Here is a 57,453-nt window from a genome sequence, read left to right as displayed (position 1 = left end):
TCTTTAAAAAATACAAAAGTAATTGATGTTCAAAAAAGAATAGTTGATAATGTCTCCCAGAAAGTAAACGCAACAAATCCAACTTTACTTGCAACGGATGCTTTAGTGAAAGCCTATTTTCATTTAGGCATAACAACCAATACTACTTTTTCCGTTTTAGATAAATTAGGGTCACATAAGTTTAGGATAAGTAATGGTACTGGGACTGAGGAACCGGTAATTGGTACTTTAGTGTATCACCAAGCAAAAGACAATAAATTGGTCTTGGCATGGGATTTTACCATTCACACTCCAGTTCATGATCATTTGTGGAGTGTCAGAATCGATGCGTTAAATGGTAAACTGTTAGAAAAAAATGATTTAGTTGTTTCGTGCAGTTTCCATCAAGAGCAAGCCTTTTCGGTAACAAAAAAATCGCAAATAGAAAATTTAGGGGCAACTCCTAAACAAATTTATACTGGGCCTTCTTCTTTTGTGCCGGGAGGCGCTTATCGTGTTATTCCATTTAATTTTGAAAGTCCAAGCCATGGTCCTTTTCAATTAATTTCGAATCCTTCAGATGCTAAGGCATCTCCTTTTGGCTGGCATGACATTAACGGTCAAGTTGGTGCGGATTATACGATAACCCGAGGTAATAATGTGTGGGCTAAAGATGATTTTAAAGCAGCTAATATTGATGATGGAGCGAGCCCAGATGGAGGTGTAGAATTGATATTTGATTTTCCTTATGGAGGAACAAGTGTAGCCGCATCATCTTATATTAATGCAGCTAATACCAATTTGTTTTACATGAACAATGTAATGCATGATGTCTGGTATCAGTATGGTTTTGATGAAGCTAGCGGTAATTTTCAAGAAAACAATTATGATCGTGGTGGAAAAGCTGGAGATTATGTAAATGCGGAAGCTCAAGATGGTTCGACAGCGGTACCTCCTAGTTTGAACAATGCTAATTTTTCTTCTCCTGTAGATGGTAATAGGGCTAGAATGCAAATGTTTTTATGGAATAGAGGTCCTGAAATTAAGCCTTTAATTATTAATTCACCATCAAGTTTGGCAGGGAATTATGTGGCAACTCAAAACTCTTTCAGTCCAGGACGTATTGATTTGCCAATCGCACCTCAATTCTTACAATCTGATTTGGTTCTGTATTTAGATAGTTCTGGTGGCACATCAGAAGCGTGCGTAACTCCTTCCAATAAAACCGCTTTAAATGGCAAAATAGTTATACTTAGGAGAGGCAGCTGCAATTTTGTAACCAAAGTAAAGTCAGCGCAAAATGCTGGAGCGATTGCTGTTATTGTAGTGAATAATGTGGAGGGAAATTTATCGATGTCAGGTGCCGATGCAGGAATTACGATACCCGCAATTAGCGTTAATAACACTATTGGGGAAGATATAATTAACCAAATGACTACAGCGCCTGTGAATGTAAAAATACAAACACAATCTACTCCATTTGTTAATGCGGATGGGGATTTTGATAATGGTATAATTGCCCATGAGTACGGACATGGAATCTCTATCCGTTTAACTGGAGGAAGTAATAATTCTAGTTGTTTAAATAACACGGATCAAATGGGAGAAGGTTGGTCTGATTGGTTTGCATTGATGATGCAGTTGAAACCGGGAGATTTTGGTGGTGCAAAAAGAGGAATTGGTACGTTTGTTTCTTCTCAATCTCCAGCTGGATTGGGAATTAGAAACTACGTGTACTCAACGGATAGAGCTAATAATCCTATGACTTATGCCTTTACTAATAATTTTCAATCATTCGACGTTAATGGTGTAGAGGAAACTTCTGTTCACGGTGTAGGATCTGTTTGGGCCACAATGTTATGGGATTTAACATGGGCTTACATCAATAAATACGGGTATGACAATAATAAATATAGCGGGACAGGTGGAAATAACAAACTAATGCGAATTGTTTTAGATGGTATTAAATTACAGCCTTGCAGTCCAACCTTTGTAGATGCCAGAAATGCAATTTTAGCAGCTGATCAAGCTATTACAGGAGGAAAAGATTATTGTATGATTTGGGAAGTTTTCGCAGCTAGAGGTTTAGGTGTGAATGCAACAGCAGGTAGTACAAATGTAGGTAATGATCAAACCGAAGATTTTACGAGACCATCTACCGGACCGAACTGCTCGTTAACTGTTGTTGATGTTAATAATCCTAATGTCATGAGTATTTTTCCAAATCCATCTAACGGAAATATTACAGTGCGAATTAACAACTATAGTGGTACGGTCGATATGAAAGTAGTTGATATTTTAGGAAGAGAAGTTTATTCCATCACTAAAGAAGATTTTAATAACGAAAAAATGTTTAATTTAAACCAACTCACTCCAGGTATTTATATAATGGACATTAAAGGAGAAGGATTGAACTACACAGAGAAAATCATCATAAAGTAATTTTATTTCAAAGAGTCCTGAAAGTTATTTCAGGACTTTTTTATTTAAAATATATATTCTATTCCAACCCCAATAGCTTGTCTTATTTGTGTTTTTGGTCCCTCAGTTACTTGTATTCCTGCGATTTCTCTTTTTGATTTGATGTCGTCGTCGTAAATTACATGTGCGCCAATATTAGCTTTGACATATTGATTTACTACGAGCTCTACTTGTAAATCACAATCGATGTCAATGTTTCCAAAACGATTTACATAGTCAGAATATAAACTCAACCGATTTTCTAAAATGATATTTTTGAAAATTTCTTTTTTGTATTTATTAGTAATTAGAAAACCAAGTTCTATTTTTGATTTTTCTCCTTCTGTAAGTAGATTTCCATCTAAATCATACGTGGCTTTAGGAACGCCAAAGGCACCTTGATTAGCAAGTCTTTGATCTAAAACTAGGGTAGTTTTAAAGGTAAATGGCGAGATATAAAATGTTCTTCTCTTTTCCTGATCTATATTTTCAGCACCTATTCCCATAAAAATGTATGCCGGTGCAAAAGGTTTTGAGATGGCTTTTTCCGTATTTGGATAGGCATAACCATTAGTGAATTGCGTATTGAAATTAAATTTAGCCGAATGGAACCAATTAGATAGCGTGTCTTTTCGATAGCCAAACGTAGAGTTGAACTGAATTGCATCTTCTGTTTTTCGTAGGTCTATTCCGTCCTGTTTATTTAACCCATATTTAAAAATCAGTTCATTTGACCAATTGTAATTACTTCGGTTATAAATTCTGTGGAATTTACCTTTAAATAATCCTGAAATCGAACTAGTTCCTCCAGCACTCCAATTGATAAAAGCTACTTCAGAAATATCAAATCCTAAACTGTTTTTTTTACTCCAATGGGTTAATGGCAGGTAATGCGTTTTAGTTTGTATTTTGAGTGGTACAGCTAGCGATTTTTTTGCAGTCAAAACTGCAATAGCAGGTCTAATCGTATCGTATAAAAATGTTTTTGTTACTTCTTGAGATAAACAATTAAAAGAGATAGAGCAGGTAAGGAATAGTAGCGTGTAGGTTAACAATTTCATTTCGGGGGAGTTATACGGATTATAGTTGTTTTTTAGTCAATAATTTTCTTTTACAATACCGATATGTTATGAATATAGGTCACTATATACTGGGCTATATTGAATTTATTACCGATTTTGTTTAAGAGGGCAAAATAATTATTTTAATAGTTTGAAAAAAGGATTTCAAGACTTTTAACGTCAATTTTGCAGTATTGTTGTAATTCGGCTACAGTTCCCTGTTCTATAAACTCATCTGGAATACCAAGAACGGTTATTTGTGAGGTATAATTATTTTCAGAGGCAAATTCAAGAATAGCACTTCCAAAACCCCCTTTTACAGTCCCGTCTTCAATGGTGACTATTGTTTTAAAGTTATTGAGTAGGGTATGTAATTCCTTTTCATCTAGTGGCTTTACAAAGGGAAAATCATAATGCGCAATCATTTCTGGATGTTGCATTTTGGCTATAGCCAAAGTAACATTGTTACCGATGCTTCCATTTGATAAGACAGCAATTCTTGAGCCTTCCTTAATGCAAATGCTTCTACCGATTTCTATTTCTTGATACTTTCCTAAATTTGTAGCTTGCCAATTGGTAACTACACCACGACCTCGTGGATACCGAATTGCGATTGGATTATTTAATCCTAATTGTGCGGTATATAAAATATTTTGTAAAGCAATTTCATTTCTTGGGGCATACACAATCATATTGGGTATACAACGCAAGTAAGCTAAATCGAAAACCCCATGATGTGTGGCTCCATCTTCTCCCACTAAACCGGCTCTGTCCAGACAAAAAATCACCGGAAGATTTTGTAAAGCCACATCATGAATCACTTGGTCGTATGCTCTTTGTAAAAATGTAGAATAAATATTGCAGTAAACAATCATGCCCTGTGTCGCCATTCCTGCGGCTAAGGTTACCGCATGTTGTTCTGCAATTCCAACATCAAAGGCCCGTTTTGGGAATTCATCCATCATAAATTTTAGCGAGGAGCCGGAAGGCATCGCAGGTGTAATGCCTATAATTTTGTCGTTTTTTCTAGCTAAATCTAAAATGGTCAAGCCAAAAACATCCTGATATTTAGGAGGTAAATTTTCTTCGGATTTGGGCTGAAGCGCTCCAGTTGTAGCATCAAATTTGCCAGGAGCATGGTAAATTACCTGATTTTCTTCGGCTTGCTGTAATCCTTTACCCTTGGTTGTAATAATATGAAGGAATTTGGGTCCTTTTATTTTTTGTAAACGTTTCAATTCTTTAATTACGGCAAAAATATCATGACCGTCAATAGGTCCCGAATAATCAAAATTCAATGATTTAATCATGTTGTTCTGTCTCGGATTTTTGCCTGCTTTTACTGCAGTCAAATATTGTTTCAAAGCGCCTACGCTGGGATCAATACCAATAGCATTATCATTGAGAATGACTAATAAATTAGCATCAGTAACTCCGGCGTGATTTAAGCCTTCAAAAGCCATTCCTGAGGCTATCGAGGCATCACCAATGACTGCAATATGGTGTTTGTTGTAATCTCCTTTTAAATTAGAAGCTATTGCCATTCCCAATGCTGCCGAAATAGAAGTAGAGGAGTGGCCTACGCCAAAGGCATCATAGACACTTTCACCTCTATTTGGGAAACCGGAAATGCCACCCAATTGCCTGTTAGTGTGAAAATTATCTCTTCTTCCCGTTATTATTTTGTGTCCGTAAGCCTGATGACCAACATCCCAAACCAATAAATCATTTGGAGTGTCAAAAACATAATGCAAGGCGATCGTAAGTTCGACAACACCTAAACTAGCTCCTAAATGCCCCTCTTTGACGGCGACAATATCGATAATGAAGTTGCGCAACTCTTGAGCTACTTGAGGTAGTTGCGTTTCCTCTAGCTGGCGTAAATCGGCGGGGCTGTTTAGGTTTAAAAGTAAATTAGTTGACATAAAGCAAATATACGATTTGGAATTGTATTTTTACATTCGATAAAAAAACTTGTTTCACAAAGAATTTAATATTTGCGGTTAATACCATGATAAATCCTTTCACTGACGAATATTTCATGAAAAAAGCGTTGCAGGAAGCTGCGATGGCTTTTGATAAAGATGAAATTCCTGTAGGCGCTGTTATAGTTATTGATAATAAAGTGATTGCCAGCAGTCATAATTTAACCGAATTACTTCATGACGTTACAGCTCATGCGGAGATGCAATCTATTACTGCAGCTGCCAATTATCTTGGCGGGAAATATTTGATTGGTTGCACGCTTTATGTCACACTGGAACCTTGTCAGATGTGTGCAGGCGCTTTGTACTGGAGTCAGATTTCGAGAATTGTATACGGTGCCACAGATGAAAATCGTGGTTTTGTAAAAATGGGTACACAATTGCATCCTAAAACCAAAGTGGTTAGCGGTGTGTTAGCCGCAGAAGCGGCTGATGTAATGAAGCGTTTTTTTAAAGAAAAGAGGAAATGAACAAGATGCTCCCCTCTTTATTTTAATTGAGAATTGAATATGCGTTCTCGTTTTATTACCGCGAACTATAAAATTAGTGTCAATTTTTAAATTACGAAACTTTCTATTTTTAAAATTTTAAAAAACTCTAAAACAGGGAAGTACACGATCCTTAGTCCCAAAGTCAAATACATTTTTTATAAGATATAACTTATTTTTTTATACTTTCATTTAGAGAATAATTATGCTTGTAATTTATTAAAAAAACCCGTCTCGCTTAAAGCTGACGGGTTTAGTACATTATATTAAAATCGAAATTGTTTACTTTATTATAACGCTAATTTACGGATCAACTACGCAAGCATAGCTTTGCATGCCGATGCACACTTGCGACAAGCGTCAGCACATTTCATACACTGTTCCATATCTGTATGTTTTTCACATTCCGCTGCACAAGCAGTACACGCTTCTTCACATTTTTTGCAAAGTTCATCTACATTGTCTGCATTATTTTTACTTGCAGTAATTAACTCATTGCAAGCGTCTTTACAGGTATTGCAAAGTTCTGTGCAATTTTCCATTCCTGCTATTCCCTTGTTTTCAGTAGCGCAGGTTTCGCATGCTTCAACACATGTTTCAAAAGCTGCAACGCAACTTTCCATTTTTGTATTTTCCATTTTGGTAGTGTTTATAATAGTTCTTCAGAAACCCTGTTGCCTGATCTTCAGTTTCGCTGTTGCTCGTTTTTAAATAACAACTCTTTATTAAAGAGTTAGAAAAGATTGCTTAAACTTGCTCTAAATTTATTTGCTGTTACGGTTTCTTTTTAAAACAATAATAACAATAATTATAATTACAACAGGCGGAATTACCCACATTCCCCAACCCATTGCTGAACTCCAGTTACTATCATTCATCATAATTAAATCAATAAATATAAAATTAAGTATGATAATGGGATATGCTATTGTATAATTTTAGGAATAAGTTTCATAATTGCTACATGGTTTTGTGTGGAATGATTAGTATAGGTTATCATATAAATCATCCATTATCTCCATTTGTAGAAAAACCCGTCTCAATCTAAACAAAATGTCTTTTAGATTTTTAGGTACCTTCGTGAAATAATTTAGGAATTTTTTTTTTGGGTGTAGAGCGCAACTATTTTTCTATCGATTAAAGAATATAAATGGAGGGAGCGGTAGGTTAAACGTACTATTAAATGCTAAATAAAGGGTTTTATTAGAGGTGTTGAGTTTATATCTAGTTTTAACAGATAATTTTTTTAAAAAAAACCTAGCTAATAGGTTTAGTTAGTAATACTGCTACTATTTTTCTGATCTATCTTATTTACACTCCTGTATTGCTTTTAAAGGACCTTATTTTCCCATTTTTCTTGCAACTATTTTTATTATTTTCTATACTTTTCTTACTAATTCTGCTATTATAACCTTTATACTGCTTTGAGAAAGAGGTTCGATTGTTGTTAAATTTGAGGCTTTTCTACGTTGATTTATGGCGCTAAATGGCTTTTCTATTTGTTGTTTTGGTGGAGCAAATTTTTATTTATTTGTAGGAAGAGGGCATAGTATGATAAATAGGAGCGTTTTTTTAAGTTGGTTTTTAATTTTAAAAATAGCTGCTTAGTGTTTCAATGTCGTTACACCTGCAGAAGCGTGAGGGATTGCAATGGAAATCCTTTATGGAACGCAGTGGAGTAAAGATTGAAGTGAAAAGCCCGACCCGCAGTTTTTACGCAGGGTCACGCCCAAAACAAAAAACCCTTACATCGCTGCAAGGGTTTTAAATATGAAATCATAAATCAGATTGCTCCTTTGTCGGAATGACAAATAGGACTAGTATCTGTAATATTCTGGTTTGAATGGACCTTCAACAGGAACTCCAATATAATCTGCTTGATCCACACGTAACGTTTCTAGTTCAACACCTAATTTAGCTAAGTGTAACATGGCTACTTTCTCATCTAAATGTTTTGGCAACATGTATACGTCATTGTTGTATGCCGCACTGTTTTTCCACAATTCGATTTGAGCTAGTGTTTGGTTGGTGAAGGAGTTACTCATTACAAAACTTGGGTGACCTGTAGCACAACCAAGGTTTACTAAACGACCTTCAGCCAAAAGGATGATGTCATTTCCAGCAATGGTATATTTATCTACTTGTGGCTTGATTTCCACTTTTGATGCACCATGGTTTGTGTTCAACCATGCCATGTCAATTTCGTTATCAAAATGTCCAATGTTACAAACGATAGTTTTGTCTTTCATTTTTTCGAAATGAGATCCTAAAACGATATCTTTATTTCCAGTAGTTGTGATGATAATATCAGCAGTTGCAATAACAGTATCTAATTTTTTCACTTCAAAACCGTCCATTGCCGCTTGAAGCGCACAAATTGGGTCAATTTCAGTAACGGTAACAATAGAACCAGCACCTCTAAAAGAAGCAGCAGTTCCTTTACCTACATCACCGTAACCACAAACGATTACTCTTTTTGCAGCAAGCATAATATCAGTTGCACGACGAACTGCATCAACTGCAGATTCTTTACAACCGTATTTGTTATCAAATTTCGATTTTGTAACCGAGTCGTTTACATTGATAGCTGGCATAGGCAATGTTCCCGCTTTTACTCTTTCGTATAATCTGTGAACTCCAGTTGTAGTTTCTTCAGACAATCCTTTGATACCAGATACTAATTCAGGGAAACGGTCAATAACCATGTTAGTCAAATCTCCACCGTCATCAAGAATCATGTTCAATGGTTTTCTATCTTCACCAAAGAATAAAGTTTGCTCAATACACCAGTCAAAATCTTCTTCGTTTAGCCCTTTCCAAGCATACACTTGAATCCCAGCAGCAGCAATTGCAGCAGCAGCTTGATCTTGAGTAGAGAAAATATTACAAGAACTCCACGTCACCTCAGCACCAAGTGCAATCAAGGTTTCAATCAAAACCGCAGTCTGGATTGTCATGTGCAAACATCCTGCAATACGAGAACCAGCAAGAGGTTGTTCGTTTTTATATTCGGCACGAAGCGCCATTAAACCTGGCATTTCAGCTTCCGCTAATTCAATTTCTTTTCTTCCCCAAGCCGCTAGAGAAATGTCTTTTACTTTGAAAGCCACAAAAGGCATAGTTGTAGTACTCATTTATAGTATATTTGTAAGTGTAAATTTTTTGCAAAATTACGTAATAAGTTGTTATTTTAAAAGGAATCACAAATATTTATGAATTGTTTAGTACTGTAATCTTTTAAAAATCAATAAAATAAATTTATAGAGCTGAATTAATTTTAGTTTTTAGGAGCTATTTCCCGCTTTCCACTGCAATCTTTTTTCCCATCCTTTCAGGGTTTTAAGCCCTGAAAGGATGGGAAAAAAGGATTTTCGTTTCAATCGGGGCTAAAAATCAGAATACGACCATGCCATTATTCAAAACCATCCACTTCAGTACCGACACCCAAGTTCTAGTTTGGAAAATAACCGAATCCTTCGAACAGCTCTACAACGACGTCCAGTTAAACGAGAAAAATGCAATACGTCTCCTAGGAATGAAATCGCAATTGCACCAGCGTGCCTTTCTCAGTGTTCGCAAATTGTTTCAAGAACTAGGCTACAGTGATTTTGATTTGTATTATGACGCATTAGGAAAACCGCATTTACAGGACGGGAAACACATTTCGATAACCCATTCCCATGAATTTTCGGCCATTATCGTCAGCAATGAAACGGTAGGAATCGACATCGAATTGCAGAGAGACAAGATTATCCGGATTGCTGATAAATTCTGCGACTCAGAATTTCAGTTTTTATCGCGTCGCGAGACTTCGGGCTTCGGGAGTGAAAATCAAAATGATTATATTCGGAAATTAACTGTAATCTGGGGCGCCAAAGAATCCATCTTCAAAATCCGAAACGAAAAGGGAATCAGTTTTAAAAATCACATCAAAGTGCAATCTTTTGAAATAAAAGATAAACAAGGGCAAACGGAACTTCATTTTGGCAGCATAATCAAGGATTTTAACATCCATTTTGAAGAAATAGAGAATTTTACATTGGTTTACGCTTTTCAAATCAGCTAAGCGTGTTCCCGGCTTTTAAAAATATTCATAATAAGGAAAGTACTCATTTTTTGGGCTCTACGTTTTAGAATCTCTACATTTTCGCCTTCAAAAAGTTCGTCCAAAGTTGCAAACCACAAATTCAACCATATTCCAAATAAATTGGAAGTAATTTGATGATTGAATTTTTTGTCTACTGCATTATGGACTGTGATTGGATTTCCGTTGTAATTTTTTGTACCCAAGATATTCGCTTCCCAAAAGTCGGTCAACTTTTCTAGATGTTCTTCCCAATCCGTTATCGTTTCATTAAAGAAAAAACCGATTTCCTGATCTGCTCTTATTTTGTCATAAAAAGTCCGAACTAAAAGTTTCAGATCGTCACGGTTTTCAATTTGCTTTTTCATTAAATGATAATCTTGTTAATAAATATTAAGGATATGCTCAAAATAACGCTAATTATAGTAAAGTTGAAAATTACCTTGTGTTTCATTTGCGCCAAAATCGAAGTGTTTACCAACATGCAAATTAGAATTATCAAGCCTAATTGAAACATTTGTATCAAACTAGTTCCGTTGCGAAGAATGTTCATTGCAGCAACTGAGCCCAGACAACTTTGTCCAATAACGATTAATGTTGCAAAACCTATGAAATTGTTGTTGAAGTCGGTAAGTGTTTTGTTATATAGTGTCATAATATTTTAATTGTTTGTTACTGCAAATTTACAGGCTCTTGAATTCAATATTTTATGACCTACATCATAATGATGCTTACTGTACGGCAGCTGTTTTACTATTTGTCAAATTTAGTCATCCTTTGATTGTGCCTTTGACAAAGCTTCTACTTAACGGATATTGTTTATCGATACACTTTTCTATTGACGATTTTAAGTTCTCCTTTTTTTTCTAGTGTTTTGATGGCTCTTATTACGGTCTCGACACGAAGTCCCGTCAAGTCACCCATTTTTTGCCGCGTCAAATCAATATGAAAACCCTCTTGCTCCTTCTTAAAATTAAAATAAGCAATCGAGTAGTCAAATAATTGTAATAAGCGATGCTCTGCATCTTGTGTGGAAATCTCAGCAGCCATAACCGATTTATAATGTAATCGGCGAGCTAAATTTTCAATCATGATAATGGAAACAGCTGGATTTTCAGCTATTAATTTCAAGAAGTTAGCTTTTGAAACACAGATTAGCTCGGAGTCTTCTACAGCTTCAGCATTAGCGGGATAGGTTCTTTCTAGAAACAACGGTGGTTCACCAAAACATTGTTTCTCATAAAAAAATCCTTGCACGAATTCCCTGCCTTCATCATTAAAATTATTCATTTTTACTGTTCCTGAAATAATCTGGTAATAATGAGTGGCAAAGTTATCCTTCTCGAAAATTATTTCTGATTTTTTGTAGAGCCTTCGCACTGCATCATATTTTTCGAGCATTTCAATTTGGATCATAAGCTTGTTAATGTGAAGTTTGTGAATCTATAAGCAAAGATAAGTTTTCTTAAAGTAATGCTCACTTTCAAAAAAACGTATACTTTTACGCCGATTATGAAAAATGAAAAGCAGAATATATACAGTCAGATACTCGAGGCTAATGTAAAGAACCAAAAATTATTGGCCATTCTTCTTGATCCAGATAAAATAATTTTAGAAAATGTTACCCATTTAATTTCAAAAATTAAGCAGTCACCAGCAACGCATATTTTTATTGGCGGAAGCCTTGTGGAAAAGAATATTCTAGACGAATTAATTTTAAAGATAAAGATAAACTGTGATTTACCTATCGTACTTTTCCCTGGAAATCCTTCGCAGATTTCTGATCAAGCCGATGCAATTTTGTTTTTATCATTAATCTCAGGAAGAAATCCTGATTATTTAATTGAACATCAAGTGAAAGCAGCACCTATTTTAAAAAAAACCCAACTCGAAATTATAGCAACTGGTTATATGCTCATTGAAAGTGGTAGCGAAACTGCGGTAGAAAGAATCAGCAAAACTAAACCTTTGGACAGAAACAATCTCGATTTAGCTCTGGCAACTGCACAAGCCAGTGAGATGTTAGGCAATAAATTGATTTATCTGGAAGCGGGAAGTGGTGCTAAGCGCGCAGTTCCACTGGATATGATTCGATTAATTTCAAAAAACATCACAATTCCGCTGATTGTTGGAGGCGGAATTATAGATTTGCAGGGAATTCAGAAAGCCTACGATTCAGGTGCAGATTTGGTCGTAATAGGAACTGCTTTTGAAAAGGACGTCTCTTTTTTTAATTAACGTGTGTTGCTTACTGATTTATAATTGGAGCGCTACCAAATTGGCCATTCGTTTAAGGTTTTTGAGCAACTTAACAAACAATTTGTAAATGCGGCATGAAAACCTAAGTCTAATTTCGTAAACCCCAAATGTAAACATGATAGAATATTTTTTTGCCCAATACAGATCCTATCCAACATTAGATATCATCCTAGAAATTGTAGCGGTTATTTTTGGCTTGTTGAGTGTTTGGTATGCTAAAAAAGATGATATTTTGGTTTTTCCAACGGGATTAGTGAGTACTTCCATATTCGTTTATTTGCTTTGGAAATGGGTTTTGTGGGGCGATATGATGATTAATGGGTATTATTTCGTGATGAGTATTTATGGCTGGTACCATTGGACTCGAAAAAAAGGGGACAGCGTTGCGTTTCCAATATCAAAAATTTCAAGCTCAGAAAAACGAATTGCGATAATTCTTTTTATATTTACCGTTGCCTTTGTGGTTTCGGTATATCACTATTTTGATAAATTTACCACTTGGTTTGCGTATGTAGATACATTTATTACAGGAATTTTCTTTGTAGGAATGTGGCTCATGGCAAAAAGGAAAGTCGAGAACTGGATATTTTGGATTATTGGAGACTTGATTTCAATACCTTTATATTTTGCGAAAGGCTATACTTTTACCAGTTTTCAATATATAGTATTTACCGTAGTCGCCATTTTTGGCTATTTAGAATGGAAGAAAATCTCAGACAGCTCAGCAGTAGAGCCACAAAAATAATTAAAATAGCCTTATTTGGTCCCGAAAGCACGGGCAAGACTACATTGGCCAGACAGCTTGCGGACTATTATAAAACCGGATGGGTTCCTGAATTTGCACGCGATTATCTGCAGGAGAAATGGGAGACAACGCAACAAGTATGTGATCGTGAGGATATGATGCCTATTGCTTATGGTCAGACCAAATTAGAAAATGAACGCGCTTTAATTGCCAATAACTATCTTTTTTGCGACACCAACTTAATGGTAACTAAGGTTTTCTCTGAAGTTTATTACAATTATTGTGATCCTTCATTAGATGAAGCGGCTTGCGAACATCAATACGATTTATTCTTCCTTACGGATATTGATGTGCCGTGGGAAAAAGACGATTTGAGAGACAAAGCGGAGGGTAGAGAATCTGTATTTGCAGTGTTTAAACAATCTTTACTAGACAATAATAAACCATTTATTACCCTTTCCGGGGATAAGGACTTACGACTTAAAAAAGCAATATCGATTATAGACGATTTGACTTTAGCAAGAGAATTAGGGTTTTCGTCCCTTGATTTCATTCAAATTTATGAGCATGGAATTCCAATAAAAAACATTCAAAAGCAATTGATTTTTTTTAAATATGGAATTTCCAAAGTAAATTTGGTTCGTCCCGCAACCTTGTCAAATGGAGTTTTGAAAGTGTCAGAAAAAGGTTTTAAAGAAAATGCCAGTTTCTTTGATGCACACAAATCCAACTTGAAATTAAATAAATTTGTTCCTGCATCAGGCGCTGCAAGTAGAATGTTTAAGTTTTTAACTGAATTTATCAATGATTTTGATTTCGAAAACGAATCTATAAATGCCTATATTAACCGTAAAAAAGCTAATAAACTTGCTGTTTTTATCGTAGGAATGGAAAAATTTCCTTTTTTTGATGCCATTGATAGTAAGCTTAAAGCTGAATTCGCAGGTTTTGAGGTAATGGATCGAAGTCTAAAGAATTATTATTTTATAAAGATGCTTTTGTCGTCCGATGCTTTTGATTTTGCTAATAAACCAAAAGGGATTCTTCCTTTTCACAAATACAAAACTCATATTGCAACTCCGGTGGAAGAGCATTTGCATGAATGTACTCATTATTCAAGTGCAATTAATTGCTCTAACTTGCATTTTACGGTTTCAGAATCACATCAACAGCATTTCGAAAGTATAATAAATAACATCAAAGCTAGAATTGAAGACCAAGCTGGTGTGGCTATAAATGTTAGTTATTCCTATCAAAACGAGAGTACTGATACGCTCGCTGTGACTATGAAAAATAAACCTTTCAGAGATGAAAAAGGAAAACTGGTTTTTAGACCTGGAGGACACGGTGCTTTAATTGAAAATTTGAATAATCTGGATGCTGATATTGTATTTATCAAAAATATTGATAACGTTATTCAAAATAATATCGAGAAAATCTCTTTGTACAAGAAAGGGTTGGCGGGTATATTATTAGCCCTACAGCAAGAGGTGTTCCGTTATTTAAGTGCCTTGAATTCTGAAACAATTCAGATAGAATTAGTAGAGGAAATGGTTCTTTTTATAAAGGAAAAATTGTGTATTAACCTGCGTGAAGATTTTTACGAAAGTAGTTTTGAAAGTAAAGTGGACTCCCTTAAGGCGGCTTTAAATAAGCCCATACGCGTATGCGGAATGGTAAAAAATGAAGGAGAACCAGGCGGCGGGCCATTTTGGGTAAGAAATGAGCAGGATGCAATTTCATTGCAAATTGTAGAAAGTTCTCAAGTTGATTTGGAAAGTGATCATCAAAAAGGGATCCTTAATGCCGCTACTCATTTTAATCCTGTTGATTTAGTTTGCGGGATAAAAAATTATAAAAACGAAAAATTTGATCTGCCTCAATTTGTCGATCACAACAGTGGATTCATAGTGGAGAAAAACACCGCTGGCAAGAACATTAAGGCTTATGAATTGCCTGGTCTCTGGAATGGTGCAATGGCAAACTGGTTAACGGTATTTGTTGAGGTTCCCCTGATCACGTTTAATCCAGTCAAGACTGTGAATGACTTGTTGAAACCAGCGCATCAATATAAATAGATTTACTGAATCAATCCCAAAGTGTTGGGACAGCATAAATGGAAACAGAAAAAATCATATCCGAATTAAGCTATAAAGCCGTCCGCAGCAGTGGAGCGGGTGGGCAGAACGTAAATAAAGTATCCTCTAAGGTGGTATTGACTTTTGATTTACATCATTCTCAAGCGCTAAACGAAGCTGAAAAACTTTTGATTGAAACCAAATTATCCTCTAGATTAACTGCTGATCTCGTTTTAATATTGAATTGTGATGAAGACAGAAGCCAGTTTAGGAATAAAGAAACAGTTACCAAGCGATTTCTAGAACTGATAAAAACGGCATTGCAGGTTCCAAAAGTGCGCAAACCAACAAAGATTCCAAAATCGGTTATTCGAAAACGAATTAAGGATAAGAAGAGCATTTCAGAGGTTAAGAAAAACCGAAGAAAACCTGATTTTTGATTTTTGATAAAAAGTTTAAAAGTTATACTTGGAACTTTAAACAAAAGAATTATATTTGCCCCGTCTCAAAGGGGTGCTCTAAATAACGAGCTGAGATTATACCCAACGAACCTGGACAAGTAATGTTGTCAAGGGAAAAAATGACAAACTAATAGTGTGCACGCTACTTTATTTGTCATAGGAAACAATCATTTTTTAATTTAACAAAAAGAATAATTCCCCCTTTTATTCGTAATCTTTTTACGGATGAATACTATTTTCAATTTTTCGTGCCATAAAGACACAAAGGCGTCAAGTGTAGCTTTTTTAACGTCTATTCTCTTTTCTCTTTCTTCTTTTTTCGCCTTTTCACAAGTTAAAGACACTACCAAAGTAAACCAACTGGATGCAGTATTAGTTTCAGCAGTGCGTGTGACCAATAAAACACCAGTCAGTTTTAGCAATTTGGACAAAAAGGATATCAAATTCCGAAATTTAGGGCAAGACATTCCTATTTTGATGAATTATTTGCCATCTGTTGTTACCACTTCTGATGCTGGTAATGGCGTAGGATACACTGGAATTCGGGTTCGTGGTAGTGATGCAACGCGAGTAAATGTAACGATTAACGGTATTCCTTACAATGACTCCGAAAGTCATGGCACGTATTGGGTAAACATGCCTGATTTTGCTTCTTCGCTTCAAAGTTTACAATTGCAGCGTGGTGTGGGAACGTCTACCAATGGTGCGGGAGCTTTTGGTGCCAGTTTAAACATGTTGACAGATAATTTTGCCAACGAAAGTACAGGGGAAATTTCAAACTCGCTTGGAAGTTTTAACACTCGAAAACACACGGTGAAATTCAGTACTGGATTGATGAATGATCATTTTGAAATTGCAGGTCGTTTGTCTGCCATTAAATCGGACGGATTTGTGGATCGTGGTGCCTCTGATTTGAAATCCTATTTTCTGCAAGGAACGTATGTGGGCAAAACCACGTTGATAAAAGCCTTAGTTTTTGGAGGAACGGAGAAGACGTATCAATCTTGGAACGGAATAGACGGCGAAACGCTGAACAGGGATCGCACCTATAATTCAGCAGGTGCTTTCACGGATGAACAAGGCAACGCTCGTTTTTACGATAATGAAACCGATAATTACCAGCAAGATCACTCGCAATTGCATTGGAATGAGAAAATATCTGAAAATTGGAGTACTAATTTTGCGTTGCATTATACAAAAGGGAAAGGTTTTTTTGAAAATTATAAAGAAGATGCTAAATTTTCTAGTTACGGCTTGACACCAATTGTTAACAATGCAACACCAATTAATAGAACCGATTTAATTCGTCAAAAGTGGTTGGATAATGATTTCTATGGAACTACATTTTCAGCCAACTATAAGGACACAAAATTAGATGTCATTTTTGGTGGTGGCTGGAACAAGTATGAAGGCCGCCATTTTGGTAAAGTGATTTGGGCGAGATTTGCATCTCAAAGTGAGCTTGGAGACAAATATTATGATGATTATGCCATTAAAACTGATGGAAATATCTTTGCAAAAGCCAATTATCAAATCACTGATAAATTAAGTTTGTTTGGCGATTTACAATTCCGATCAGTTAATTATAAAGCTAATGGTGTTCAAGCAAATCCGATTGATGATACCTTTAATTTTTTTAATCCAAAAACGGGATTAACCTATGATGTCAATGGGAATAACGCTTTGTATTTTTCGTATGCGAGAGCAAACAGAGAACCCAATAGAGGTGATTATGAAGGTGGTAATGTGAAGCCAGAAAAGTTGAATGACTTTGAATTGGGTTGGAGGCATGTTGCTGAGAAAGTACAATTCAATACAAATGTGTATTATATGGCGTACAAAGACCAGTTGATCTTAACTGGAAATCTCGATGATGTAGGCGCTCCAATACGTTCTAACAGCGAAAAAAGCTACCGACTAGGACTGGAAATTGATGCTACAATTGCCTTATCCGATCAATTTATTATCCGTCCAAATTTTACCTTGAGTGCCAATAAAAATACTGATTTAGCTGTTGCAGGGCAAAATTATGGAACTACTGATATTGCGTATTCACCATCCGTTATTGCAGGAAATATATTGGTTTACACACCTATTGAAAATCTTCATATCTCCTGGTTGCAAAAATTTGTAGGCGAACAATACATGAATAATATCGAATTGCCAGCGGCAAAGTTGGCCGATTATTTTGTGAATGACTTGAACATTGCCTACACTTTTAAACCTAAAACAGTCTTCAAAGAAATTGTTTTTACGGGTTTAGTGAATAACTTCTTAGACAAAAAATACGTTTCTAATGGGTATATGTATGATGTGTATCCATATTATTATCCGCAAGCGGGAATTAATTTCTTATTGGGGATGACGTTGAATTTTTAGAAAAGTATTTGTTGATAATTGGAATCCAGTGTTGCAAAGCACTGGATTTTTTTTGTTTTTCTGTTTTTGTCGTGGGTATTGTTTAGACGATAAAATTTACCTAATCTTGTAATGTTAAGGAATGACGTATTTTTTTAAATAGAGATGAAGGAGGATGTTTAAGTTTTATTGGCACCCAAGGAAATACTTTTATAAATGAAAAAATTAGTATTTACCGTTCTAGCAGTGGTGGCATTTAGTGGAGTTGCAATGTTAGGAACTCAAGAAGTGAAAGAAGAGGTGACAATAGATTTTGTTGCAGATAATTGTACCGATGTTTATCACGAAACTTATAAAGAATTCCAAGATTTAGGGTTAGAGTATAATGCTGCTAAAGAAGCCTTTGCTGCCTGTAAAGAAAGTAAGGTATTAAATTAGCTTAATAACCAGTTTTTACCAGGTTAATTTTTTTTATATGAAATATTTATATTTAGTTTTATTGTTAAATGGTTTGGCGGCAATTGCTCAAAATAACGTCCGAATTACATATTCAATTACACCTACAGGAGGATCATTAGAAAAAAATCAAGATGTAGTCAAGAGTAAAGTAGCTAATTCATTTGTTGGGATAGATGATGCACTAACAAGATTGAGTTACATGTTAATAGTAAAAGATCAAAAGTCTCATTTTTATCTAGAATCAATGTTAGATTTTAATGAAAAACCGGCTAGACTAGCGAGAGCTTTTGCTGGAAATGCTGAGTTTTTTAAAGATGAACAACGAAAAACGATCATTAAAAAAGTTGATTTTTCAAATGAAATTTTTTATGTTAAGCTTGACTCAGTAGCCCAATGGGAATTGCTAAATGAGCAAAAGATAATTAATGGATATACTTGTTTTAAAGCTACTAGAGAAAAGCTACTTAGATTGAAGCAAAGCAATCCACTTCATATTGTTGAAGCTTGGTACTGCCCTGCAATTCCTGTAAGAAACGGTCCGAAAGAATTTGGAGATTTACCAGGGTTAATTTTGGAGTTACAAGATGATAAAATTACATATTTGGCTTCAAAAATAGAACTAAATAATAATTTGAAAGTAACATTAAAGGAAGTGAACCATAAAATAATATCCGAAAATGAATTTTACAAAATAATTAAATTAACAGATGCTAATACGGCAGCTACTGTCAAATGATTTATTTCATTTGGTTGTCTATAAAAAAAATTAGTGTTTACCGCTCTAGCAGTGGTAGCGTTTAATGGAGTTGCAATGGCAAAAACGGAGGAAGTAAAAACCAACTCATTAAATGTAGAAAAAGTAGCGGAAAAAACTTGTGAAGAAAAAGCAGTTGATATTTATGAAGGAGTTATGGGTAGTGGGTCCGACAATTTGGCGTTACTGAATGATTTAATAGGTTTATGTCATTAAAATTATAAATAACGCTTCAAGACATCTTCTTGAAGCGTTTAAATTATTAAAACTATGAAATTTTTATGTCTATGTTTAATGTTAGTAACTACAGCCTACACACAATCATCGGGTAAAGTTAAATATAAGTTTTATGTGCCTTTAAAATTGGAAGGGAATCCATCTGAAAACACGAAACAGTTTGTTATAAAAATGGTTGATTACGCTAATAAACAGGAATTTGAACTAATTTTCAATAAATTACAATCGAAATTTTTATTGATTGAGACAATGAATTATAGTTCTGATTATGAACGGAAAATAAATAATATAGCCAGAACAGCATTTACTTCACCTGACACTTATACCAATCTTACCCAAAAAAGTCAAGTTTCATTATTGAGTGACGGAACGCTAATCGAGGGTAAAATGGAGAAAAATAATTGGGAAATAACTGGTGAATCTAAATATATAGGGAATTACTTGTGTTACAAAGCAATTTTAAAGATACCATATATTAGTAGAAAAGGAGATCCCAAAGTAAGAGAGGTAATTTCTTGGTTTGCCCCAAGTTTACCTTATTCTTATGGCCCAAAAAGTGCTTTTGGTTTGCCAGGACTTGTTTTAGAGTTTACAGAGGATGAGAAAACATTTATAGCTTCAAAAATAGAATTATTTGAAAAAGAAATCCAAATAGACTTTCCAAAAGGAAAAACAGTAACAAAAGAAGAATACGATAAAAAACTCGAATCTAGCATGGGATGCGTGTTAATAGGTAAAAAAAGAGAAATGGAGAAAGACAAACAATAAATTTGAATATAATTTTTACCTTGTTTTCAAGCTTCACTTTATGTTCAGAATGCTTTTTTTTTACAACCCTCTCCTTCTCTCAATCCCGCACTATTACCGGTGTGGTTGCTGACAATACGAATAAACCACTAGAATCGGATAATGTTATTGCAAGACACAATTATAATGAGGTAAAGTGTAAATTTGAACGAGTAAATCAGCAATTCTTGTAAAAAATATTTTGTTAATTTTTCGTTAAAAATTTAAGTAAGTTCTGTATATTCATTTTTTTTTCACTCATATTTGCCTTGGTTAACCATAAAAAAAGTATAAATTTAAACCAATTTAAAAATAAAAAAATTAGTATTTACCGCTCTAGCAGAGGTAGCGTTTAGTGGAATTGCAATGGCTAACGATTGCGTTCAGAAAAATGAAATTAATGATTTAAAAATAGAGAACATTGTTATTGATGATCCTTGCAAGGATGAACAAGATGCTGCTGTAAATGAGTGTTTGTCTAATGGTTGTAGTGAGAAGGAAGCATTTTATTTCGGAGCTGTAGCTTGGGGTAATTGTATGAAAGAATTGAGTATTCGTGCCTAAGGTAGTTTTCTGAGTAGTAAAACTAAAATTAGCTTTACGAAATCAAAGAATACGCTTTAGTAAAAGCTGAATAAATAACAAAATATAAGGCTGTTTCATCAAACTTGAGGCAGCCTTAATCATATCTATTAAAATTATGAAATTAATACAATTGTTTTTCTTTTTGATAAGCTTTAATTGCTTGAGTCAAATTAACAATGGGAAAATAGAATATGGGCTTCATATTTCTACATTTGAAGGACTTGAAAAAACAACAAGGATGAAAGTTGCTTATGTAAAAGCAATGGAGAACTCGCCATTTATAAATTTTGAATTGCTTTTTAATTCTAATGAATCTTTTTTTTATATCAAAGATGGTTTAGGTCTTGATGACCAAGGGTATTTATATGCCAAATTATTTTCGGGATATGAGGGAGTTATTTTCCAGAATGAGGAATTTTCGTATTCTGAAATTAAAGGCGAAATAGGTAACTTTCTTATCAAAAAGAACAAAAAAAAAGATTGGACTTTAGAGAATGAAACAAAAGAAATTAATGGATTTGTTTGTTTTAAAGCAACTGCTGTAAAAACAGTAATAAATAGTGCAGGTGTTTTTCATTTTCCAGTAATAGCGTGGTATTGTCCTCAAATTCCACTTTCTTACGGGCCAAATGGATATGGTGGATTGCCGGGTTTAATTTTAGAACTTCAAGTTAGAAATATTTTATTTGGAGTAAAAAAAATTGATTTAAAACCAAACAAAAATATACTCGTGCCGCAGCGTAAAGAATTTAAAGTAGTTTCCGAAAAGGAATACGAAGACATACTTCTAAAAAAATAGATCTAAAATTTAAGTACATTCCTTAAATACGTTTTTTTTCATATTTGCCTTGGTTAAGCAAAAAGAAATTATAAATTTAAACCAATTTATAAATGAAAAAATTAGTGTTTACCGCTCTAGTAGTGGTGGCATTTAGTAGAGTTGCAATGGTAGGAACTCAAGAAATTAAGGAAAAGTCATCAGTGGTTTTAAGTACTGTTTGTGATGCAATTGCCTATGATTCCTACTATATATGGTATGGACGAGGATGTAGTGATGAGGTTTCAAGAGAAAAAGCTAGAGCCGCTAAAGCAGATTGTTTAGTAACACCACAACCAGAACCCAAGAAATTATCAGAAGCGTAAAATGGTAATTGGCATCTAAATAATTTTAATATTTAGATGCCTTAATTAAATTTGATATGAACAACAAATTTTTAGTAACAGCGATTTGCTGTTTTTTCAGCCTTAATAGTAGCGCTCAGGTTATTAATGGCGTTTTGAATTACAAGCTTAAAGTGGGTGAAGACGACCTTTTTAATCAATTTGATAAGAAAACAAGAGACGATTATATTAATGATATTGAGAGTGAAATGTATACTCTTGAATTTAATACTATAAAATCTGTTTTTTATTGTGAGGGGGGTCTTTCAATTGATGGCAAAAATAAAAGTTTGAAATTATATTTTAGAGAAAAAGATAGCCTATATTCCTTAAGGCCGGAAAATGATCCTGATTTTGGTGAAATTATAATTGTAGAGAATAGAAATACTAAGTGGGATTTACTAAATGAATCTAAGACAATAGATGGCTACCTTTGCTATAAAGCTACTTCTACATTAGTTAGAAATAATGGTACTAAAGGAGTTTTTAAATTTCCAATAGTCGCATGGTATGCTCCTGCAATCCCTGTCCCTTTTGGACCTTTAGGTTATGGGAATTTACCAGGTTTAATTCTAGAGTTGCAAGAAAGGAACATATTATACGGCGTTTCTAAAATTGTATTAAATTTTAAAGATGAAAAAACCAAGACGAAATTGTTCAAGCCTCATATTGGTAGGAGAATATCAAGTGAGGAATTAAGTTCCAAGATTTCAGAGCTCTTTAAAAAATAATAATTTAAATTTTGGAAAATTATTATAATAAGCTTTTGTCATTAATTAAAGACAAACTTTATAACAAAAAATAAAGATAAAGCAGTTTTAAGTTTTGACTTCAATCATTCAAATGATAATAATAAATAAATTAAAAATTATACTGATGTGTATCGCTATTGCAGCAATGACTAATTCTTTTGGACAAACCGCTTCCGGTGTAGTAATTTATAAAATTCAAATAGTTAATAATAATGTAAATGTTAAAAATTCATCTGACAATGACTTAATTGAAGCCACATTGGAGTTTGCGAACAAACAAACTGCGACTTTAAATTTTAATAGTATACGATCTAGTTTTATTTTGAACCAATTTTTAATTTCTGAATCTGACAATACTGAGTTAAGAAGATGGGCCAGATCAATGGCTTTTATACAAACGGTATTAAATGATTATTTCTTTGATAAAAGCGCCAACACTTCTATAGAGCGTAAAGAGAAGGGACAGCTAGTTAACAAAACGAATAAAATATTAGACTGGGAAATAACAACGGAAAGTAAAATAATTGATGGCTATTTATGTTATAAAGCAATGTACTATGATAAATTTATTAATAGGAAAGGAGTTAATACAAGTGTTCCCATAGTAGCATGGTTTGCACCAAGTTTGCTTTACGGATATGGTCCTAAGTATTTTAACGGATTACCAGGCCTTATTTTAGAATTAAATGATCGTGAAACAACGTTTTATGCTACCTCAATAAGTATTTTAAATAATAAAGAATTGGTAATAGATTTTCCAACAGGGAAAACAACAAGCCAAGAGGATTACTTTAAAAAAGTACTATCATATTAAACAGTAATGCATAAACACTTTCTCTACTTTCTTCTTTTCACAACCCTCACCTTCTCTCAATCCCGCACTATAACCAGCGTGGTTGCTGACGATACCAATAAACCACTAATATCTGCAAATGTCATTGCAAAACTTAATTATAATCAAGTGACCAGTAAATTTAAACGACTATATTTGAAATTCTTGTAAAAAATAATCTGTTTATTTTTAGTTAAAAATTGAGGTAAATTCTGGATATTCATTTTTTTTCTTTTTCATATTTGCTTTGGTTAACTAAAAAAAAGTATAAATTTAAACCAATTTAAAAATAAAAAAATTAGTGTTTACCGCTCTAGCAGTAGTGGCATTTAGTAGAGTTGCAATGGCAAAAACTGGCAAAGTAAAAGTAAGTAAAAAGATTAAAACTAAAAAAGAAGTTGTCGTCGAAACAGATTGTAATTTAGCGCGATATGTAGCATATGTGGATGCTAGAAGTGTTGGTTTTACTCATGATCAGGCAATAAGTGCTTCTTATTCTGTTTATTTTATGTGTCTGGGATTACAGGAAGCTCATATATCACAATAAAGATAAAGCTTCGATTAGAATTAGAAAAACTCAAACACACCATTTTCAATGAATTTGGTGTGTTTTTAATATAACCACAAAATGAAAATATTTCTTATTATCCTAATCTTGTCAACGATGCTTGGATATGGTCAAGGTCAAAATGTTGTCATATCCTATGGATTACAAATAGAAAAAGAAAAAGGATTATTTGACAATAATGCTACGTTAAAAAGTTTTCTTGAAAAGTCAATTGTAGATGCAAAAAAACTAACGTTTCAATTAATCATAACTGAAAATGGTTCTAAATTTTATAGTGAAAAAATATTAGACAGTGATGATGCTATCACTTCACAAAGGTTCACGCTTGCAATGGCAAATTATGTTGGAATTGTATTTAGTTTGAAAGAAAAATTATTATTTCAAAAGGAAATGTTAGGAGAAAACATTTACGCAGAAGAAGCTTTGAAAAGTAACTGGATTTTAACAAGTGAGACCAAATTAATAGACAATTATTTATGCTATAAAGCGACCAATGTTTTTACGGTTCGTTATGAAACTAAAGTTTTCAACCATCCAGTAGTCGCATGGTATTGTCCAGCATTACCGTATCCTTATGGGCCTGTAGGTTATGGAAATTTGCCAGGATTAATTTTAGAACTTCAGGTAAGAAATGCGGTCTTTGGAGCTAAAAGTATTCAGCTAAATAGTAATCTTACTTTTGATATTAAATCGTTAGAGAAATTGAAAATTTTAAATGAGAAGCAGTTAGAAGTAGCCTATAATAAGCTAAATGGATTTTAAAAATCTTTTTTTGAATAGTATTAGTCTGAAATCAAAACAAACTATTTTTTTAGTAAAGTCTCTAATGGGTAATTAAAACAGTTATAATCTTTTCTCAAAATTATTGAATGAATACCTTTAAATATCTATTATTACTTTTTTCTTTTTTTTCATTCTCTCAATCCCGCACTATTATCGGCGTTGTTGCAGACGATAACAATAAACCACTAGAATCTGCAAATGTCATTGCAAAACCCTTGCAGGAAAAAGCAAGCCTTAAGTTTGCTATTGCTGATAACAAAGGGCGCTACCGCTTAGAACTCGAAAAGGAAGTCAAATATGAAATCACGGTTTCGTATATTGGTTTTGTAGAGGAAGTATTTATCCTTGAGGCTGATGCAGCTATTGCCACGCATGATTTTAAACTGAAACCTACTGGAGAACAACTCAAGGAAATTGTAATTAAGCACGAGTTCAAGCCTATTATGATCAAGAAAGACACCATGACGTTTGACGTGAAAAGTTTTGCTAATGGCAACGAACGCAAAATGAAAGAAATCCTCGAAAAACTCCCTGGTGTTGAGGTCGATAAAAACGGAGGTGTAACCGTGCAAGGCAAAAAAGTCACCAAAATGCTCGTAGAAGGCAAATCCTTTTTTGGTGGTGGCTCTAAATTGGCTGTAGAAAATATTCCTGCGGATGCATTAGATAAAATTGAAGTCATTGACCACTTCAACGAAGTAGGATTTATGAAACAGGTTTCGGATAGCGATGAACTGGCAATAAACGTAAAACTTAAAGCCGATAAAAAGAAATTTGTTTTTGGTGATGTCGAAGCCGGTGCCGAAGTCGGGAATGCGGACAATGGTTTTTATCTAGGACATGCCGCTTTGTTTTATTACAGTCCAAAATCAAATGTGAGTTTCATAGGCGACTTGAATAACATTGGTAAACGCACCTTTACTTTTGATGATTTAATGCGTTTTGGTGGCGGCATGAGTACGTTTCTTTCTGGCCGAAAATCATTGACTAATTTGTATTCTTTTGCTAATGACAATCAAGATGTGGTTCAGAATACCTCACAATTTGGCGCGGTCAATTTTAGTCACGATACTTCTTCTAAGCTTTCTATATCTGGTTTTTCTATTTTTTCAAAGGTATTGACGGCTTCTCAAACCGAAAGCAACATTGAATACTTGCAAAACACCGCTTTTGCTTTTGAGAATAAATTACAAAATGGCGATAACCGCTCCGTGCTTGGAATTGGTAATATAAAACTAGATTATTCACCAAACGCGAAAGAGAAATGGTATTACAACGGACAATACCAGTCGAGCACGAATGCGATGTCCAACACCATCAACTCGATAACGAAGCTTAATTCCAGTGTTTTTGAAACCATCAACAAAGCTGATAATACTGCGATAAAACAATACGTCGAGTGGCACAAAAGCTATAGTTTAGCACATACCACCACAGTAGTAGTCAACCAAGCGTATGATTACAACACCCCACAAACCAATTGGTTTACGGATCAGCCGTTTTTAGATGGCTTGATTCCATTGCAAGATGATACGTCATACCGCATAGCGCAAATTAAAAAGGTAAAAACCAATAGTGTAGACGCGTTGTTCAAGCATTATTGGATTATCGATAATTTCAATCATTTGTATACCAATGTGGGAAACAATTATGGGGCTTCTCGTTTTGAAACTTCGGAGAAACAGCTACTGACAAATGGAACAATAAATGATTTTGCTTTGAACGGTTTTGGGAATGCTGTAAAATACCAGTTGAACGATGCCTACGTTGGACTCGAATACAAATTTAGAATAGGAAAATGGACTAATAAACCGGGATTGTATTTGCATTGGTATCATTTAATTACGCAACAAAATTCAGGAAATCAGTCGCTAGCTAAAACGCTTTTTCAACCGCAATGGAACAGTGATTATGAGTTTAACAAATCAGAAACCTTAAATTTTACTTACAAATTAGAAAATGGTTTTCCGCAAGTATCGCAATTGGCGGATCAATTTACGCTGCAAAATTACAATTTAGTGTACAAAGGAAATGCGTTGTTACAAAACGAGCGCTACCATTCCGCAAACCTGCGCTATTCAAAAATGAATTTGTACCGTGGCGTTACTTGGAACGCAATGGCTAGTGTAAACAAAAAAGTACAAACAATTCGAGACGAAATTCAGCTGGATGGCATTAACCAGTTCAACACGCCTATTTTGAGCGACAATCCAGAAACGAATTACAATGTAAATGGCGCGTTTACAAAAAAAATATACCGTTTTAGTTTGCGATTCAATACCAGTTTAAGTTGGTTTAATTATTTTCAAACTTTAAACAACACGGAAACTTTAAACAATAGGAAGAATCAAAGAATTGGGATTTTACTAAAAACAGCACATAAAAAATGGCCGGGTTTTAGTGTTGGATATACGAAAGGTTTCAGTCAGTTTTTAGGATTAACAAGATCTAATTTTCAGACAGATGCCGTTACATCCGACTTTGATATCAATTTCTCCAAATTTTGGACCTATAAATTGAGTTACGAAAATCTAAAAAATACCAATAACAACAATCAAAGTAATTTTTATGATATAGCAAATACTTCCTTGCGCTATCAAAAGAAAAACAGCCCTTTTGGTTTTGAAGTTTTAGTGAATAATCTTTTCGACAACAAAGTCAAAAATGATTACTCCTTCTCGGATTATTTAATTAGTGAGCGAACCACTTTTGTATTGCCAAGGGTATTCTTGTTGTCAGTGAGTTATAAGTTGTAATAAACTTAAACAGCTAAAAACAAGAGTATTACTTCTTGAAGTATAAAAACAAACACGTTAATTTTTTGTTAATAAATAAGTAAATACGTAAGGAGTATTTTTCTTTTTTTAATTTTCATGAAGACTAACCATAGCACTATTTAAAAATTTCAAACCAGCAGTAAGAATGAAAAATTTCAAGCAGACCTTCATCATTATTTTGTTTTTTATTGGCCTCGCTGGTCATTCACAAATAGCAGTCACTGGGTTTTCTAACTATGTTGTAGGAATGAATACCAGTAAAAATAAAACTATAAACTTCGAGTTAAAAGTTTTTGCTTATAATTACTTCGATTCCTTGCCTATAGAAACAAACGTATTTTATAATTTTGAAACTAAAGAGTATCACCGTTTTTCGATTGGTTTAGGTGTGAATTTGAGTCCTTTTAGGGGTTTTGATGAAATAAATTCTTTTGTAATTCCTGCATCTTTAGAGATTTTTCCAATCAAGGATTTTAAAAAAATAGCACTAGTTTTAGAACTTACACCTGAATTTAGAATTGAGGATAATGCAGTCCTCAGAGGTCTTATTGGTGTTCGGTATTCCTTTGATAAAAAATAAAGTGGTAGACAATAAAAACAAGTTTATTATAAAAAATTTGTGGTTGAAACGCGTGAGGGATAGCAGCAATCCGCCGCAGCGGAGCGAATAGCCCGACAGCAAAAAACAAATGGGGCCAATGACAAATGCGATGAGTAGCCCCTTTTGTTTTTTGCTGTCACGCCCAAAAGATTAATTATATACCCTAAGTACATCTCCGTTGACCTGCACCCGATATTGTTTCATTGGATATTGTAAAGTTCCCTGCCCGGTAAATAAATTGTATTCCTCATTGTCACAAGTGCAAACTGCTTTAATTCCTTTTATGGTCATGGTCGAACAGGGGCTTAAAACTTGATTGGGACAAGCCGCGTCAAAAGCATTATAACCGCTCCCAGTATTAAAAACAATAACGCCTCGTATTCCAAGTCCAGGAATAATAACCGAGTTACTTACAAACTTAAGATTGGAATAGGAAGGCAACTTCATATTGATATCCATAGTAAAACTATAATTAGGTAGATATGGATTTGTATTGTTAAAACCAGAATCACTACACGAAAAAAGTAACGGGATAATTAATAAAAAGAAGGAATATTTTTTCATTTTAAAATAGTGTCAAAGTATTAGTGAAACAAATTTAATTTATTTAACTTTGAATTATATATGATTAACATATTTTTATAGACAAAAAAACAATAGTAGTATCTTAGTGGAAATAAATCCCGTCCTGATGGGATTTTTTCTATTTATATAAATGAGGAAGTTATGAGTACAGTATCGTATTACACCGCAGAAGGGTTAAAGAAATTAAGAGAAGAATTAGATTATTTAAAAAGCGTCATGCGCCCAAAAGCATCAGCGGATATAGCCGAAGCAAGAGATAAAGGCGATCTTTCAGAAAATGCCGAGTACGATGCAGCCAAAGAAGCGCAAGGAATGCTGGAAATGCGTATTGCTAAACTAGAAGAAGTACATTCGAACGCTCGATTAATTGATGAAACACATTTGGATGTTTCTAAAGTGTTGGTTTTGTCCAATGTGAAAATCAAAAACCAGACCAATGGAGTGGAAATGAAATATACCTTGGTAGCGGAAAGTGAAGCCGATTTAAAAACCGGAAAAATTTCTGTAACCTCGCCAATTGGTAAAGGATTATTGGGAAAATCAGTGGGTGAATTTGCGGAGATTACAGTTCCAAATGGGGTTTTAAAATTCGAAATTTTAGAAATCACAAGAGATTAATTTTTTTAAGTCTAGCGGGTTACTCTTTTAATATTTTAAACAAAAAACCACGGTAACAAATCAACTATGTCAATATTTACTAAAATAGTTAACGGAGAAATCCCTTGTTATAAAATTGCCGAAGACTCAAATTTCTTGGCTTTTTTAGATGTTAATCCAAATGCAAAAGGACACACACTTTGTATTCCAAAACAGGAAATCAATAAGATTTTTGAAATGGAAGAGGACTTGTATATCGGGCTGATGCAGTTTTCTAAAAAAATTGCGGTTGCACTAGAGAAAACGATTCCTTGCAAACGAATTGGTATGGCGGTTGTTGGACTTGAAGTGCCACATGCACACGTTCACTTGATTCCTTTGAATGAAATGGATGAAATGCGTTTTCAAAATAAAGTATCCATGTCGAAAGATGAATTTGAAGCTTTAGCAATAAAAATACAATCGAATTTATAATAGTTGCACAAATAGAATAAATTGGTATGGTTTTCGTTTAAAAGGGAATAGGTGAAAACGTATTCCCTTTTACTTTGAGCTATACTACAATATGAAAAATAATTTTATACTTTTCTCCCTATTTATTACACTTTTAAGTTTTGGGCAAGGTAGTACAGATTATACGCTAGTCGACGCTAAAATGGCCATTATCCCTTCAAATCAAACTACTTCTACAACAGCAATTGCCGCATATATCAATACTAATTTCAAAACAGAGACGGATAAAATTCGAGCCGCTTTTTACTGGACGGCATCAAATATTAGATATGATGTAACTACTAGATATGCAGTTAATTTTAGTGAAACAGCACAAGATAAAATTACTAGAACTTTAAAAACAAGAAAAGGAGTTTGCAGTCATTATGCTGCCGTTTTTAAGGAACTGTCTGATAAAATTGGAATTGAGTCCTATATTATTCAAGGCTATAATAAGCAAAATGGTACAGTAGGAAAATTGGCACACGCTTGGAATGCTGCAAAAATAGATACTAAATGGTATCTGTTTGATCCAACTTGGGGATCGGGATACGTTCACAATGGGCAATTTAGTAAAAAACTAAATAATGTTTATTTTAAGGCGGATCCAGCTAAAATAATTGCTTCACATATTCCATTTGATTATTTGTGGCAATTTCTATACTATCCCATTACTAATAGTGAATTTTACGCAGGGAAAGTCCAGATAAATACATCCAAAAAGTACTTTGATTTTGAGCGAGAAATCAGCAAATACAATGCTATGTCCGAAACCGATCAGTTGTATGCAGCAGCAGAAAGAATAGAAAAAAACGGATTAAAAAACGCTTTGGTACTAGAACGTTACGATTTTAAAAAGAAAAAATTAGAGTACTTGCGAAGAAACGCTAATATCGAGAAATTAAACGCTATTGTGAACGAAATGAACCTTGCAGTTATCTTACTGAATGATTTTGTTCATTACCGAAACAATCAGTTCAAACCCACTTTTTCAGACGATGAAATTAGCAAGATGATCCAGACGCCGCAGGAAAAACTAGCTAAATGCCAAGACGCAATTTATGCAGTGGGTCCAGTAGGAAGTGAGAGTTCAGCTTATGTGGCTTCAGTCAAAAAGTCCCTTAGTAAAGCTTTGGCGCAAGCCAATGAACATGCTTCATTTGTACAAAACTATTTGAGCAAGTCTAAAAGTAGTAGAAAAACAATGTTTTCTAAATTCTCCCAGCTTAGAGTTTCGTCACATTAGAAGACTTTTTTTAAACTTACTTGCATCGTTGTTCCTTTTCCAATTTCGGAATGTAAGACTTTAATGGTTCCTTTGTGGTATTCTTCCACAATTCTTTTGGTTAGAGAAAGTCCTAATCCCCAGCCCCTTTTTTTGGTGGTAAAACCAGGTTCAAATATGCTTTTGAATTGTTTTTTCTGAATTCCGCTGCCGGTGTCGGAGATATTTATTTTTACAAAGTCCCCTTCCTGCTCAATTTGTAAAGCTAATTTCCCTTTTCCTTTCATCGCATCGATAGCATTTTTTACTAAATTTTCGATTGTCCAGCTGTGTAGCGTGGGGTTCAATAAAACCATAATGCGCGATTCTGGCGCTTTAAATGAAAACTCAATTTGCTTGGAAAATCGGGATTGTAAGTAGTCGTAGGATTGCTGTGTTTCGGCTACGATGTCTTTATTTTCTAATTTGGGTTCAGATCCTATTTTCGAGAAACGATCGGTAATGGTTTGCAAGCGTTCAATGTCTTTTTCAATTTCAAAGGTGGTACTTTCCTCTACGTTTTCCGATTTTAAGAGTTCAACCCAACCTATCAAAGACGAAAGCGGAGTGCCAATTTGATGTGCCGTTTCTTTGGCCATACCAGCCCAAAGTTTGTTTTGTGTGGCCATTTTGGTACTTCGATAAAAATTATAAACCAAACTTCCAAATAAGACAATAATGAGTACTAAGGCAACAGGATAATATTTTAATTTATTCAGTAAAGCGGAATTACCATAGTATAAATTTTGAAATTTTCCTGGGACATATTCAATGACAATGGGCTCATTTTCATTTTTTAAGGCTTGTAAAAAAGCAATTGCTTTTAGCTTGTTTTCTACGACAGCTTCATCAATATTGACGGTGTTTATTATGCTGTCATTTTCGGTGAGTACAATGGGGATAGAAGTATTGTTGCTAAAAATCTGAAGAGGAAGTTCGACTTCTGTATTTTCGTCCGCGTTAATTAGTGTTTTTTGGGCTTGTGCCCAAAGGTTCATTTTTAAGCGTTCTTCGTTTTTAAAAATTTGAAAAAAAGTATACGTGTTCCAAAGTATTAAGGAGATGATGAGAAATGAGGCGAAAATGATAATCCAACGGGTTGTATTTCTTCTTTCAGAAAACAGCATAAATAGATTTTTGAGGTATAAATATAATGAAATTAATACGGAAGTATTTTAGTTTCAATCAAAGAATTTATTTTTGAAAAAGCTAAAACCTAATTTCATTCTATTTCTACATTACTGCTTCTAAAACTTAATTCATTTGTCTACTTTTGTATCTCTAAGAAATAAATAAAAAGTATGATTACTATTGATCCTAAAAGTATTGAAACGGCAAAGTTACAAGGGTATTTGCAAAGTTCTGTAGGGCCTAGGCCTATTGCTTTTGCCAGCACTATGGATGTTGATGGGAATCCAAACCTATCGCCTTTCAGTTTCTTCAATGTGTTCAGTGCTAATCCGCCCATTCTTATATTTTCGCCAGCAAGACGGGTGCGTGATAATTCGGTAAAACATACCTTAATGAATGTCGAAGCAACCCGAGAAGTAGTGATTAACGTGGTGAATTATGATATGGTGCAGCAAACTTCGCTAGCGAGTACGGAGTATGCGGTTGGGATCGATGAATTTGTGAAATCAGGTTTGACGCCAATAGCTTCTGAAGTGGTGAAGCCTTTTAGAGTAAAGGAATCGCCTGTTCAATTTGAATGCAAAGTCACTCAGATTATCCCCTTAGGTACAGAAGGTGGGGCAGGAAATTTAGTGCTTTGTGAAGTAGTGCGCATTCACATTGATGAATCCGTTTTAGACGAAAATGGAGCCATTGATCAATATAAAATAGATCTAGTCTCCAGATTAGGCGGAAATTGGTATTCCAGATCCAACCAAGGACTTTTTGAAGTGCCAAAACCATTGTCAACTTTAGGAATTGGGGTAGATGCTATTCCAACTTTTATAAAGGAAAGCCCTGTTTTTAATGGAAATGATTTAGGGATGTTGGGAAATATAGAAGCCTTGCCTACAATGGAAGAAGTTAGTATATTTGTAAAACAGAATTTTGCTGTAAAAGGCGTTTTAAGTGCTGATGATCAGCAAAAAGTACACTTAGAAGCTAAAAAATATCTGGATGACGAGGATGTTTTGTCTGCTTGGAAAGTGCTTTTGGCAAAAAAATAAGAATATAAATAACATTAAAAATAACGAAGATGGAAGTTACAGGAAAAATTAAAATGCTTGGGGATGCAAAAAATGTGGGAAGCGGAAGTTTCTTGAAAAGAGAATTAGTTGTAACCACGGAAGAACAATATCCACAACATATTTTAGTAGAATTTGTACAAGATAAATGTGATTTATTGAATAGTTTTAAAGTGGGTGAAGCCGTAAAAGTTGCTATCAATTTAAGAGGACGCGAATGGGTTGATCCCCAAGGAGTGACTAAATATTTTAATGCAATTCAAGGATGGAGAGTAGAACGAGTAGCGGCTGAAGCAACTGCGTCACAAATGCCTCCAATGCCTGCTGCCGAAGCTTTTGCACCCGCAACAAACCTAAACGAAGAAGAAGCTGACGATTTACCATTCTAAGAGGTAAAAAAGTTAGCATTTATAAGTCAGAAGTTTAAGTTTTACTTGAATTTCTGACTTTTTTATTTTTTGAAATTGCCATTTATTTTTGAAATTGAAATATGTATTATTTATCTGCAGATTTGTTATTTCCTTCTGTTGACCAAGCTAATCGCGATGGTATTTTAGCGATTGGAGGTAATTTATCTCCGGAACGATTACTACTTGCCTACAAAAGCGGAATCTTTCCTTGGTTTGAAAATGGTGAACCCATTATGTGGTGGGCACCAAATCCCAGAATGGTTTTATTTCTAGATGAAATGATTATTTCTAAAAGTATGCGAAACATTTTGAATCGGAATAGTTTCAAAGTTACTTTCAACCAAAATTTTAGAGAAGTGATTTCGAACTGTCAAAACATAAAACGAGACGGTCAAAACGGGACTTGGATTACTAACGACATGATTGAAGCGTATTGCAAACTTAATGAAAGTGGAATTGCCAAATCGGTTGAAGTTTGGCAAAATGAGGAATTGGTCGGTGGATTATACGGAATTGATTTGGGACACGTCTTTTGTGGTGAAAGTATGTTCTCTTTAGTGTCAAATGCTTCAAAAGTTGCCTTCATTGCTTTGGTCAACCAATTAAAAAAAGAAAAGTACAGTCTGTTGGATTGCCAAGTTTATAATCCGCATCTCGAAAGTTTAGGTTGTCGAGAAATAGCACGAGTCGATTTTATGGAAATATTGAAAAGGGAATAATATTTAAAATTTTAACTTCTTAAAACTCCAGTCTAAAGTATTAAAAAGTATTAATTCATTTTTTAGTGTTGTTAAATCCATAATCAGTTTCAAAGTTTCATGTGCCATCATAGTGCCAATAATTCCAGGAAGTGTACCCATTACACCATTAAAGTTGCAATTAGGTACGTCTTTTGGATTTGGTGGCTCTGGAAATAAGTCACGAAGATTTTTATTTCCATTGTGATTAAAAACAGCCATCTGACCCTCAAATTTTAAGATACTGCCATATATTAGTGATTTTCCTAAAGCTACGCAAGTATCATTTACAAGATAACGGGTTTCAAAATTATCACAACCATCAACAATTACATCAAAATCCTTGATGATTCGGCTGGCATTTTCAATTGTTAATTTTTCTTCAAAAGCGATGATCTCAATCAGTGGATTTAAAGTTTCTAAAACTGATTTTGCCCTCAGCGCTTTAGATTGCCCAACATGTTGTTCTGTATACAAAATTTGGCGGTGTAAATTATGTAATTCGATTTTGTCAAAATCAACGATTCCAATAATCCCAACCCCAGCCGTTGCGATATATTGTAAAATTGGGCACCCTAATCCGCCAGCGCCAATTACTAAAACGCTACTTTTTTTGAGTTTTTCTTGACCCAAATCACCTATTTCTGGCAACATCATTTGTCTATTGTACCTTAAAAAATCTTGTATAACACTCATTCTTTCTACTATCAAAAAATCTATTTATATCTTTTTTCTTCTTTAAAAATCAAAAACTAGCAATCTTAAATAAACTATCTAAAATTATTTAAAGCTTTTGTCCCAATCTTTCCAAACAGGTTCATATCCGCTGTTGGAGATGACTTGGGCAATCTCGGCAGCAGGTCGTTCGTCGCTAATCTCAAATTGCTCCAATGACTGCGGATCAACGACATAACCACCGGGATTAGTTTTTGAACCGGCACTCATGCTTGTAATACCAATTGGAATAATATTATCACGAAATTTTTCATTCTCCCTAGTTGATATGGAGATTTCTAAATCTTCATTCCACAAGCGATAGGCGCAAATCAATTGTGTTAAATCTTTATCATCCATGATAAAGTTGGGTTCAATAACCCCTTCGGCTGGTCGTAATCTGGGGAAAGAAACGGTATATTTAGTTTGCCAATACGTTTTTTGTAGATAATCTAGATGTAAGGCATTGAAAAAGCTATCTGTACGCCAATCCTCCAATCCTAACAAAACGCCCAAACCTATTTTATGAATACCTGCAGTGCCTATTCGGTCTGGTGTTTCTAGACGAAAATCAAAATTAGATTTCTTTCCTTTAGTATGGTACTTTTTATACACTTCTTGATGATACGTTTCTTGATATACCAAAACGGAATAAACCCCAGCTGCATGCAATTGCTCATATTCTTCCGTTGAAAGAGGCTGTACTTCTACTGAAATGATAGAAAAATCATTTTGTATTTGTGCAATTGCTTTTAGAAAATAATGAATATTTACCGTGTAATTTGCTTCACCTGTTACCAATAAAACATGATCAAAACCAGCGCTTTTTAAAGCTTCGACTTCCAATGTTATTTCGGCCTCGTTGAGGGTTTTTCGCTTGATTTTGTTATCTAAACTAAAGCCACAGTACGTACAAATATTCTGGCATTCGTTACTCAAATACAAAGGCGCATAAATTTGAATCGTTTTGCCAAAGCGTTTTTTTGTTAATTCGTGGCACTCTTGAGCCATTGCTTCCAAATAATTCTGTGCAACAGGTGAAATCAAAGCCAAAAAATCGTCAAGATTTCGTTTTTTCTTTGCTAGTGCTCGTTCCACATCTTGTGCTGTGGTTTGGTATATTTTGGTTTTGATCGCATCCCAATCGTAATTTTCAAAAACCGATTTAAAAGTGTTCATGTTTTTAATTATTTAAAATTATTTAGGCGTGACAGCTGTTTTGAAAATCCGGTTCGTTCCTCTCCGTATTTTCAAAACAGCCGTCGGGCTATTCGTTTCAATCTTTTTTTGTACCGTTTAAAAAAACCGGTACAAAAAAAGGATTTTCACTGCTATCCCTCACGCAAAACGCGGGAAAAACGCATTCTTATTAAGTTTATATCATTGCATTTTACCTTTGTCAAAGTTTTGAACTTTGACAAAAGCTGCTGTAAAACGACCTTTTATTGTAATCCTATTTATTCGTTTAATATAATTTCAATTCATTTTTTTATGCGTTTTTGTCTCCCTTTTCTTTACAGAGGGCTAGGAGAGGATCAATCATATAAAAATGCTGTCAACGGACTCGAAGCCACCGCGCGATTATATTGTTGTCCAAGTTTGGCTTCGAATGCTTTGCGTCCTGCAATAACGGCTTCTCTAAAAGCTTCTGCCATCAGTTTTGGATTTCCTGCAATAGCTATAGCGGTATTTACTAAAACAGCATCCGCACCCAGTTCCATTGCTTTTACCGCATCAGAAGGCGCCCCAATTCCGGCGTCGATAATCACAGGAACTTTACTTTGTTCAATTATGATTTCTAAAAAATCGATTGTTTTCAGTCCTTTGTTACTACCAATAGGCGAGCCCAAAGGCATAACTGCCGACGTGCCGACATCTTCTAATCGCTTGCACAAAACAGGGTCAGCATGAACATAAGGTAAGATGATAAATCCTAATTTGGCCAATGCTTCTGTTGCTTTTAAGGTTTCTATAGCATCAGGCATTAAATATTTTGGGTCAGGATGAATTTCGAGTTTGAGCCAATTAGTTTCCAACGCTTCGCGAGCTAATTGCGCTGCAAAAATAGCTTCTTTAGCATTTCGAGCACCTGAGGTATTGGGCAATAAATTAATGTGTGGATGTTTAAGATGTGATAAAATGGCATCCGTTTCGGTTTCTAAATCGATACGTTTTAGCGCAACAGTTATTAATTCGCTTCCTGATGCTAGAATGGCTTCTTCCATCTGTCGATTCGAACCAAATTTCCCTGTGCCTAAAAACAAGCGTGACTCAAAGATTTTATCTCCTATTTTAAATGGTAACATATAATTGTTTGTTAAGTTGAGTGATCAATTGCGATAGATTTTCATTTTGTGTAATCAATCCAGAAACGGCTATGCCATGAATTCCAGTTTGCATCAGACCTTCAACATGTTCCAGTGTAATTCCTCCAATGGCATAAATGGGAATTTGGATGTTTTTTATCTTCATTTGTTCGATAATAGAATCATAGCCTTCCAATCCTAAAATTGGACTTAAATTTTGTTTGGTTGCCGTAAATTGAAACGGACCCAAACCAATATAATCGCAGTTTTCAGCAGTTCTTTGCAGTACATCTTCCCATGTATTTGCAGTGCCGCCTATGATTTTTGTGGTTCCTAAAATGAGTCTTGCTTCATGGATGCTCCTATCACTCAAACCTAAATGGACCCCATCAGCATCCAATAGCTTTGCAAAATGCACATTGTCATTGATGATAAAAGTGGCTAAATATTCTTTGCACAATTTTTTTACGGCTTCTGCCAAAGTGAAAGCTTCAAATTTATTTTGATTTTTGAATCGCAATTGAATCCAATCGCAACCATTGTCCAGCGCTTTGTGGATGTTATACAATTGTTCTTCCATTGTATTTCCCTGTGAAATATATTGTAACTTGTTATACATGATGGTATCCTAATTTAGTTTTGTTGGATTGCAAGAAGGTTTCTATATATATTTTAGCAGTACTGCAAGCTGTTTTCAGGTCTTGTTCTAAAGCTAAATTGGCAGTTATAGCGGCTGATAATACGCAGCCTGAGCCATGCTTTTCGGAAACCAAAGTTTCTTTTGGCAACAGCTGGAAAACGTCATTTTCCATGTATAAATAATCAATACCTATTTCGTCTGAATTATGACCCCCTTTGACTAAAACAGCGCAGAATTTCGAGAGGGTTATTGCAATTGTTCGGGCATTAATTTCTTCCGAGGACAGTTGTAAAATCTCATTGTAATTGGGAGTTATCAAATCAATTTTTTCTAATATTTCAATCAAAACAGTTTGGTTTTCGATGGTTGTAAAACGGAATTCTGTGGTAGATTTCAAAACCGTATCCCAAACTATTTTTGTTTTTGGCGAAAGCCTTTTTATAGCAAAAACAATTTCTTTTAAATAATCCAAGGAAGGAATAATTCCAATTTTTACTGCTTTGATACTGTAACTTTTGAATAACACTTTTATGGAACGCAAAACAAAATCCAAGTCAGTCCATTGTATTTCGAAGAATTCATTTTCGGTTTGAATCGTATTGCCTGTATTGATGGCAAAACCAGTCACGCTATGCTGCTCGAATGTTTTTACATCCGCTAAAACACCTGCGCCTCCCGAAGGATCAAAGCCAGCAATGGTTAATACGAATGGACGATTTGTTGACATGTTTTAAAATTTTCTATTGGGTTGTTTTGATTCCAAATTGTTCCTAAAAGCGCTGCATCATCAAAGCCAGCTTGTATTGTTTTTTTGATATTGCTAGCTTCCATTCCACCTAGTCCAATTATTTTAGTCTTGAAGTTGGTTCTCTTTTTTATTTTCTCGAATAAATCGCGTTTTGGAGCATAATCGACTTTTGAAATAGAGGAATACACGGGACTTAAAAAAGCATAATCAAAATTGGAATCTAAATCATTGAAATCCTCGATACAATGTGTCGAAGTCGATAAAATGAAATCCAATTCTTTATAGCTTTTTAATTTAGATTCATTTATGGTGGTGCGATTACTTTCTGTAAAATGAATGCGATGAATTCCAAGGGATTTCGCCAAATGATGGTGGCTGTGTAAAACCAGATGTTCTCTATATTCCAGTCCAATTGCAAGTACAATAGCATGCAATTCTTCTATTGAAAAGTCAGGTTTTCGGACATGAAATACTTCCATTCCTTCCTGAAAAAGAGAATGGATTATTGCTATTTCATTTTGAATTGCTATTGGACTGGATATAATTATCATGTTTTTGAATTTCTTGCAAGATCTATTTGGACCTTGTACCTATTGAGCTAATGATTTAAAAAATCGAAAAGGTTTTGAAAGCCTTGCAGGAGTATTAACTATAAATCTCGTTTCCTTGTTCGATAAACTCTTCTGATTTTTCTTTCATGCCTTTTTCGGCTTCGGCAACATCACGAATTTCTTGCGATATTTTCATCGAGCAGAATTTGGGTCCGCACATCGAACAAAAATGAGCCACTTTGGCACCTGCAGCAGGTAAGGTTTCATCGTGGAATTCTCTAGCTGTATCTGGATCTAAAGACAAGTTGAATTGATCTTCCCAACGAAATTCAAATCGTGCTTTGCTTAGTGCGTTGTCACGGTATTGTGATCCAGGATGACCTTTGGCTAAATCAGCTGCATGTGCCGAAATTTTATATGTGATAACGCCATCTTTAACGTCTTTTTTGTTGGGCAAACCAAGGTGTTCTTTTGGCGTAACATAGCACAACATAGCACAGCCGTACCAACCAATCATTGCCGCTCCAATGGCAGAAGTAATGTGGTCGTAACCGGGTGCAATATCCGTTGTTAATGGGCCTAAAGTATAAAAAGGGGCTTCGTCACAATGTTCTAATTGTTTGTCCATATTTTCTTTAATCATGTGCATGGGTACGTGACCTGGGCCTTCAATAAACACTTGAACATCATGTTTCCAAGCAATTTTTGTGAGTTCTCCAAGTGTTTCCAATTCGGCAAATTGGGCGGCATCATTTGCATCTGCAATAGAACCCGGACGCAAACCGTCTCCTAATGAAAAGGCCACGTCGTACAGTTTCATTATTTCGCAAATTTCTTCGAAATGGGTGTAAAGAAAGTTTTCTTTATGGTGAAACAAACACCATTTTGCCATGATCGAACCACCGCGGGAAACAATTCCAGTTACGCGATTGGCTGTTAAATGAATGTAACGCAATAAAACACCAGCATGGATGGTGAAATAGGAAACCCCTTGTTCCGCTTGTTCAATTAAGGTGTCGCGGTATACTTCCCAAGTTAAATCTTCGGCAATACCATTTACCTTTTCTAAAGCTTGGTAAAGAGGTACAGTTCCGATAGGCACAGGAGAATTGCGGATAATCCACTCTCTGGTTTCGTGTATGTTTTTCCCCGTTGATAAGTCCATAATCGTGTCTGCTCCCCAACGACAAGCCCAAACTGCTTTTTCTACCTCTTCTTCTATAGTTGAAGCTACAGCGCTATTGCCAATATTTGCATTAATTTTCACTAAGAAATTACGTCCCACAATCATGGGTTCACTTTCTGGGTGGTTGATGTTGTTTGGAATAATGGCTCGGCCTCTGGCTACTTCGCTACGAACAAATTCCGGTGTGATTTTCCCCACCCCAGCCCTCCCCGAAGGAGAGGGAGTGTTTGCGCCCCAACTATTTCCTTCGTGTTGCTGTTGCATGGCTTTGGTTTGTTCTTCCAATAATTCTAAGCGCTGATTTTCACGAATAGCAATATACTCCATTTCAGGGGTTATGATTCCCTGTTTCGCGTAATACAATTGAGATACATTTGCTCCTTTTTTGGCACGCATGGGTTTGTGTAAATATTCAAAACGCAATTCGTTTAGTTTTTCGTCATGGAGGCGCTGTTTCCCATATTCTGAAGAGATTTCAAATAGTTCTTCCACATCATTGCGATCTAAAATCCATTGTTCCCGAATGCGAGGCAATCCTTTTCGGATATCGATTTCAATATTTGGATCTGTGAATGCTCCTGAAGTATCGTAAACTGTGATTGGAGGATTTTTTTCTATTCGCCCGTTTGATAATTGTGTATCTGCCAAGGCAATTTCGCGCATTGCCACTTTTATGGAATGAATGGTTCCATCTACGTAAATTTTTGTAGAATTAGGGAAAGGAGTGCTGGATATTTTTTCTTCGTTGTTCATTTATGGGTGTCTTAAAGGTGTAAAGTCAAAAGTTTTAATGATTGTTGTTTAGCAGTTTTTAGCTCAAGGAGATTTTGGAATTGAAGCATATTTTTTTTCTTATTTTTAAAATCGTATTTAGTCTCCTTTATAAAATAATTTGATCGTATTCCAAATTCTGCTAGGGATAGTAATGGAAAGCCCGTAAAGTTGAAAGCCAAATAAAACAAGGGTTAGTGAAGCGACCGAAAGGAAGCTTAGACTAAGACTATGTTTTATAGGGTTGCAACTGCGGACTTGAAATGGATAGCCCGCCCGAGCAGCCTAATTATCCTCCCTGAGTGGCAGAGATGATAAGTATGTCATCGGTTTCTTGTATAGAATGAGAGTTCCAGTCTGATTTTGGAATAACGAAGTTGTTAATTGCTATGGCGATTCCGTTTTGTTTTATGGGAATTTCCAAGTCAAGGAGTGCCTGAACAGTAAGACTGTCAGTTGCAAATTGTTTCGTTTGATTGTTGATTTTGAGTTCCATTCCTTTTGGTTTTAGTATACAGTTATACTTTAGGAATGGCTACAATTACGCATAAAAATGCGTGAAGAAGTCATCTTACTTTTCCCTACGCTAGTATGAACTAGATCAGGTTCAGAGGGTAATTCTCAGCCTACAATGTTGTAGACACCCCTAAAGTGTGGGGCAAATGTAGGGAAGTTTTATATATAAGTTTACTATTTAACGTTTTAAATTCATAACTCCTACTTCGGGGGTTGGGAGGCTTTCCAGCAATTTTCCACATGATCATTAACGATTCCTGTGGCTTGCAGATAGGCATAAACGACCGTAGAACCTACAAATTTGAATCCTCGTTTTTTTAAATCTTTGCTGATCATGTCAGAAAGTAGAGTAGTGGCGGGAACTTCTTTAAAGGATTTTCGGTTGTTTATAACGGGTTTTCCATCAACGAAATTCCAAATATAATTGGAAAAACTCTCAAATTCCTCTTGGATTTTTATAAAAGCTTGGGCATTGGTAACAGCCGAATATACTTTGAGTTTGTTGCGAATAATACCAGCATCTTGCAATAAATCGAGGATTTTATCATCGTTGTATTGAGCAATTTTTTCGTAATCAAAGTGGTCAAATGCTTTTCTAAAATTTCCTCTCTTATTCAAAATGGTAATCCAACTTAGTCCTGCCTGAAACGTTTCTAAAATTAAAAACTCGAATAAAGTAGCGTCATCATACGCGGGAACGCCCCATTCTTCGTCATGGTATTTTTTGTATAAATCACTCGAAGTGCACCAACCACATCGTATTTTCTCGTCCATAGTTATTCTTTTTCTGAGGCCAAATAGTTTTTTATAATGTAGTGACCTAAATAAATTAAAGGAGTTAGGAGAATTGCAATACCGAGTTTAAAGGTATAACCCGTCAATGCGGAAGTGAGGAACGTATCAAAATTTATTTTTCCTGGTAAATAAAAGGCAATCCCCAAAACAATAAAAGAATCAAATAGTTGAGAAATAATAGTTGATCCCGTTGCTCTGAGCCAAATTTTCTTATTTCCTGTCCTATTCTTGAAAAACCAAAAAACAGATACATCAATCAATTGCGACACTAAAAAAGCGATAATACTTCCCACGATGATCCACATGCTCTGACCAAAAACTGCAGTAAATTGTACGTCATTTACAGGGCTGATTCCTTTGGCTGCGGGAATACTTATAGCCAAAAGTAAAATTAGGAAGGAATAGGCAATTAATCCAGCTGTAATTAAGGATAGTTTTTTAACACCCTTTTCGCCAAAATACTCATTAATTAAATCTGTGGTTAAAAAAACGATAGGCCAAGGCAAAATCCCAATGCTCATTACAAACGGACCAATTTGAATTAATTTTCCGCCAATCAATTCGGCCGTTACAGCATTGGTAATAAAAATCCCCGCTAAAATTACAAATACGAGTTCTTTTTTGGTTTTAAACATAAATAAAAATTAAAAGTCAAATTTAGTGTTTTAATCTTTTTTAAGATTATCCAAGTTCCAAATTTTTTCAGCAGTGGTAGGGTGTAATTGCTAACCCTATTTAAGAACGGTTTAATACAAAAGTAACTTATGCTTATGAAAGTTTGGGAAGCCTAGTGTATATAATATTGTAAGAATAATTTTGTGTTTTATTATATATTTGTAGTAAAATAATTAGGATATACTGTTTTTTTTTTTTTTTTGATTTGCACTCGGACGTCCTAAACCACTTACTAAAAAGTTTAGTAAGACACTAATCAAATTATTTTAAATTACGAAAAAATTAATTTTTATTGCAATCGCAATGATTGCTTTTTCTGTAACTTCGTTTGCAGCCGAGAAGGGAGCAAATAAAGCAGAAGTTGGAAATTACCCTTTTTTGAAATCACAAGTTAATCAAGACTTAGTTGGAACTTGTTATGTAACTATTAGTGCGTACGATGAAGAAGGCAATAAAGTTAAAACTTGGGTTTTACAATTTAATAATGTAGAATCCGCAGCAGACTGTAATCAAATTGGTGGTATGGTTGAAAAAGCCTTGACTAGTTTATAATTTTTAAGAGTTCAGGTTATTAACTTGAACTCTTTTTAATTACCATTAAAATAATTAAAAAGATGAAAAGAATAATAATTATAATACTTGTAATGGCTATCCAATCAGTTAAAGGCTTTGGTCAAAATAAAATGTTGAATGTTGAATATGAGATATTTTATAATACTGATATACCTAATACACAATATGCTAATTTATTTGTTAATGAATCTAAAGAAGAATCAATTTACATAAAAAAAAGTGATTCTAAAGTAAATAAACAAGTAAAGAGAGAAGAGGACAACTCAATATCGATTACCTACAAGTCAAAAAGAAGTAGTGCTACTTATTTTAACTTTAAAAAAGATACTCTAATTAGTTCTGAAAATGTTTTTGGTGAAGAGTATCTAATTACAGAAAAAACACCTAAAATGCATTGGGAATTAATTGATGAAACTAAAGTTAAAGACGCTATTACTTTATCAAAAGCGATATGCGAATTTAGAGGAAGAAAATACATAGCTTGGTATGCATTAGAATTTCCACTGAAATATGGGCCATGGAAATTACATGGTTTGCCAGGTCTTATTTTTGAAGTATATGATGAAACTAAAAGATACAATTGGTATTTAAAAAAATTAAATTATGAAACACTAGATGAATCCGTTTTTGTCATGGACACTCAAAAAGCTAAAATAATTGACATTAAGGAATATGCTAAAATAAAATACAATACTGAATCAACAGATGAAAAGCTATTAACGAAAATGCCACGGGGTACTACAATAGTTAGTTCACAAGTATTTAGAAATGGTTTAGAAATTAAATTTGAATGGGAAAAATAAAATTGATATTCTTCTTTGCATTTTTTTCTTTAAACGCAATTGCTCAAATTAAAATATCAGGTAGTGTTATCGATATTCAAAACAAACCAATTCTGTCGGCTAGTATTATTCTAAAAGATAACAATGGCAAGATTATTTCATATACGTACTCAAATGAATTGGGTAAATATAATATAACTACAAACAACAAAGGAAAGCTTATTTTAGCTGCAAATGCTACGAGATTTGAGCAAAAAAGTATTGATATTGCAATAGAAGGTAACGACATCAAGGATATAGTTTTTGATTTAACACCTAAAAGTAATGAACTACAAGAAGTAATAGTTACAGCTTTTCGTCCAATAACAATTGATGGTGATAAGGTCATTTTTGATGTCAAATCTTTTGCGCAAGGGAACGAGCAAGTTGTAGAAGATTTATTAAAAAAAATACCGGGACTGAATATTGATGCCAATGGAACCATAAAAGTAGGTAATCAAGAAATTGAAAAGGTGATGATTGATGGAGATGATCTATTTGATCGAGGCTATAAAATTTTAACTAAAAACATGCCTGTAAGTCCCATTGAAAAAGTGGAACTTTTACAAAGATATTCTAATAATAAGCATTTAAAAGGCATTGAGAGCACCAATAAGGTGGCATTGAATCTCACCTTAAAAGAAGATGCCAAACGCATTTGGTTTGGCAATATGCAAATAGGCTATGGATTGGTAACGGCGAACCGATATGAAGTCAAAAGTAATTTAATGAATTTTGGTAAGAAAAATAAACATTATTTTTTAACTAATTTTAACAATATAGGATTTGATGCCATTGGAGATATTGATAATTTGATAAGGCCGCAAAGGGTAAGTGAACCTGGTAGCATTGGCGATGACCAATCCGTAAAAAGTTTAATAGTTTTGGGATTTGAGATGCCAAACTTAAAAAAACGCAGAGTCAATCTCAACAATGCCGAAATGCTATCGCTTAACAGTATTTTTACACTTTCAAAAAAAGTCAAGTTGAAGACTTTAGGTTTCTTAAATACCGATGAAAATAATTTTTTTAGAAACGGTTTCCAGCAATTCTCCGTTGGGAATACTACTTTTATGAATACGGAGGATTTTAATGGTCGCAAAACACAATTAACAGGTTTTGGAAAAGTAGATGTAACCTATGATATTACAAAAACTAAAACTCTTGAATACACGGGGAAATTTAATAAAACCAACGAAAAAAACAGAAGCAATTTACTCTTTAACAATGACCTGTTAAACGAACAATTAAATGCGAACAATCAACTTTTTGACCAAAAAGTAGTTTTTACAAATAAGTTCAAAGAGAAAAAAGTATTCTTACTCTCTGGCAGATACATCAACGAAAAAACGCCACAAAATTATTCTGTTAATCAGTTTATTTTTAAAGATTTATTTAGCGAAAATGCCAATAGTACCACACAATTCAGCGAAAACAGAATGAAATTTGCAGGTATTGAGGGGCATATATTAGACAAAAAAGAAAGTGGTGATTTGCTTGAAGTAAAGTTTGGCAATCAATTACGAATAGATCAGCTAAACACAAGATTTGAATTGTTAGAAAATGGTAACAATCTTTCGCTCCCAACTGGCTATCAAAACAAGTTAAGATATGCTACAAACGACTTGTATTTATCTGCAAAATATCGCTTCAAAATAAAAAGTTTTACCTTATTGACTCAATCAGATTTTCATCAATTATTCAATGAACTGGAAAACTTTAATGTTAAAACCAATCAAAATCCATTTTTCATTATTCCAAAAATAGGCTTTGATTGGAAAATAAACGACAAAAATAAAATAGTAACTTCCTACTCTTACAACACAACAAACGCTGGAGTTTTAGATGTGTATTCAGGTTTTGTACAAACGGGTTTTCGCTCCTTTTCGAAAGGGTTAGAAGACTTTAATCAATTGAACTCTTCAAGCGCTATTTTGAATTACACTTATGGCAATTGGGGCGACAAGTTTTTTGCCAATACCTTTATTTTATATACCAAAAGCAATGATTTTTTTAGCACCAATTCCATCATTGCTCAAAACTTTTCACAGTCCGAAAAAATCATCATCAAGGATAGAGAATTTGTATCATTTTCTACCAGCATCGATCGTTATTTTAAATCCATCAAATCCAACTTAAAAATCAATATAGGAGCAACCACAACGAATTTTAAAAACATCGTCAACAATTCCAGTCTTCGTGAAGTAAAAAACTTCAATGGCGATTATGGTTTTGAGTTGCGTTCTGGATATAAAGGATTCTTCAATTATCATATTGGCACAAAATGGAATTACAACCAAGTAAAAACAACTACTACAAATTCATTCACAGACAATATGAGCTTTCTTGATTTGTCATTGATGTGTAGTGATCAATTTAATTTACAAGTTCAAAGTGAACGCTATTTTTTTGGGAATCTAAGTAACAATAGTAATAAATATTATTTCTTGGATTTAGAGGCGCGTTATGTGGTAAAAGAGAATAAACTAACCTTTTTCCTTTCAGGGAATAATCTTTTTAATACCAAAACCTTCAGGAATTATAGCATTTCTGATATCAACATTTCACAAACGGAATACAGACTATTGCCAAGATATGTGCTATTGAAAATGGAGTATCGTTTTTAAAAGCAGCAAGACGTTTATTACTGATGAATGCAAAGAATAATGCAATTGGGCTTATTTTACAGGTAGTTTTATTTCTGAAAAAGTATTCTTCTGTTTAAACCATTACAAATACGAGTTCTTTTTTGGTTTTGAACATAAAAAATAATTAATATTCAAATTTAGTGTTTTAATCTTTTTAAGATTATCCAAGTTCCAAATTTTTTCAGCAGTGGTATGTTGTAATTGTTAACCCTATTTAAGAACGGTTAACTGCAAAAGTAATTTATGCTTATGAAAGTTTGGGAAGCCTAGTGTTTTCAGTATTGTAAGAATAATGTTGTGTTTTATTATATATTTGTAGTAAAATAATTAGGATATACTGTTTTTTTTTTTTTTGATTTGTACTCGGACGTCCTAAACCACTTACTAAAAAGTTTAGTAAGACACTAATCAAATTATTTTAAAACTATGAAAAAATTCTTATTAAGTGCAACTTTGTTAGTTGCTTTTTCTGTAACTTCGTTTGCAAGTGAAAAAGAAAATGTTATGATTTCAAACAAATCTGATAAAATTGAAGTTAAATCAGATGAAACCCCGGTAGATACTGAATGCGATACCTATAGAATTGGTAGAACTATAGCTTCTGCGGATAAAAATGGGGATTTGGTGCTGACATCTGTTTATTTTACATTGGTTATTTGTGATGATGGGTTTGTAGCAGTTATCGAATAAAGACATTTTAGTTATCTGGAAAGCCTCTGAATTAAGTTTTCATTGGGATGGTGCACCATCCCTCTTTCAATCATCTTATAAATTACATCATGAGAGAAATATTTTTATTTTTTACTATAATCAGTTCGAATTTTATTTTTAGTCAAAAAAGTGTAAAAATTATTTACGAGCAAAAGTTTATTCGCAGTGATTCTTTTTTTAATCAAATTCCTGAGAAGGACAGGGAATCATTAAAAGAAATTATGAACAAGGCAGAAGTTCACGTTTTAATGTGTAATGAAAATGCTTCTTTATACAAAAATGCAGATTTAAAAGAGGTAGTTATTCCAGGCAAGGGACTTGTTGCTCCTAATACAATTGACCAAGGACTTGTATTCAAACCCTATAAAAATTGGCTTTTTAAAGATTATTCTAACAATGCTGTGATTGAATTAAAGAAAGTTGATGAAAATGAATATTATATTAAAAGACCATTCCGTAAAGAAGAATTTATATTTGATGAAAAGAAAAAAATTATTGAAGGATTTAATTGCAAATCAGCTTTTTTAGTAAAACCTAATAATGATACCATTCAATATTGGTATACACAAGACATACCTGTTTTGGACGGTCCTGTAGATGACATAAATTTACCAGGATTAATTTTAAGTATTGAATCAAAGAAAAAGATGATATACGCCATTAGAATCGAGTTTTCAGATACAGAGTATCCCTTGGATAAACTAAAAAAATCAATTCCGTTTATAACAGAGGTGGAGTATGAGCAATATAAATCTGATGCACTGAAGCCAAAATCCTATCAAGATGCTTCCGGAAACAAACATGAAACAAAGTCAGTAATCATTAAATAAATTAATCAATGAAGTATTTTGTCTATTTTTTGTTGCTCTTTTTTAATACGATGTCTTCTCAATTTGTAGTTGCGATCCACTATCAAAAGCAAACTCTATTAACGAAAGATTTAGTAAAAGGACTACCTGATAGTTTAAAGGATGAGATGATTAAGCAAGTCAATGAAATTAAATCTGAATCGGTGTTGTATATTCAAGGAAATGAGAATTTATATCACGTTAAATCAAAAGATGTTATTAAAAACAACGACAATTTAAAAAACAATAAAAATGACAAAACTGGTGCTACTATCATTAGTTCCAGTTTTGAGCATAGCTCAAAGGAAAAAAAATTAATCAAAAATTTCAAAAATAATAATTATACCATTAAAGAAAACGGAAAGTTAGTTGCTCATAAGTTGCCAAAAGCAATATGGAAATATACAAGTAAAACTAAAAAAGTCGCAGGTTATAATTGCTTTGAGGCTACAACTACTTTTAATAATCATAAGCTCACGGTTTTTTTTACTAGAGAATTATGGACAAAGGGTAGTCCAGATAAGCTTCCGTTTCTTGACGGAGTCATTTTAGAGTATAATTATAGTCATTTTTATGTGAAGGCTGTTAATGTAGACTTACAAGTTCCATTAATTACAAATTTTTTATAATGCAATGCAGTTAAACTTTAAACTCATAGTATTTCTTTTATTTCCAGTTTTTCTTTTTTCGCAGCATACTATTCGTTTCAAAGTTGTTGATGAAGCAAGTATTCCCTTGGCCAGAGCTATTGTGATCATGAGTCAAGACGACAATCAAATCGCTTTTGGCACCACTGATGCAAATGGTTTTATACAAAAGGAATTAGTTTCAGGATCGTATATAGTAACGATTAAAAAGCTTGGTTTTGTTCCCATTACAGAGGTGATTTCCATTACAAAAGAGGAGGTGTTAAGTTTTACACTGCTTCCAGAAACGAACCAGCTCAAAAATGTAATCATCACAAGTAGACCCAAAGTAATGAAGGTTAAGGGCGATACTATTTCGTATAATTTGAAAGCAGTGGTTGATGGTACCGAAAATAAAATTGAAGATGTAATTAAAAAACTTCCGGGGCTTGATATTGACCAAGACGGCAAAGTACTCTACAAAGGGCAACAAATAGATAACGTTCTTATTGACGGGAATGAGTTTTTTGGGAATAAACATCAAATGGCTACCCAAAATATAAATGCGGACATGATTGAGGGAATCGACCTGTTAACTAGTTATTCGGGATTTGCAACTGCCAGCGGTAGCAAAAAAGGAATAGCTTTAAACTTGAAAACAAAAGACAGTTATAAAAATAAATGGATCATGGATTTTGAGGCGGCTGCTGGAATAAATAATTCTTTTCGTTTCCACTCTAATTCTTTTAAATTTTTTAAGAAGGGAAATGTTGCCGTTATTTCGGATTATAATACAATTGCCAAAACACCAATTTCGCGAGAAGATTATAACGAAATGAGAATTTTGGCTGATGTCGATAGTGAAAATAGAGAATTTAAATCTATTGAAACCCCAACCTTTTTAAACCCCAATGCTTTTATAAAGGACAAGAAAAATGCTTTTATTGGACTTAATTATACGAGTTTAATAGGCAAGCGTTCTAAAATTACGTTCTCGAATGTTTTTAATAAAGCTATTATTACGGAGGAAAACGATAAACTCCAAACTAATGTTGGACAGCCACAAAGCCGATTCTCTTTTTTAGAAAATAAAGTTGCGACTTACAGTCTTAATAATAGTGCTTTTAAATGGGAGTTTAATAAGTCGAAAAATACTTTCATATCGTATGCTGCTGGATTTACACCAAATGCAGACAAAGATGTCCAAGATTTATTGCGCTCAGGAAATGTATTGAACTACACTAAGAGTGATGCAAATTTTAATTTTGCTCATGTTGTAAAAGTGCAAACTACACTTTTAAAGACTATCAATTATAAAGGAACAGCCCAGCATTCAGCAGATGATAACCGTCAAAAAGTTGATTTGTTTTCTCAACAAAATTTATTTGGTGGTACTTTTGATACCATTCATCAAAATCAAAACCAGAGACAAGCTAATTTTAATTTTAATAATGTATTTACAAGGACACTAAAGACCAATAATTTTAGTTTTAAAATCAACCTTTTGTCACAGCAAGACAGATTACGTACTGTTATTTTAGAAAACCAAAATAACGGTTTAGATGTTAAGTTGCAGCGAAAATCAATACAGACCAATTTTTCATGGTTAAAAAATTGGGATGCTAAGTTTCAATCCATTTTGGGTTTTAAAACTTCGGCGGTAAACAGTTGGTTTCAAGGCACTCAAAATGCATTTACCCGGTATGAGCCTAACCTTAGTTTGATTTATAATTTTAAAGGACTTAATAAACTTACGTTCAATTATTCGCTAGATCATCAATTGCCTTCGCTGAGTCAATTGCAGCAAACCGATATAATACTTGATTTTCAAACTATTTCAAAGGCTACTTCAATTGATTATAATCGAATAATTCCTAAAAATAGTTTTTCTCTTCAATACTTCAGTGTAAATCCAAGGAGTCAAAGTGTTCTTTACTCGACTGTATCCTATGATGTGGAGCAAAATTCTGTATCGAGCAATACCATCTACAATTCAGATTATATTGAAAACGTTGGGATTACAACAAGAAACAGAAAAAGTATTAAGGCATTAGCTTTGTATGATTTAAAGCTTAATCATTTGCCGTTTTCAATTAAAACCACTTTGTTTTATCTGAAATCTATAGGCTTGTCCCAGTTCAATAGTGTCGATAATGAAGTTGAGACTCAAAATTTCACGAATCGTTTGCAGTTGGTATCTAATTTTAGGAAATCACATGTACAGTTTGGGATTGACTATAACTTTATTCAAAGAATAGTAATGCAAAGTGCAACTAATTTTATTAACACGAGTCAAAATCATCAGATTGCGCTATCTATTCGTGGTAAAAGCAAGACTAAGTTAAAATGGGATATAGGTTTTGTAATAAATGATCAAGATTCAGGTTTTGATACCAATCAATTGTTTTTTCTAAATGCAAATGTGCAGTATATGGCAACTAAAAATTGGAAGTTATTTTTTAATGGAAACAACATGCTAAATTTGAATCAGACTACTTTATTGTTAAACACAACAAACGCCAGTTTTTTTACAGCATCAAGAGTGTCAATCCGTCCCGGGTATTTGATGCTTGGAGTCAATTATTCGTTATAGTAAAAATAAAACAAAACCCCATTTCAAATTATTTTGAAATGGGGTTTTATATATAATAGGAAATCAAATAGTAATCTATCCTAAAGCAGCTCTTTTGAAACCTGTAATTTCAACTTTGAATTCTTTAACATAATCACCCACTTTTTTACTGTCATCTTTGATGAAGTTTTGATCCAATAACGCTTTTTCTTGGTCTAAAGTAGTGTTGTCAGAGATGAAACGCAGTACTTTTCCAGGGATAATTTTGTCCCAAATTTGTTCTGGTTTACCTTCAGCTTTTAACTCAGCTTTAGCATCTTCCTCAGCTTGTTTTAGAACTTCTTCAGTTAATTGAGAGTAAGAAATATATTTAGGAACATTTTTTAAAGTTTTTCCTAAACGTTTTGCTTCTTCATTTTCTTTTTCGATTATAGCAATACGAGCAGCAAGTTCAGATGCAACGAAAGATGGGTCAAAATCTTTGTAAGATAATGTGTCAGCTCCCATTGATGCAACTTGCATAGAGATATCTTTAGTAAGAACTTCTGCGTTAGCTACAGCAGCAGAAATAGCAGTTAATGCAGCAATTTTGTTAACGTGAACATAAGATCCAACAAAAGCACCTTCTAAAATTTCAAAATCACCGATTTCGATTTTTTCACCAATAACACCTGTTTGTTCGATCAATTTCTCAGCAACAGTAATACCGTTGAAATCTGACGCTAAGAATTCTTCTTTGGAAGAGAAGTTAATCGCTTTTTCAACTAATTCTTTAGCTAAAGAAACGAAAGATTCATTTTTACCTACGAAATCTGTTTCACAATTTAAAGTTATGATTGCTCCTTTAGTTTTGTCAGCATTGATAAAAGAAACAGCTGCTCCTTCAGAAGACTCACGGTCAGAACGGTTAGCAGCAACTTTTTGTCCTTTTTCTCTAAGGTTTTGTATAGCTTTATCGAAATCTCCATCAGCTTCAACTAAAGCTTTTTTACAGTCCATCATTCCGGCACCTGTAGTTTGTCTTAATTTATTTACATCTGCAGCAGTAATTGTTGCCATAATTTTTTTATTTTAAATTAAAAAATAGTTTTAATAAAAAATTCCAAATTCAGAAATCCTGCATCCAATTGATAAATTAAATCATTGCTGATATAATTTTTGGAATTTGGAATTTTAGAATTTGGAATTTCTTTTTGTTTTATTCTTCAGTTGCAGTTGGAGCAGCAGCTTCTACAGCAGGAGCTACTTCTACAGCTTCAGCAGCAGGAGCTACCGTTTCAGCAGGAGCAACAACTTCAGCAGTTGCTTCGCCTTCTTTGTCAGAACCTCTATCAGAAAGTCCTTCAACAATTGCAGCGGTAACCAAAGTTAAAATTTTATCAATTGATTTAGAAGCATCATCGTTAGATGGGATTACGAATTCAACCTCTCTTGGGTCAGAATTAGTATCCACCATTGCGAAAACTGGAATGTTTAATTTTTGAGCTTCTTTTATTGCGATGTGTTCTGCTTTGATATCAACTACGAACAATGCAGCTGGTAGTCTAGACATGTCAGCGATTGAACCTAAGTTTTTCTCTAATTTAGCACGAAGACGATCTACTTGCAAACGCTCTTTTTTAGAAAGAGTCATGAAAGTACCATCTTTCTTCATTTTATCAATAGTAGCCATTTTTTTAACAGCTTTACGGATAGTTACGAAGTTAGTTAGCATTCCACCAGGCCATCTTTCAGTGATGTAAGGCATGTTTGCAGCTTTTGCTTTTTCAGCAACGATGTCTTTTGCTTGTTTTTTGGTAGCAACGAATAATATTTTTCTACCTGATGCAGCGATTTTTTTCAAAGCTTCATTCGCTTCTTCAATTTTTGCTGCCGTTTTATATAGATTGATAATGTGAATACCATTACGCTCCATATAGATGTAAGGAGCCATGTTTGGATCCCATTTTCTAGTCATGTGTCCAAAGTGAACACCTGCTTCTAGTAAGTCTTTAACTTCTACTTTGTTTGCCATTTTTGTTCTAGTTTACGTTCTGTTGATTAGCAATGCATAAATGGCGGTTTACCGGCTATATGCATTTAGATGCTAAACTATTTCCTACCTCAGTAGGAGAGCAACAACAACTGTGTTTTTTAAATTTATGCTGAAATTTTTTCAGCAACTTTAGAATAATTATACTGAATTAATTCCAGTACCTGTTCTTGAAAACCTGAAACGAGTTCAGATTGAAGTTCAGTATTAACGTTTTGAGAATTGAAATCTCTTACGAGCTTTCTTCTGACCGAATTTCTTACGTTCAACCATTCTTGGATCTCTTGTCAATAAACCTTCTGGTTTCAAGATAGCTCTGTTTTCAGCATTTACTTCACACATAACACGTGCTAATGCCATTCTTACAGCTTCTGCTTGACCAGTTGAACCACCTCCGTAAACGTTTACTTTAACGTCAAAGTTGCTTACATTTTCTGTCATAGACATCGGTTGTAATACTTTGTACTGTAAAGTTGCAGTTGGGAAGTATGTTTCGAATGCTTTTTTGTTTACAGTGATTACTCCTGTTCCTTCTGAAACATAAACACGTGCAACAGCGGTTTTTCTTCTACCGATTTTGTGAATAACTCCCATTACTTAAGATCGTTAAGGTTAACTGTTCTAGGTTTTTGAGCGCCTTGTTTGTGCTCTGATCCTACAACAACATTTAAATTTCTAAAAAGTTCAGCACCTAACTTGTTTTTAGGTAACATCCCTTTTATCGCTTTTTCAACTAGTAATGCAGGATTTTTTGATTGCAATACTTCAGCAGTTAAAGTTCTTTGTCCTCCAGGGTAGCCAGTGTGACGGATGTAAGTTTTCTCTTTCATCTTGTTTCCTGTAAGGTTGATTTTTTCTGAGTTGATAACAATTACGTTATCTCCACAGTCAACATGTGGTGTGTAACTTGCTTTGTATTTTCCTCTAAGGATCATTGCGATCTTCGAAGCCATACGACCTAAGTTATGCCCATCAGCATCTACAACAATCCACTCTTTTGTAACGGTGGCTTTGCTTGCTGATTGTGTCTTGTAGCTTAATGCGTCCATAATATTATTTTAATTAAACATTCCATCCCCAATAAAGGGGTTGCAAAAGTACAATTAATTATTTTAAATGCAAATACCTTAAATGATTATTTTTATCTTGTTTTAGTGCTGATTATCAAATGGATATTTAAAATTAATTTCTATCTTCAAATTTTGGATTAGTACACGTGCAGTGGAGTTACCGGAATCATGATTTTTTTTATGATTTTATTGACTATTCCTGATTTTTTAAACCTAAATTCTCTATTAGAAATGCTATTTTTGTCAATTAAATAGTTATTATTCTAATTATTTATATCTTGTAGGTATTTTTCCTTTATCAATTACAATAAATATCCCTTTATGAAAGCTAAAGCTACGTTAAAACAAATCGCAAAAGAACTGAATGTTTCTGTTTCAACAGTTTCAAAAGCGCTCAATGATAGTCCGGAAATAAGTGACCTAACTAAAGTGAAAATAAAAGAATATGCAAAACTCAAAAATTACAAACCCAATGTAATTGGTCTCAATCTTAAAAATAGAAAAACAAAAACAATAGGGGTCATTATTCCCAATATCTTGAATTCTTTTTTTGCCAAGGTTTTTAGCGGTATTGAAAAAGTAGCGGATGAAAAAGGGTATAATGTGATCATGTGTATCTCCAATGAATCTGCAGAGAAAGAAGCGCATACTTTGGAAATGCTTAGCAATGGAACCATTGATGGATTTATTGTTTCGGTTTCTGAGGAAGCACAAAAAAACCAGGATTACGATCATTTTTCCGCAATAATAAATGATGGTACTCCAATCGTAATGTTTGATCGTATTGCCGAAGGGGTTGAGTGCGATAAAGTAATTGTTGATGATTTTGATTCCGCTTTGAATGCCACCCAACATTTAATTAATCTTGGATGTAAAAATATCGCGCTACTTTCCTCTATTGATAATCTAAGTGTAGGTAAGCTAAGAGCCGATGGGTATTTGAAAGCATTAGAAAATAATACTATTGCAGTTAACTCAAATATTATTATTCGAACGGATGCCGAAGATGATTTAAAGGATAAAATCGAAAAAATATTTGAAAATAAAATAGACGGAATCTTCGCTATTGAAGAAAACGACTCTGTAGCGGCACTGCGTATTGCACTGAAAAAAGGATTTAAAGTGCCGGAAGACATCTCTATTATCGGTTTTGCTGACGGAATTTTGGCTTCCCGTAGATTGTCACCAAGTTTAACGACGGTAAGTCAGCACGGAATTGAAATAGGAGAAGTCGCAGCTAAATTACTGATTGACAGATTGGAATCTAAAGAAGAGGATATTCCTTATGAAACCGTGGTGATTAAGACGGTGTTGAAGGAAAGAGAGTCTACAATAAAATTGTAGCATCTCATTTAATGTAACAACAAAAAAATCTCTAATCGTTTTTAAATGATTAGAGATTTTTTTTGCAAAATAAAAGATAATTTTAATGCGCTTCCAACCAATCTTTTCCTGCTCCTAAATCAACATCCAGCGGAACATCCAGCGGAAAAGTTTTTTATTTATGCTCTAAAGAGCCCGCGTAATAAATTAATAAGGAAGTCTTTTAAAATTATGATGTAAATAGTTTGAAGTGTTAAACTTGATAATTATATGTTAAATCATAAGATAATTCGTTAATTCGTTTTTTTTTTTTTCATATTTGTCTTACGAAAAAACAATATGTGTTAGTTCGTAATTTGACCTAAATTTTTAAAGAACATTAGCTAAAAAATAGTTGCGAATATCATAAGCTAACCTTGTATTTTAGCCCCTTAAAAGTTCGGAGTGATATTTTAAATTTCAAACTTATATATTTGAAACATGAAATACAAGAAATGGACTTTAGAAGAAAAGCTAGAAATCCTATCCTTTTCAGAAGAGGTAGGAATAGTTGAAACTTGCCGTAAATATAGTGTCAGCACTGGCACGTTATATAGTTGGAAGAAGAAACACGACAAGCAAGGTGAAGCGGGTTTAAAAGTAACATATGACACTCGCAGTAAGGAGCTAAAGCAGTCTGAGGAAGAAAACAGAATACTACGTAAATTATTGGCTAACAAAGAAATTGAATTAGAAATCAGTCGTGAACTTTTAAAAAAAAAGTTTGGGACATCCGATCCAAGAAAGATTTAGTT

Annotated in this window: 59 protein-coding genes and 1 riboswitch (1 of these 60 only partly in view); of the genes, 36 read left to right on the top strand and 23 right to left on the bottom strand. The window is 34.0% G+C overall.

Annotated features, from left to right (window positions below; genetic code table 11):
- Positions 1-2,421 carry the 3' portion of a T9SS-dependent M36 family metallopeptidase gene (locus BUA03_RS14585; protein ID WP_066080673.1) on the top strand. 240 nt of this gene lie to the left of the window's left edge, so only the last 2,421 of its 2,661 coding nucleotides appear in the window; its start codon lies off the left edge, out of view; the stop codon is at positions 2,419-2,421.
- Positions 2,422-2,465: 44 nt separating this feature from the next.
- Here the strand turns inward: BUA03_RS14585 and BUA03_RS14580 are convergent, their stop codons facing one another.
- On the bottom strand, positions 2,466-3,500 hold the full coding sequence (locus BUA03_RS14580) for a DUF3078 domain-containing protein (protein WP_082854334.1): 1,035 nt from the start codon (positions 3,498-3,500) through the stop codon (positions 2,466-2,468).
- 143 nt (positions 3,501-3,643) lie between these two features.
- The gene (locus tag BUA03_RS14575; RefSeq protein WP_066080670.1) at positions 3,644-5,425 is read right to left on the bottom strand and encodes a 1-deoxy-D-xylulose-5-phosphate synthase; all 1,782 of its coding nucleotides are present in this window, start codon (positions 5,423-5,425) and stop codon (positions 3,644-3,646) included.
- An 86-nt stretch (positions 5,426-5,511) separates the two neighbouring features.
- On the opposite strand from BUA03_RS14575, the gene BUA03_RS14570 reads away from it, so the two are divergent.
- Entirely contained in the window at positions 5,512-5,955 is a 444-nt protein-coding gene (locus BUA03_RS14570; protein ID WP_066080667.1) for a nucleoside deaminase, read from the top strand.
- A 332-nt stretch (positions 5,956-6,287) separates the two neighbouring features.
- On the opposite strand, the gene BUA03_RS14565 is transcribed toward BUA03_RS14570, so the two are convergent.
- Together BUA03_RS14565 and ahcY are read right to left on the bottom strand one after the other, a co-directional pair.
- Complete coding sequence (locus tag BUA03_RS14565; RefSeq protein ID WP_066080664.1) at positions 6,288-6,611, bottom strand: four-helix bundle copper-binding protein; 324 nt, start codon at positions 6,609-6,611, stop codon at positions 6,288-6,290.
- A 1,179-nt stretch (positions 6,612-7,790) separates the two neighbouring features.
- On the bottom strand, positions 7,791-9,107 hold the full coding sequence (gene ahcY, locus BUA03_RS14560) for an adenosylhomocysteinase (protein ID WP_066080661.1): 1,317 nt from the start codon (positions 9,105-9,107) through the stop codon (positions 7,791-7,793).
- Positions 9,108-9,379: 272 nt separating this feature from the next.
- Here ahcY and BUA03_RS14555 point away from each other — a divergent pair, with 272 nt between their 5' ends.
- Positions 9,380-10,039, top strand: a complete 660-nt coding sequence (locus tag BUA03_RS14555; protein ID WP_066080657.1) for a 4'-phosphopantetheinyl transferase family protein — start codon at positions 9,380-9,382, stop codon at positions 10,037-10,039.
- On the opposite strand, the gene BUA03_RS14550 is transcribed toward BUA03_RS14555, so the two are convergent.
- From BUA03_RS14550 to BUA03_RS14540, 3 genes are all read right to left on the bottom strand, one after another.
- Complete coding sequence (locus tag BUA03_RS14550; protein ID WP_066080655.1) at positions 10,036-10,425, bottom strand: group III truncated hemoglobin; 390 nt, start codon at positions 10,423-10,425, stop codon at positions 10,036-10,038. The genes BUA03_RS14555 and BUA03_RS14550 overlap by 4 nt on opposite strands.
- Positions 10,425-10,712: a hypothetical protein gene (locus tag BUA03_RS14545; protein ID WP_066080650.1), complete on the bottom strand. Its 288-nt coding sequence runs from the start codon at positions 10,710-10,712 to the stop codon at positions 10,425-10,427. Before BUA03_RS14545 ends, BUA03_RS14550 begins: the two co-directional genes overlap by 1 nt.
- A gap of 164 nt (positions 10,713-10,876) precedes the next feature.
- Positions 10,877-11,473: a Crp/Fnr family transcriptional regulator gene (locus BUA03_RS14540; RefSeq protein WP_066080647.1), complete on the bottom strand. Its 597-nt coding sequence runs from the start codon at positions 11,471-11,473 to the stop codon at positions 10,877-10,879.
- Between the two features lie 57 nt (positions 11,474-11,530).
- On the opposite strand from BUA03_RS14540, the gene BUA03_RS14535 reads away from it, so the two are divergent.
- The 18 genes from BUA03_RS14535 to BUA03_RS14450 all read left to right on the top strand — a co-directional run bounded on the left by BUA03_RS14535 (position 11,531) and on the right by BUA03_RS14450 (position 28,232).
- On the top strand, positions 11,531-12,295 hold the full coding sequence (locus BUA03_RS14535; protein WP_394333644.1) for a phosphoglycerol geranylgeranyltransferase: 765 nt from the start codon (positions 11,531-11,533) through the stop codon (positions 12,293-12,295).
- Between the two features lie 136 nt (positions 12,296-12,431).
- A complete protein-coding gene (pnuC, locus tag BUA03_RS14530; RefSeq protein ID WP_066080646.1) occupies positions 12,432-13,061 on the top strand; it encodes a nicotinamide riboside transporter PnuC in 630 nt (209 codons plus the stop codon).
- Positions 13,016-15,139, top strand: coding sequence for a DUF4301 family protein (locus BUA03_RS14525; protein WP_066080642.1), 2,124 nt, complete (start codon positions 13,016-13,018; stop codon positions 15,137-15,139). The genes pnuC and BUA03_RS14525 overlap by 46 nt, the downstream gene beginning before the upstream one ends.
- 38 nt (positions 15,140-15,177) lie before the next feature.
- Entirely contained in the window at positions 15,178-15,579 is a 402-nt protein-coding gene (gene arfB / locus BUA03_RS14520) for an alternative ribosome rescue aminoacyl-tRNA hydrolase ArfB (protein ID WP_066080639.1), read from the top strand.
- A gap of 246 nt (positions 15,580-15,825) precedes the next feature.
- On the top strand, positions 15,826-17,979 hold the full coding sequence (locus BUA03_RS14515; protein WP_066080636.1) for a TonB-dependent receptor: 2,154 nt from the start codon (positions 15,826-15,828) through the stop codon (positions 17,977-17,979).
- A 195-nt stretch (positions 17,980-18,174) separates the two neighbouring features.
- A complete protein-coding gene (locus BUA03_RS14510) occupies positions 18,175-18,396 on the top strand; it encodes a hypothetical protein (protein WP_066080631.1) in 222 nt (73 codons plus the stop codon).
- Between the two features lie 37 nt (positions 18,397-18,433).
- Complete coding sequence (locus tag BUA03_RS14505) at positions 18,434-19,153, top strand: GLPGLI family protein (RefSeq protein WP_066080628.1); 720 nt, start codon at positions 18,434-18,436, stop codon at positions 19,151-19,153.
- A gap of 33 nt (positions 19,154-19,186) precedes the next feature.
- A complete protein-coding gene (locus BUA03_RS14500; protein WP_066080623.1) occupies positions 19,187-19,387 on the top strand; it encodes a hypothetical protein in 201 nt (66 codons plus the stop codon).
- A 54-nt stretch (positions 19,388-19,441) separates the two neighbouring features.
- Complete coding sequence (locus BUA03_RS14495) at positions 19,442-20,176, top strand: GLPGLI family protein (RefSeq protein WP_082854333.1); 735 nt, start codon at positions 19,442-19,444, stop codon at positions 20,174-20,176.
- Positions 20,177-20,560: 384 nt separating this feature from the next.
- Positions 20,561-20,758, top strand: a complete 198-nt coding sequence (locus BUA03_RS14490) for a hypothetical protein (protein ID WP_066080618.1) — start codon at positions 20,561-20,563, stop codon at positions 20,756-20,758.
- A gap of 136 nt (positions 20,759-20,894) precedes the next feature.
- Complete coding sequence (locus tag BUA03_RS14485) at positions 20,895-21,578, top strand: GLPGLI family protein (RefSeq protein WP_066080615.1); 684 nt, start codon at positions 20,895-20,897, stop codon at positions 21,576-21,578.
- A gap of 104 nt (positions 21,579-21,682) precedes the next feature.
- The gene (locus BUA03_RS14480; protein WP_139255679.1) at positions 21,683-21,922 is read left to right on the top strand and encodes a hypothetical protein; all 240 of its coding nucleotides are present in this window, start codon (positions 21,683-21,685) and stop codon (positions 21,920-21,922) included.
- Positions 21,923-21,978: 56 nt separating this feature from the next.
- Positions 21,979-22,671: a GLPGLI family protein gene (locus tag BUA03_RS14475; protein ID WP_066080609.1), complete on the top strand. Its 693-nt coding sequence runs from the start codon at positions 21,979-21,981 to the stop codon at positions 22,669-22,671.
- A gap of 112 nt (positions 22,672-22,783) precedes the next feature.
- Positions 22,784-23,506 carry a GLPGLI family protein gene (locus tag BUA03_RS14470; protein ID WP_066080606.1) on the top strand — a complete coding sequence of 241 codons (723 nt, stop codon included), beginning with the start codon at positions 22,784-22,786 and terminating at the stop codon, positions 23,504-23,506.
- 319 nt (positions 23,507-23,825) lie between these two features.
- Positions 23,826-24,071: a hypothetical protein gene (locus BUA03_RS14465; protein WP_066080603.1), complete on the top strand. Its 246-nt coding sequence runs from the start codon at positions 23,826-23,828 to the stop codon at positions 24,069-24,071.
- Between the two features lie 81 nt (positions 24,072-24,152).
- Positions 24,153-24,854 carry a GLPGLI family protein gene (locus tag BUA03_RS14460; protein ID WP_066080598.1) on the top strand — a complete coding sequence of 234 codons (702 nt, stop codon included), beginning with the start codon at positions 24,153-24,155 and terminating at the stop codon, positions 24,852-24,854.
- Between the two features lie 107 nt (positions 24,855-24,961).
- Positions 24,962-27,631 (top strand): TonB-dependent receptor, encoded by a 2,670-nt coding sequence (locus BUA03_RS14455; protein ID WP_066080595.1) that lies wholly within the window; start codon positions 24,962-24,964, stop codon positions 27,629-27,631.
- 166 nt (positions 27,632-27,797) lie between these two features.
- On the top strand, positions 27,798-28,232 hold the full coding sequence (locus BUA03_RS14450; RefSeq protein ID WP_066080591.1) for a hypothetical protein: 435 nt from the start codon (positions 27,798-27,800) through the stop codon (positions 28,230-28,232).
- A gap of 171 nt (positions 28,233-28,403) precedes the next feature.
- Here BUA03_RS14450 and BUA03_RS14445 read toward each other — a convergent pair whose 3' ends face one another.
- A complete protein-coding gene (locus BUA03_RS14445; protein WP_066080588.1) occupies positions 28,404-28,817 on the bottom strand; it encodes a Rieske (2Fe-2S) protein in 414 nt (137 codons plus the stop codon).
- Positions 28,818-28,979: 162 nt separating this feature from the next.
- Here BUA03_RS14445 and greA point away from each other — a divergent pair, with 162 nt between their 5' ends.
- From greA to BUA03_RS14430, 3 genes are all read left to right on the top strand, one after another.
- Positions 28,980-29,456, top strand: a complete 477-nt coding sequence (gene greA, locus BUA03_RS14440) for a transcription elongation factor GreA (protein WP_066080585.1) — start codon at positions 28,980-28,982, stop codon at positions 29,454-29,456.
- Positions 29,457-29,522: 66 nt separating this feature from the next.
- Positions 29,523-29,909, top strand: coding sequence for an HIT family protein (locus BUA03_RS14435; RefSeq protein WP_066080583.1), 387 nt, complete (start codon positions 29,523-29,525; stop codon positions 29,907-29,909).
- Between the two features lie 91 nt (positions 29,910-30,000).
- A complete protein-coding gene (locus tag BUA03_RS14430) occupies positions 30,001-31,173 on the top strand; it encodes a transglutaminase domain-containing protein (protein WP_066080580.1) in 1,173 nt (390 codons plus the stop codon).
- Here the strand turns inward: BUA03_RS14430 and BUA03_RS14425 are convergent.
- Positions 31,170-32,318 (bottom strand): sensor histidine kinase, encoded by a 1,149-nt coding sequence (locus BUA03_RS14425; RefSeq protein WP_066080577.1) that lies wholly within the window; start codon positions 32,316-32,318, stop codon positions 31,170-31,172. The two genes, BUA03_RS14430 and BUA03_RS14425, sit on opposite strands and share 4 nt — an antisense overlap.
- A gap of 174 nt (positions 32,319-32,492) precedes the next feature.
- Between BUA03_RS14425 and BUA03_RS14420 the strand changes: the two genes are divergently transcribed.
- From BUA03_RS14420 to aat, 3 genes are all read left to right on the top strand, one after another.
- Positions 32,493-33,368: a flavin reductase family protein gene (locus BUA03_RS14420; RefSeq protein ID WP_066080576.1), complete on the top strand. Its 876-nt coding sequence runs from the start codon at positions 32,493-32,495 to the stop codon at positions 33,366-33,368.
- Between the two features lie 29 nt (positions 33,369-33,397).
- The gene (locus tag BUA03_RS14415) at positions 33,398-33,775 is read left to right on the top strand and encodes a DUF3127 domain-containing protein (protein ID WP_066080573.1); all 378 of its coding nucleotides are present in this window, start codon (positions 33,398-33,400) and stop codon (positions 33,773-33,775) included.
- Between the two features lie 101 nt (positions 33,776-33,876).
- Positions 33,877-34,515 (top strand): leucyl/phenylalanyl-tRNA--protein transferase, encoded by a 639-nt coding sequence (gene aat / locus BUA03_RS14410; RefSeq protein ID WP_066080570.1) that lies wholly within the window; start codon positions 33,877-33,879, stop codon positions 34,513-34,515.
- Between the two features lie 3 nt (positions 34,516-34,518).
- On the opposite strand, the gene BUA03_RS14405 is transcribed toward aat, so the two are convergent.
- From BUA03_RS14405 to BUA03_RS14360, 10 genes are all read right to left on the bottom strand, one after another.
- On the bottom strand, positions 34,519-35,229 hold the full coding sequence (locus BUA03_RS14405) for a HesA/MoeB/ThiF family protein (protein ID WP_066080565.1): 711 nt from the start codon (positions 35,227-35,229) through the stop codon (positions 34,519-34,521).
- 84 nt (positions 35,230-35,313) lie between these two features.
- A complete protein-coding gene (thiH, locus tag BUA03_RS14400; RefSeq protein WP_066080561.1) occupies positions 35,314-36,426 on the bottom strand; it encodes a 2-iminoacetate synthase ThiH in 1,113 nt (370 codons plus the stop codon).
- Positions 36,427-36,782: 356 nt separating this feature from the next.
- Complete coding sequence (locus BUA03_RS14395; RefSeq protein WP_066080559.1) at positions 36,783-37,553, bottom strand: thiazole synthase; 771 nt, start codon at positions 37,551-37,553, stop codon at positions 36,783-36,785.
- The gene (locus tag BUA03_RS14390) at positions 37,540-38,172 is read right to left on the bottom strand and encodes a thiamine phosphate synthase (protein ID WP_066080556.1); all 633 of its coding nucleotides are present in this window, start codon (positions 38,170-38,172) and stop codon (positions 37,540-37,542) included. Before BUA03_RS14390 ends, BUA03_RS14395 begins: the two co-directional genes overlap by 14 nt.
- Entirely contained in the window at positions 38,165-38,920 is a 756-nt protein-coding gene (locus BUA03_RS14385) for a hydroxymethylpyrimidine/phosphomethylpyrimidine kinase (RefSeq protein ID WP_066080553.1), read from the bottom strand. Before BUA03_RS14385 ends, BUA03_RS14390 begins: the two co-directional genes overlap by 8 nt.
- The gene (locus BUA03_RS14380; RefSeq protein ID WP_066080549.1) at positions 38,893-39,492 is read right to left on the bottom strand and encodes a thiamine phosphate synthase; all 600 of its coding nucleotides are present in this window, start codon (positions 39,490-39,492) and stop codon (positions 38,893-38,895) included. The genes BUA03_RS14385 and BUA03_RS14380 overlap by 28 nt, the downstream gene beginning before the upstream one ends.
- A gap of 94 nt (positions 39,493-39,586) precedes the next feature.
- On the bottom strand, positions 39,587-41,431 hold the full coding sequence (gene thiC / locus BUA03_RS14375; RefSeq protein ID WP_066080543.1) for a phosphomethylpyrimidine synthase ThiC: 1,845 nt from the start codon (positions 41,429-41,431) through the stop codon (positions 39,587-39,589).
- 307 nt (positions 41,432-41,738) lie between these two features.
- Complete coding sequence (gene thiS / locus BUA03_RS14370) at positions 41,739-41,945, bottom strand: sulfur carrier protein ThiS (protein ID WP_066080541.1); 207 nt, start codon at positions 41,943-41,945, stop codon at positions 41,739-41,741.
- Positions 41,946-42,010: 65 nt separating this feature from the next.
- A riboswitch (TPP riboswitch) is annotated at positions 42,011-42,107 on the bottom strand.
- 59 nt (positions 42,108-42,166) lie between these two features.
- The gene (locus BUA03_RS14365; RefSeq protein ID WP_066080539.1) at positions 42,167-42,739 is read right to left on the bottom strand and encodes a DNA-3-methyladenine glycosylase I; all 573 of its coding nucleotides are present in this window, start codon (positions 42,737-42,739) and stop codon (positions 42,167-42,169) included.
- A 2-nt stretch (positions 42,740-42,741) separates the two neighbouring features.
- Positions 42,742-43,395 (bottom strand): queuosine precursor transporter, encoded by a 654-nt coding sequence (locus tag BUA03_RS14360; RefSeq protein WP_066080536.1) that lies wholly within the window; start codon positions 43,393-43,395, stop codon positions 42,742-42,744.
- 343 nt (positions 43,396-43,738) lie between these two features.
- Between BUA03_RS14360 and BUA03_RS14355 the strand changes: the two genes are divergently transcribed.
- From BUA03_RS14355 to BUA03_RS14325, 7 genes are all read left to right on the top strand, one after another.
- Positions 43,739-43,987 (top strand): hypothetical protein, encoded by a 249-nt coding sequence (locus BUA03_RS14355; protein WP_066080533.1) that lies wholly within the window; start codon positions 43,739-43,741, stop codon positions 43,985-43,987.
- Positions 43,988-44,049: 62 nt separating this feature from the next.
- The gene (locus BUA03_RS14350) at positions 44,050-44,811 is read left to right on the top strand and encodes a GLPGLI family protein (protein ID WP_066080531.1); all 762 of its coding nucleotides are present in this window, start codon (positions 44,050-44,052) and stop codon (positions 44,809-44,811) included.
- Complete coding sequence (locus BUA03_RS14345) at positions 44,799-47,456, top strand: TonB-dependent receptor (protein ID WP_066080528.1); 2,658 nt, start codon at positions 44,799-44,801, stop codon at positions 47,454-47,456. The genes BUA03_RS14350 and BUA03_RS14345 overlap by 13 nt, the downstream gene beginning before the upstream one ends.
- Positions 47,457-47,903: 447 nt before the next feature.
- Positions 47,904-48,167, top strand: coding sequence for a hypothetical protein (locus BUA03_RS14340; protein ID WP_066080526.1), 264 nt, complete (start codon positions 47,904-47,906; stop codon positions 48,165-48,167).
- An 89-nt stretch (positions 48,168-48,256) separates the two neighbouring features.
- A complete protein-coding gene (locus BUA03_RS14335) occupies positions 48,257-49,018 on the top strand; it encodes a GLPGLI family protein (protein ID WP_066080523.1) in 762 nt (253 codons plus the stop codon).
- Between the two features lie 8 nt (positions 49,019-49,026).
- Positions 49,027-49,665, top strand: a complete 639-nt coding sequence (locus BUA03_RS14330) for a GLPGLI family protein (protein ID WP_072675751.1) — start codon at positions 49,027-49,029, stop codon at positions 49,663-49,665.
- Positions 49,666-49,669: 4 nt separating this feature from the next.
- Positions 49,670-52,255 (top strand): carboxypeptidase-like regulatory domain-containing protein, encoded by a 2,586-nt coding sequence (locus tag BUA03_RS14325; RefSeq protein ID WP_066080517.1) that lies wholly within the window; start codon positions 49,670-49,672, stop codon positions 52,253-52,255.
- Between the two features lie 75 nt (positions 52,256-52,330).
- Here the strand turns inward: BUA03_RS14325 and tsf are convergent, their stop codons facing one another.
- From tsf to rplM, 4 genes are all read right to left on the bottom strand, one after another.
- Complete coding sequence (gene tsf / locus BUA03_RS14320) at positions 52,331-53,293, bottom strand: translation elongation factor Ts (RefSeq protein ID WP_066080514.1); 963 nt, start codon at positions 53,291-53,293, stop codon at positions 52,331-52,333.
- 139 nt (positions 53,294-53,432) lie between these two features.
- The gene (gene rpsB, locus BUA03_RS14315; RefSeq protein ID WP_066080511.1) at positions 53,433-54,248 is read right to left on the bottom strand and encodes a 30S ribosomal protein S2; all 816 of its coding nucleotides are present in this window, start codon (positions 54,246-54,248) and stop codon (positions 53,433-53,435) included.
- Between the two features lie 225 nt (positions 54,249-54,473).
- Positions 54,474-54,860 carry a 30S ribosomal protein S9 gene (gene rpsI / locus BUA03_RS14310; protein ID WP_066080508.1) on the bottom strand — a complete coding sequence of 129 codons (387 nt, stop codon included), beginning with the start codon at positions 54,858-54,860 and terminating at the stop codon, positions 54,474-54,476.
- Complete coding sequence (gene rplM, locus BUA03_RS14305) at positions 54,860-55,315, bottom strand: 50S ribosomal protein L13 (protein WP_066080505.1); 456 nt, start codon at positions 55,313-55,315, stop codon at positions 54,860-54,862. Before rplM ends, rpsI begins: the two co-directional genes overlap by 1 nt.
- A gap of 342 nt (positions 55,316-55,657) precedes the next feature.
- On the opposite strand from rplM, the gene BUA03_RS14300 reads away from it, so the two are divergent.
- A complete protein-coding gene (locus BUA03_RS14300; RefSeq protein WP_066080502.1) occupies positions 55,658-56,680 on the top strand; it encodes a LacI family DNA-binding transcriptional regulator in 1,023 nt (340 codons plus the stop codon).
- Positions 56,681-57,139: 459 nt separating this feature from the next.
- The gene (locus BUA03_RS14295) at positions 57,140-57,451 is read left to right on the top strand and encodes a transposase (protein WP_066080498.1); all 312 of its coding nucleotides are present in this window, start codon (positions 57,140-57,142) and stop codon (positions 57,449-57,451) included.
- The last annotated feature ends 2 nt before the right edge of the window (positions 57,452-57,453 follow it).

Source organism: Flavobacterium fryxellicola (assembly GCF_900143245.1).
In the GTDB taxonomy this organism is placed as follows: domain Bacteria; phylum Bacteroidota; class Bacteroidia; order Flavobacteriales; family Flavobacteriaceae; genus Flavobacterium; species Flavobacterium fryxellicola.
Note: the sequence above shows the minus strand (reverse complement) of the source record. Positions and strands in the feature narration are given on the sequence as shown.

Excerpts from the sequence above, each read along its gene's own strand:
- BUA03_RS14580 (WP_082854334.1), bottom strand. The coding sequence starts at position 3,500 with ATGAAATTGTTAACCTACACGCTACTATTCCTTACCTGCTCTATCTCT.
- BUA03_RS14575 (WP_066080670.1), bottom strand. The coding sequence starts at position 5,425 with ATGTCAACTAATTTACTTTTAAACCTAAACAGCCCCGCCGATTTACGC.
- BUA03_RS14570 (WP_066080667.1), top strand. The coding sequence starts at position 5,512 with ATGATAAATCCTTTCACTGACGAATATTTCATGAAAAAAGCGTTGCAG.
- BUA03_RS14565 (WP_066080664.1), bottom strand. The coding sequence starts at position 6,611 with ATGGAAAATACAAAAATGGAAAGTTGCGTTGCAGCTTTTGAAACATGT.
- ahcY (WP_066080661.1), bottom strand. The coding sequence starts at position 9,107 with ATGAGTACTACAACTATGCCTTTTGTGGCTTTCAAAGTAAAAGACATT.
- BUA03_RS14555 (WP_066080657.1), top strand. The coding sequence starts at position 9,380 with ATGCCATTATTCAAAACCATCCACTTCAGTACCGACACCCAAGTTCTA.
- BUA03_RS14550 (WP_066080655.1), bottom strand. The coding sequence starts at position 10,425 with ATGAAAAAGCAAATTGAAAACCGTGACGATCTGAAACTTTTAGTTCGG.
- BUA03_RS14545 (WP_066080650.1), bottom strand. The coding sequence starts at position 10,712 with ATGACACTATATAACAAAACACTTACCGACTTCAACAACAATTTCATA.
- BUA03_RS14540 (WP_066080647.1), bottom strand. The coding sequence starts at position 11,473 with ATGATCCAAATTGAAATGCTCGAAAAATATGATGCAGTGCGAAGGCTC.
- BUA03_RS14535 (WP_394333644.1), top strand. The coding sequence starts at position 11,531 with ATGCTCACTTTCAAAAAAACGTATACTTTTACGCCGATTATGAAAAAT.
- pnuC (WP_066080646.1), top strand. The coding sequence starts at position 12,432 with ATGATAGAATATTTTTTTGCCCAATACAGATCCTATCCAACATTAGAT.
- BUA03_RS14525 (WP_066080642.1), top strand. The coding sequence starts at position 13,016 with ATGGAAGAAAATCTCAGACAGCTCAGCAGTAGAGCCACAAAAATAATT.
- arfB (WP_066080639.1), top strand. The coding sequence starts at position 15,178 with ATGGAAACAGAAAAAATCATATCCGAATTAAGCTATAAAGCCGTCCGC.
- BUA03_RS14515 (WP_066080636.1), top strand. The coding sequence starts at position 15,826 with ATGAATACTATTTTCAATTTTTCGTGCCATAAAGACACAAAGGCGTCA.
- BUA03_RS14510 (WP_066080631.1), top strand. The coding sequence starts at position 18,175 with ATGAAAAAATTAGTATTTACCGTTCTAGCAGTGGTGGCATTTAGTGGA.
- BUA03_RS14505 (WP_066080628.1), top strand. The coding sequence starts at position 18,434 with ATGAAATATTTATATTTAGTTTTATTGTTAAATGGTTTGGCGGCAATT.
- BUA03_RS14495 (WP_082854333.1), top strand. The coding sequence starts at position 19,442 with ATGAAATTTTTATGTCTATGTTTAATGTTAGTAACTACAGCCTACACA.
- BUA03_RS14490 (WP_066080618.1), top strand. The coding sequence starts at position 20,561 with ATGGCTAACGATTGCGTTCAGAAAAATGAAATTAATGATTTAAAAATA.
- BUA03_RS14485 (WP_066080615.1), top strand. The coding sequence starts at position 20,895 with ATGAAATTAATACAATTGTTTTTCTTTTTGATAAGCTTTAATTGCTTG.
- BUA03_RS14475 (WP_066080609.1), top strand. The coding sequence starts at position 21,979 with ATGAACAACAAATTTTTAGTAACAGCGATTTGCTGTTTTTTCAGCCTT.
- BUA03_RS14470 (WP_066080606.1), top strand. The coding sequence starts at position 22,784 with ATGATAATAATAAATAAATTAAAAATTATACTGATGTGTATCGCTATT.
- BUA03_RS14460 (WP_066080598.1), top strand. The coding sequence starts at position 24,153 with ATGAAAATATTTCTTATTATCCTAATCTTGTCAACGATGCTTGGATAT.
- BUA03_RS14455 (WP_066080595.1), top strand. The coding sequence starts at position 24,962 with ATGAATACCTTTAAATATCTATTATTACTTTTTTCTTTTTTTTCATTC.
- BUA03_RS14450 (WP_066080591.1), top strand. The coding sequence starts at position 27,798 with ATGAAAAATTTCAAGCAGACCTTCATCATTATTTTGTTTTTTATTGGC.
- BUA03_RS14445 (WP_066080588.1), bottom strand. The coding sequence starts at position 28,817 with ATGAAAAAATATTCCTTCTTTTTATTAATTATCCCGTTACTTTTTTCG.
- greA (WP_066080585.1), top strand. The coding sequence starts at position 28,980 with ATGAGTACAGTATCGTATTACACCGCAGAAGGGTTAAAGAAATTAAGA.
- BUA03_RS14435 (WP_066080583.1), top strand. The coding sequence starts at position 29,523 with ATGTCAATATTTACTAAAATAGTTAACGGAGAAATCCCTTGTTATAAA.
- BUA03_RS14430 (WP_066080580.1), top strand. The coding sequence starts at position 30,001 with ATGAAAAATAATTTTATACTTTTCTCCCTATTTATTACACTTTTAAGT.
- BUA03_RS14425 (WP_066080577.1), bottom strand. The coding sequence starts at position 32,318 with ATGCTGTTTTCTGAAAGAAGAAATACAACCCGTTGGATTATCATTTTC.
- BUA03_RS14420 (WP_066080576.1), top strand. The coding sequence starts at position 32,493 with ATGATTACTATTGATCCTAAAAGTATTGAAACGGCAAAGTTACAAGGG.
- BUA03_RS14415 (WP_066080573.1), top strand. The coding sequence starts at position 33,398 with ATGGAAGTTACAGGAAAAATTAAAATGCTTGGGGATGCAAAAAATGTG.
- aat (WP_066080570.1), top strand. The coding sequence starts at position 33,877 with ATGTATTATTTATCTGCAGATTTGTTATTTCCTTCTGTTGACCAAGCT.
- BUA03_RS14405 (WP_066080565.1), bottom strand. The coding sequence starts at position 35,229 with ATGAGTGTTATACAAGATTTTTTAAGGTACAATAGACAAATGATGTTG.
- thiH (WP_066080561.1), bottom strand. The coding sequence starts at position 36,426 with ATGAACACTTTTAAATCGGTTTTTGAAAATTACGATTGGGATGCGATC.
- BUA03_RS14395 (WP_066080559.1), bottom strand. The coding sequence starts at position 37,553 with ATGTTACCATTTAAAATAGGAGATAAAATCTTTGAGTCACGCTTGTTT.
- BUA03_RS14390 (WP_066080556.1), bottom strand. The coding sequence starts at position 38,172 with ATGTATAACAAGTTACAATATATTTCACAGGGAAATACAATGGAAGAA.
- BUA03_RS14385 (WP_066080553.1), bottom strand. The coding sequence starts at position 38,920 with ATGTCAACAAATCGTCCATTCGTATTAACCATTGCTGGCTTTGATCCT.
- BUA03_RS14380 (WP_066080549.1), bottom strand. The coding sequence starts at position 39,492 with ATGATAATTATATCCAGTCCAATAGCAATTCAAAATGAAATAGCAATA.
- thiC (WP_066080543.1), bottom strand. The coding sequence starts at position 41,431 with ATGAACAACGAAGAAAAAATATCCAGCACTCCTTTCCCTAATTCTACA.
- thiS (WP_066080541.1), bottom strand. The coding sequence starts at position 41,945 with ATGGAACTCAAAATCAACAATCAAACGAAACAATTTGCAACTGACAGT.
- BUA03_RS14365 (WP_066080539.1), bottom strand. The coding sequence starts at position 42,739 with ATGGACGAGAAAATACGATGTGGTTGGTGCACTTCGAGTGATTTATAC.
- BUA03_RS14360 (WP_066080536.1), bottom strand. The coding sequence starts at position 43,395 with ATGTTTAAAACCAAAAAAGAACTCGTATTTGTAATTTTAGCGGGGATT.
- BUA03_RS14355 (WP_066080533.1), top strand. The coding sequence starts at position 43,739 with ATGATTGCTTTTTCTGTAACTTCGTTTGCAGCCGAGAAGGGAGCAAAT.
- BUA03_RS14350 (WP_066080531.1), top strand. The coding sequence starts at position 44,050 with ATGAAAAGAATAATAATTATAATACTTGTAATGGCTATCCAATCAGTT.
- BUA03_RS14345 (WP_066080528.1), top strand. The coding sequence starts at position 44,799 with ATGGGAAAAATAAAATTGATATTCTTCTTTGCATTTTTTTCTTTAAAC.
- BUA03_RS14340 (WP_066080526.1), top strand. The coding sequence starts at position 47,904 with ATGAAAAAATTCTTATTAAGTGCAACTTTGTTAGTTGCTTTTTCTGTA.
- BUA03_RS14335 (WP_066080523.1), top strand. The coding sequence starts at position 48,257 with ATGAGAGAAATATTTTTATTTTTTACTATAATCAGTTCGAATTTTATT.
- BUA03_RS14330 (WP_072675751.1), top strand. The coding sequence starts at position 49,027 with ATGAAGTATTTTGTCTATTTTTTGTTGCTCTTTTTTAATACGATGTCT.
- BUA03_RS14325 (WP_066080517.1), top strand. The coding sequence starts at position 49,670 with ATGCAGTTAAACTTTAAACTCATAGTATTTCTTTTATTTCCAGTTTTT.
- tsf (WP_066080514.1), bottom strand. The coding sequence starts at position 53,293 with ATGGCAACAATTACTGCTGCAGATGTAAATAAATTAAGACAAACTACA.
- rpsB (WP_066080511.1), bottom strand. The coding sequence starts at position 54,248 with ATGGCAAACAAAGTAGAAGTTAAAGACTTACTAGAAGCAGGTGTTCAC.
- rpsI (WP_066080508.1), bottom strand. The coding sequence starts at position 54,860 with ATGGGAGTTATTCACAAAATCGGTAGAAGAAAAACCGCTGTTGCACGT.
- rplM (WP_066080505.1), bottom strand. The coding sequence starts at position 55,315 with ATGGACGCATTAAGCTACAAGACACAATCAGCAAGCAAAGCCACCGTT.
- BUA03_RS14300 (WP_066080502.1), top strand. The coding sequence starts at position 55,658 with ATGAAAGCTAAAGCTACGTTAAAACAAATCGCAAAAGAACTGAATGTT.
- BUA03_RS14295 (WP_066080498.1), top strand. The coding sequence starts at position 57,140 with ATGAAATACAAGAAATGGACTTTAGAAGAAAAGCTAGAAATCCTATCC.